The 41,804-nt window shown below is 60.6% G+C and carries 40 protein-coding genes (1 of these 40 cut by a window edge); 13 read left to right on the top strand and 27 right to left on the bottom strand.

What is annotated here, in order from left to right:
* Positions 1 to 90: 90 nt before the first annotated feature.
* Complete coding sequence (locus tag BD293_RS19900) at positions 91 to 1,125, top strand: IS110 family RNA-guided transposase (protein WP_142085313.1); 1,035 nt, start codon at positions 91 to 93, stop codon at positions 1,123 to 1,125.
* A 278-nt stretch (positions 1,126 to 1,403) separates the two neighbouring features.
* Here the strand turns inward: BD293_RS19900 and BD293_RS19895 are convergent, their stop codons facing one another.
* Together BD293_RS19895 and BD293_RS19890 are read right to left on the bottom strand one after the other, a co-directional pair.
* Entirely contained in the window at positions 1,404 to 2,066 is a 663-nt protein-coding gene (locus tag BD293_RS19895; RefSeq protein ID WP_142085311.1) for a hypothetical protein, read from the bottom strand.
* Between the two features lie 363 nt (positions 2,067 to 2,429).
* Entirely contained in the window at positions 2,430 to 2,750 is a 321-nt protein-coding gene (locus tag BD293_RS19890; RefSeq protein ID WP_142085309.1) for an H-NS histone family protein, read from the bottom strand.
* A 430-nt stretch (positions 2,751 to 3,180) separates the two neighbouring features.
* Between BD293_RS19890 and BD293_RS19885 the strand changes: the two genes are divergently transcribed.
* Positions 3,181 to 3,585, top strand: a complete 405-nt coding sequence (locus tag BD293_RS19885; RefSeq protein ID WP_142085307.1) for a single-stranded DNA-binding protein — start codon at positions 3,181 to 3,183, stop codon at positions 3,583 to 3,585.
* 320 nt (positions 3,586 to 3,905) lie between these two features.
* Here the strand turns inward: BD293_RS19885 and BD293_RS19880 are convergent, their stop codons facing one another.
* The 12 genes from BD293_RS19880 to glpD form a co-directional block, all read right to left on the bottom strand.
* Complete coding sequence (locus tag BD293_RS19880) at positions 3,906 to 5,036, bottom strand: iron-containing alcohol dehydrogenase (RefSeq protein ID WP_142085305.1); 1,131 nt, start codon at positions 5,034 to 5,036, stop codon at positions 3,906 to 3,908.
* Complete coding sequence (gene eno, locus BD293_RS19875) at positions 5,033 to 6,307, bottom strand: phosphopyruvate hydratase (protein ID WP_142085303.1); 1,275 nt, start codon at positions 6,305 to 6,307, stop codon at positions 5,033 to 5,035. The genes BD293_RS19880 and eno overlap by 4 nt, the downstream gene beginning before the upstream one ends.
* Positions 6,304 to 7,308 carry a type I glyceraldehyde-3-phosphate dehydrogenase gene (gene gap / locus BD293_RS19870; protein WP_142085301.1) on the bottom strand — a complete coding sequence of 335 codons (1,005 nt, stop codon included), beginning with the start codon at positions 7,306 to 7,308 and terminating at the stop codon, positions 6,304 to 6,306. Before gap ends, eno begins: the two co-directional genes overlap by 4 nt.
* 12 nt (positions 7,309 to 7,320) lie before the next feature.
* Positions 7,321 to 8,754, bottom strand: a complete 1,434-nt coding sequence (gene pyk / locus BD293_RS19865) for a pyruvate kinase (protein WP_170207247.1) — start codon at positions 8,752 to 8,754, stop codon at positions 7,321 to 7,323.
* 68 nt (positions 8,755 to 8,822) lie between these two features.
* On the bottom strand, positions 8,823 to 10,310 hold the full coding sequence (glpK, locus tag BD293_RS19860; RefSeq protein WP_142085299.1) for a glycerol kinase GlpK: 1,488 nt from the start codon (positions 10,308 to 10,310) through the stop codon (positions 8,823 to 8,825).
* Positions 10,311 to 10,436: 126 nt separating this feature from the next.
* Positions 10,437 to 12,149 (bottom strand): ABC transporter substrate-binding protein, encoded by a 1,713-nt coding sequence (locus BD293_RS19855; RefSeq protein ID WP_142085297.1) that lies wholly within the window; start codon positions 12,147 to 12,149, stop codon positions 10,437 to 10,439.
* Between the two features lie 105 nt (positions 12,150 to 12,254).
* A complete protein-coding gene (locus BD293_RS19850; RefSeq protein WP_142085337.1) occupies positions 12,255 to 12,527 on the bottom strand; it encodes a DUF2160 domain-containing protein in 273 nt (90 codons plus the stop codon).
* A 19-nt stretch (positions 12,528 to 12,546) separates the two neighbouring features.
* The gene (locus BD293_RS19845; RefSeq protein WP_142085295.1) at positions 12,547 to 13,401 is read right to left on the bottom strand and encodes a carbohydrate ABC transporter permease; all 855 of its coding nucleotides are present in this window, start codon (positions 13,399 to 13,401) and stop codon (positions 12,547 to 12,549) included.
* A gap of 1 nt (position 13,402) precedes the next feature.
* Positions 13,403 to 14,275 (bottom strand): carbohydrate ABC transporter permease, encoded by an 873-nt coding sequence (locus BD293_RS19840; RefSeq protein ID WP_142085293.1) that lies wholly within the window; start codon positions 14,273 to 14,275, stop codon positions 13,403 to 13,405.
* A complete protein-coding gene (locus BD293_RS19835) occupies positions 14,275 to 15,381 on the bottom strand; it encodes an ABC transporter ATP-binding protein (protein WP_142085291.1) in 1,107 nt (368 codons plus the stop codon). Before BD293_RS19835 ends, BD293_RS19840 begins: the two co-directional genes overlap by 1 nt.
* A gap of 9 nt (positions 15,382 to 15,390) precedes the next feature.
* Positions 15,391 to 16,479: an ABC transporter ATP-binding protein gene (locus BD293_RS19830; RefSeq protein ID WP_142085289.1), complete on the bottom strand. Its 1,089-nt coding sequence runs from the start codon at positions 16,477 to 16,479 to the stop codon at positions 15,391 to 15,393.
* A 25-nt stretch (positions 16,480 to 16,504) separates the two neighbouring features.
* Entirely contained in the window at positions 16,505 to 18,112 is a 1,608-nt protein-coding gene (gene glpD / locus BD293_RS19825) for a glycerol-3-phosphate dehydrogenase (RefSeq protein ID WP_142085287.1), read from the bottom strand.
* A gap of 259 nt (positions 18,113 to 18,371) precedes the next feature.
* Between glpD and BD293_RS19820 the strand changes: the two genes are divergently transcribed.
* Positions 18,372 to 19,148 carry a DeoR/GlpR family DNA-binding transcription regulator gene (locus BD293_RS19820; RefSeq protein ID WP_142085285.1) on the top strand — a complete coding sequence of 259 codons (777 nt, stop codon included), beginning with the start codon at positions 18,372 to 18,374 and terminating at the stop codon, positions 19,146 to 19,148.
* Positions 19,149 to 19,754: 606 nt separating this feature from the next.
* Here BD293_RS19820 and BD293_RS19815 read toward each other — a convergent pair.
* Together BD293_RS19815 and BD293_RS19810 are read right to left on the bottom strand one after the other, a co-directional pair.
* On the bottom strand, positions 19,755 to 20,222 hold the full coding sequence (locus BD293_RS19815) for a hypothetical protein (RefSeq protein ID WP_142085283.1): 468 nt from the start codon (positions 20,220 to 20,222) through the stop codon (positions 19,755 to 19,757).
* Between the two features lie 145 nt (positions 20,223 to 20,367).
* Complete coding sequence (locus tag BD293_RS19810; protein ID WP_142085282.1) at positions 20,368 to 21,147, bottom strand: AAA family ATPase; 780 nt, start codon at positions 21,145 to 21,147, stop codon at positions 20,368 to 20,370.
* 342 nt (positions 21,148 to 21,489) lie between these two features.
* Here BD293_RS19810 and mobC point away from each other — a divergent pair, with 342 nt between their 5' ends.
* Genes mobC through BD293_RS19795 form a run of 3 tightly spaced genes read left to right on the top strand, consistent with a single transcriptional unit; the run spans position 21,490 to position 27,113 of the window.
* A complete protein-coding gene (gene mobC, locus BD293_RS19805; RefSeq protein WP_211841095.1) occupies positions 21,490 to 22,122 on the top strand; it encodes a plasmid mobilization relaxosome protein MobC in 633 nt (210 codons plus the stop codon).
* Positions 22,112 to 25,054: an LPD7 domain-containing protein gene (locus BD293_RS19800; RefSeq protein ID WP_170207246.1), complete on the top strand. Its 2,943-nt coding sequence runs from the start codon at positions 22,112 to 22,114 to the stop codon at positions 25,052 to 25,054. The genes mobC and BD293_RS19800 overlap by 11 nt, the downstream gene beginning before the upstream one ends.
* Entirely contained in the window at positions 25,047 to 27,113 is a 2,067-nt protein-coding gene (locus BD293_RS19795) for a type IV secretory system conjugative DNA transfer family protein (RefSeq protein ID WP_142085278.1), read from the top strand. Before BD293_RS19800 ends, BD293_RS19795 begins: the two co-directional genes overlap by 8 nt.
* Positions 27,114 to 27,204: 91 nt before the next feature.
* On the opposite strand, the gene BD293_RS23215 is transcribed toward BD293_RS19795, so the two are convergent.
* Positions 27,205 to 28,098 carry a DUF1186 domain-containing protein gene (locus tag BD293_RS23215; protein ID WP_281286715.1) on the bottom strand — a complete coding sequence of 298 codons (894 nt, stop codon included), beginning with the start codon at positions 28,096 to 28,098 and terminating at the stop codon, positions 27,205 to 27,207.
* A 137-nt stretch (positions 28,099 to 28,235) separates the two neighbouring features.
* Here BD293_RS23215 and BD293_RS19785 point away from each other — a divergent pair, with 137 nt between their 5' ends.
* Positions 28,236 to 29,615 carry a type IIL restriction-modification enzyme MmeI gene (locus BD293_RS19785; RefSeq protein ID WP_211841094.1) on the top strand — a complete coding sequence of 460 codons (1,380 nt, stop codon included), beginning with the start codon at positions 28,236 to 28,238 and terminating at the stop codon, positions 29,613 to 29,615.
* An 18-nt stretch (positions 29,616 to 29,633) separates the two neighbouring features.
* Here BD293_RS19785 and istB read toward each other — a convergent pair whose 3' ends face one another.
* Both istB and istA read right to left on the bottom strand, forming a co-directional pair.
* Complete coding sequence (gene istB / locus BD293_RS19780) at positions 29,634 to 30,392, bottom strand: IS21-like element helper ATPase IstB (protein ID WP_142079313.1); 759 nt, start codon at positions 30,390 to 30,392, stop codon at positions 29,634 to 29,636.
* A gap of 10 nt (positions 30,393 to 30,402) precedes the next feature.
* On the bottom strand, positions 30,403 to 31,932 hold the full coding sequence (istA, locus tag BD293_RS19775) for an IS21 family transposase (protein ID WP_142079314.1): 1,530 nt from the start codon (positions 31,930 to 31,932) through the stop codon (positions 30,403 to 30,405).
* A gap of 208 nt (positions 31,933 to 32,140) precedes the next feature.
* Here istA and BD293_RS23465 point away from each other — a divergent pair, with 208 nt between their 5' ends.
* Positions 32,141 to 32,635, top strand: coding sequence for a DNA methyltransferase (locus BD293_RS23465; protein WP_342781421.1), 495 nt, complete (start codon positions 32,141 to 32,143; stop codon positions 32,633 to 32,635).
* Here BD293_RS23465 and BD293_RS19765 read toward each other — a convergent pair.
* A complete protein-coding gene (locus BD293_RS19765; protein ID WP_142085274.1) occupies positions 32,613 to 33,710 on the bottom strand; it encodes an ISAs1 family transposase in 1,098 nt (365 codons plus the stop codon). The genes BD293_RS23465 and BD293_RS19765 overlap by 23 nt on opposite strands.
* A gap of 570 nt (positions 33,711 to 34,280) precedes the next feature.
* Between BD293_RS19765 and BD293_RS19760 the strand changes: the two genes are divergently transcribed.
* From BD293_RS19760 to BD293_RS19750, 3 genes are read left to right on the top strand one after another with little or no spacing between them, the layout of a single operon-like run.
* Positions 34,281 to 34,898 (top strand): class I SAM-dependent DNA methyltransferase, encoded by a 618-nt coding sequence (locus tag BD293_RS19760; protein ID WP_142085272.1) that lies wholly within the window; start codon positions 34,281 to 34,283, stop codon positions 34,896 to 34,898.
* A gap of 32 nt (positions 34,899 to 34,930) precedes the next feature.
* Positions 34,931 to 36,031, top strand: a complete 1,101-nt coding sequence (locus BD293_RS19755; RefSeq protein WP_142085270.1) for a DUF5677 domain-containing protein — start codon at positions 34,931 to 34,933, stop codon at positions 36,029 to 36,031.
* Positions 36,028 to 37,059, top strand: coding sequence for a restriction endonuclease (locus BD293_RS19750; RefSeq protein ID WP_211841093.1), 1,032 nt, complete (start codon positions 36,028 to 36,030; stop codon positions 37,057 to 37,059). Before BD293_RS19755 ends, BD293_RS19750 begins: the two co-directional genes overlap by 4 nt.
* Before the next feature lie 6 nt (positions 37,060 to 37,065).
* On the opposite strand, the gene BD293_RS19745 is transcribed toward BD293_RS19750, so the two are convergent.
* The gene (locus BD293_RS19745) at positions 37,066 to 37,341 is read right to left on the bottom strand and encodes a type II toxin-antitoxin system RelE/ParE family toxin (RefSeq protein WP_142085268.1); all 276 of its coding nucleotides are present in this window, start codon (positions 37,339 to 37,341) and stop codon (positions 37,066 to 37,068) included.
* Positions 37,334 to 37,627, bottom strand: coding sequence for a type II toxin-antitoxin system RelB/DinJ family antitoxin (locus tag BD293_RS19740; protein WP_142085266.1), 294 nt, complete (start codon positions 37,625 to 37,627; stop codon positions 37,334 to 37,336). Before BD293_RS19740 ends, BD293_RS19745 begins: the two co-directional genes overlap by 8 nt.
* A gap of 175 nt (positions 37,628 to 37,802) precedes the next feature.
* Here BD293_RS19740 and BD293_RS19735 point away from each other — a divergent pair, with 175 nt between their 5' ends.
* Positions 37,803 to 38,054 carry an AbrB/MazE/SpoVT family DNA-binding domain-containing protein gene (locus tag BD293_RS19735; protein ID WP_142085264.1) on the top strand — a complete coding sequence of 84 codons (252 nt, stop codon included), beginning with the start codon at positions 37,803 to 37,805 and terminating at the stop codon, positions 38,052 to 38,054.
* Positions 38,051 to 38,449, top strand: a complete 399-nt coding sequence (locus BD293_RS19730; RefSeq protein WP_142085262.1) for a type II toxin-antitoxin system VapC family toxin — start codon at positions 38,051 to 38,053, stop codon at positions 38,447 to 38,449. The genes BD293_RS19735 and BD293_RS19730 overlap by 4 nt, the downstream gene beginning before the upstream one ends.
* Positions 38,450 to 38,529: 80 nt before the next feature.
* On the opposite strand, the gene BD293_RS19725 is transcribed toward BD293_RS19730, so the two are convergent.
* The 5 genes in view from BD293_RS19725 to BD293_RS19705 are tightly spaced (at most 2 nt apart) and all read right to left on the bottom strand, a layout consistent with a single transcriptional unit that may run on beyond the window.
* Positions 38,530 to 39,030, bottom strand: a complete 501-nt coding sequence (locus tag BD293_RS19725; RefSeq protein ID WP_170207244.1) for a DUF2726 domain-containing protein — start codon at positions 39,028 to 39,030, stop codon at positions 38,530 to 38,532.
* A 2-nt stretch (positions 39,031 to 39,032) separates the two neighbouring features.
* Positions 39,033 to 40,040 (bottom strand): TrbL/VirB6 family protein, encoded by a 1,008-nt coding sequence (locus BD293_RS19720; protein WP_142085258.1) that lies wholly within the window; start codon positions 40,038 to 40,040, stop codon positions 39,033 to 39,035.
* Between the two features lie 2 nt (positions 40,041 to 40,042).
* The gene (locus tag BD293_RS19715) at positions 40,043 to 40,519 is read right to left on the bottom strand and encodes a hypothetical protein (protein ID WP_142085256.1); all 477 of its coding nucleotides are present in this window, start codon (positions 40,517 to 40,519) and stop codon (positions 40,043 to 40,045) included.
* On the bottom strand, positions 40,516 to 41,541 hold the full coding sequence (locus BD293_RS19710; protein ID WP_425467955.1) for an ATPase, T2SS/T4P/T4SS family: 1,026 nt from the start codon (positions 41,539 to 41,541) through the stop codon (positions 40,516 to 40,518). Before BD293_RS19710 ends, BD293_RS19715 begins: the two co-directional genes overlap by 4 nt.
* A protein-coding gene (locus BD293_RS19705; RefSeq protein ID WP_142085254.1) for a TraB/TrbI/VirB10 family type IV secretion system protein crosses the window boundary here: on the bottom strand, positions 41,541 to 41,804 show its end. It continues 1,101 nt past the right edge of the window; the window shows 264 of its 1,365 coding nt (coding positions 1,102–1,365); its start codon lies off the right edge, out of view — the gene reads right to left on this strand; its stop codon occupies positions 41,541 to 41,543. The genes BD293_RS19710 and BD293_RS19705 overlap by 1 nt, the downstream gene beginning before the upstream one ends.

Here is a 41,804-nt window from a genome sequence, read left to right as displayed (position 1 = left end):
CGGGACGGAGCATGGGTAATCGGGCAGCCCGCGACAGGGAGGGCAAGCTCTGGATAGAATGTAGTTGTTTCTGCAATTCAGGAGAGTGCCATGGAATACTATGCTGGGCTGGATGTATCGCTGCGGTCGGTCGCGGTCTGCATCGTTGATGAAAAAGGCAAGACCGTCCTGGAGCGGAGCGTTCCGTTCGAGATCGCGGATATCGAGGCCTGTCTTCACGGCTGGCCTCACCCTTTGAAACAGGTTGGGTTTGAGGCCGGTGCGATGAGCCAACACCTGTTTTTCGGGCTGAAGAAAGCTGGGTTTGATGTGGTCTGCATGGAGGCGCGGCAAGTGAATGCGGCGCTGTCTGCCATGCGCAACAAGACCGATCGGACTGATGCGCGCGGCATTGCACAGATACTGCGGTCTGGCTGGTTCAGTCCCGTGCATATGAAAAGTCGAGAAGCCCATGCGATCCGGGCGCTGCTGACATGTCGCAAGGCGATCCAACGCAAATGCATTGATCTTGCCAATGAAATCCGTGGACTGTTTCGAGTGTTCGGCCTGCGTCTGCCGCCCCGTGTTGATCAGGGCTCTTTCGATGAGCGCGTCCGAGCGATTATCGAATCTGATCCCGATCTGTCACGCGCCCTATTGCCTCTGCTCGATGCCCGTGCGGTGCTTTACAAAACCTACCGCGAACTGGATCGGCGCGTTAAACAGGCCGCCAGTCGCGATGAGGTCTGCTTACGATTCATGGCGATCCCCGGTGTGGGGCCGGTCGCCGCTCTCACTTTCCGGGCGGCGGTTGATGATCCGACGCGGTTTGCCAGGTCCCGCACGGTGGCCGCCCATTTCGGTCTGACGCCACGACGATACCAGTCGGGTGAGATGGACAATCCTGGGCGCATCTCGAAAGCGGGTGATCCCGAGGTACGCACCGCACTCTATGCTGCGGCGAACGCCATGATGATGCGGGCGGTCGCGGGATCCGGGATCAAGAGCTGGGGCCTTCGACTGATGCGCCGCAAGGGCCGCCGCCGAGCAATCGTCGCTGTCGCAAGAAAACTCGCCGTCGTGATGCATCGCATGTGGACTGATGGCACCGAGTTCCGCCGTGATCCGTTGGAGGGCACCGCATGATCTGACACCCTCCAAGATCACGACGGGATCGTCCTCACCGGACGAGGTCCGTGGATGACGCCGAATACGTCTGCTGCGGCGAAAGACCGCGAGACGGAGCGGGGCGCTCCACAGCCAATCCGACACATGCGTGCAGCGGCCCATGACTATGACGGGCCAGAACAGACTGCGAAGAGAAGCGTGACCCGGATGAGTGACAATGATCCCATGCAAGTGAAAATCGCAAAATAGAGCTTGACCAAAATGCCCGATTAGAGAAGCGGTCTTTAACAACATCGCTACTCTGCGGGATCAGGATCGATTTCAAAATTTGGAGGATGTACGGCGAGGCTATTCGCAACGTCTCGAAGGACATCAATCAACTGTTGATCCGAACGCTCCAAGGCGTCAGCTATCCGGTCTGCGGCCTCAATCTGGGTCTGGCGAAGCGAGGCAATCTCGACCTGCATGTCTAAAATGACTGCTTCGATGGACGCTGTCTCCTTCGGAACCCGCCAGACTTCCGTGTACACGATTTGAAAAATAGGAGCGACCAGCGCGATGAGAACAGCATAGCCGCCAAGGCGGATAGCGCGTTCGGCTGATCTATCATTGTCAGATGCCGCTTTTTCAAATTTCTTCAAAAAATCTGCCGCGTGCGCCTGTAATTCAGTGGCTATTTGTGCGCCGTTTGCGGCAACATCAAGCATCTTATCAAAGCGCTGCTCGATCCGCTCGAGGTGATCATTTGTATCGAAGGTTGGATTTCGCGGTGGAGTCCTGAGCGCCGTTGGCAGTGAGGGCGCGCGCAAAGCTTCGATCGAACGGAATTGGTCGTTTAGCTGTTTGGTTAGATCGCCAAGGGCGCGGCCTGACGGTAGCTGGAGCTGTTCAGCTAGCTTCGAAATATCCATTCCTTTCTTTGAATCGTCGGGTGAACCTTGATTGTTGTCGTCGCTCATTAACTTTTCCCAATTCGTACAAAGCAGCCCTGACGCGAATTACAGCATAATTCCCATACTTCATTGAGTGCGAAAGTAACATCACGGCCTTTTCTTCGAAAGACCTCAAAGGGCTCATTTCGACATTGGCAAGCCCCGCAAGCGGGGCCGGGCTGCTGAGGCTTCGCCCTGAACTCTGACCCTGCTGCCTTCCTGTGCCAATACGGCTTGGTCTGTCTCATCCTGAGCCAGGCCAACCCATTTGTCACATGGTCGCCATCACGATCCGCTTTCAGCCCTGTCGGGTCTGCATCCCTCTTGCAAGGCGGGCGCGGCCGGCAATCCGATCTGTCGCAAAGGACTGACCGCAACAGCCGCGACTCATCAGCCGATGGCCATGTCCTCTGCGGCTTTGCCCGATGACAACGCCTCCACAAACCACAGCGGTTTGCGCCCCCGGCCGGACCAGGTGAGCGCCGGGTTCTCAGGGTGGCGGTATTTCGCCGGGGCGGGCGCGCGCTTGGGTGTTGCTTCCTCGCCCATGAGTTCGGCCAGCGAATAGCCCAGGTCTTTGGCGAAGGCTTCCACCTTGGCGCGGACTTCTGTCTTTTGCCGGTCCTCGTAGGTGGTGATCGCCTTGGCGATGTCCTTATGCAATTTGCGCAGTTCCGTGAGCGACAGCGCCTCGAGATCGAAATCAGCCATGCGATGCTTTCCGTGTCCTGAATGATCCCGCAACGTAGCCTGTATCGGCAGGGACCCGCAACTCCCTGACGGCGGGGGCAGGGGGGCGGTTGGGCATGATCGGTATCGACCGCCAGTGCAGTGCTGGGCTTGGGTTCTGACAGGCCATGTTGGCCGGATGACAGGGTCTGGCATGGGCTTCCCCCGTGTCGCTCTGTCTGCTGGTCCATCCCTTCGACTGACAATCCCCTAATCCCGTTCGGGCTCTCGCGCGCAACCCCGCGTCAGTCCGGGCCGTGTTGGCCGCCTGTGGCGTCCTGCCCGCGCCACCCCGGTCCTCTGGAGGTTTCCGGCGTCCGTTCCGTCCACCGTGCACGCGTCACCCGACGGGCTTTTTCAGGGTCTTGTCGAAGGGACGGTCCCGAAGACAGGACACAGAAGGAAGCTACCCATGCAAAACATCGTCATCCTCGCTGGCAACATTGGCCAAAAACCCGAAACCCGCACCACCCAAGGTGGCACCAACATCACCAACTTCAGCCTCGCCACCTCGCGCCCCCGCCTCTCGGAAGGTCGCGTGTTGCGCGACGAGAACGGCTACCGGGTCATGGACACGGAATGGCACCGCATCACCTGCTTCAATGGCCTCGGCAAGACGGTCGCGGAGCATTGCGAAAAGGGCATGAAGCTCCTGGTCCATGGCCGCATCCACTACACGAAATGGACCGACGCTGCAGGCAACGACCGCTACGGCTGCGAAATCATCGCCGAGAAGGTCGATTTCCTCAGCCGCCCGAAATCGGCCGAGAGTGAAAACCCCGAGTTGGTCGACCGCGACGACGAGATCCCGTTCTGAAAAGAACGGGGTCTCCCCCTCGGGCCCGGCGGGGAAACCCGCCGGGTTCAGGCTGTTCGTGGAAGCGGACAGTCGCTGCAGCCGCAGCATGGACCGGCGTGACCGGCGGCAGTTGGCAAAAGCGGAGTTTGCAAAGTTGCGGTTCATGGCCGCATCTTTCGACGTGCCCGGCCCAAAGCGGTCTGTCAGCGTTGGAGGCATGCTGCAACGCGGCTTACCGAAGCGGCCATTCAAGCCCGGTACAGAACGTACTGACGCGCGGGCGGCGAAAACGCGTTTGTCGGTTCATAGAAACCGAATTCATGAGGAACTTTGCCGACTCAGCTCTCAGCGAGGATTTGCAAGAGCATTCCATCTCGCAGCTCCACCGGATTGGCCCTGTAGGACGATGACTGCACTACATCACGCGCAATATTGGCGTGCATCTCGGCTGTTACGCCAAGCCCGCCAATGGTCGGCAGTCCATGCCCGCGGACCCAGTTCTGGAAATCCGGCAGATGGCCGAATTCACGCGCGATCTGCTCGATGACCCAACTGATGCGCTGCTGGGTGATGCTGCCCTCTGGGGCCACCTGCGAATTGGCCCTGAGCACCGGCACCAGCATTGTTCCGCATATGGCCCCATGCGCGGCGCCGGTCTGGCCACCGATCACGCCTGCAAAGCCATGCACGGCGCCAAGGCCCGCATTTGCCAGCGCAATACCCCCGAACATACTTGTCAATGCCATATCGTCCCAGGCATGCCCCTCATCCTTGTCCATCAGCCTGCGCAAAGCTGACAGGCCACGCGGGATGGCATCGCGGCAGAGTACATCTGTCACGGGGTTGGCGCGGCTGCAGATGAAGGGCTCGATCACCTGCGTGATGGCATCCAGCCCCGACGCAAGTGTCACGGATTTCGGGCAGGAGAGGCACAGATCAGGATCGACCAGTGCCAGCGCCGGATAAAGACGCGGATCGCGCAGGCTGACCTTGCGGCGGGCTTCTGGCACTTGAATCACGGCATTGCGCGTCACTTCGGCACCTGTCCCGGCGGTGGTCGGGATCGCGACCAGCGGCAAGGGGGCATTGTCCAGCGGTTGCCCCTCGCCGACAACTTCCAGATAGCGCATGGCGCTGTGCGGCGCGGGGATCAGCGCGGCCAGCGCCTTGCCATGGTCGATGATCGCCCCACCCCCGATGGCAATGATTAGATCGGGCCGGAAATCCTGTGCAATTGCGACATTGGCCTCAATGCCCGGCAGATCGGGTTCGCCACTGGCCTGCAGGTCCAGCACATCGCCGCTCTCGCGCAGCGATTTCAGAAGGTCATCTGCGGCCGCGACCGAACGAGAGCGCAGCAGCAAAACGCGGCGGGCTTGCGCGCGGGCAAAGGGCACTGCTTCTGCGACAGAGCCACGCCCGAAGCGCAGTGTTCCAGCCGTGGCGAAACCGAATGCCGCGATGCTCATCGCAGGATCGACTTTCCTGCAAAAACAGCCGTTTCGCCCAGCATTTCCTCGATACGGATCAGTTGGTTATATTTCGCCAGCCGGTCCGAGCGCGCGAGCGAACCCGTCTTGATCTGCCCGCAATTCGTGGCGACCGCCAGGTCTGCGATGGTCGCATCCTCGGTTTCACCCGAACGGTGTGACATCACGCAAGTCATACGCGCGCGATGCGCCATATCCACCGCCGCCAGCGTCTCGGTCAGTGTGCCGATCTGGTTGACCTTGACCAGCAAGCTGTTCGCGCATCCCTTCTCGATACCCTCGGCCAGACGTGCGGGATTGGTGACAAACAGATCATCGCCCACAAGCTGGCATTTTTCGCCCATCAGTTCGGTCAGCTTGGCCCAGCCATCCCAGTCATCTTCGGCCATGCCATCCTCGATCGAGATGATCGGGTAATCCTTGACCAGCCCCATCAGATAGGCGGCATTCTCGTCGCGGGTCATCACGGCGCCTTCGCCTGTCATGTGGTATTTGCCGTCGCGGAAATATTCGGTCGCGGCGCAATCGAGTGCCAGATAAATGTCCTCGCCCGGTCGGTAGCCTGCCTTTTCGATGCTGCGCAGGATGAAATCAAGCGCGTCGCGGGTGCTTGACAGGTTGGGCGCAAAGCCGCCCTCATCGCCGATCCCGGTGGACAGGCCTGCAGCCGACAATTCCTTTTTCAGCGTATGGAACACTTCCGCGCCCATGCGTACCGCCTCGCGGATCGAGGTCGCTGCGACAGGCATGATCATGAATTCCTGAATATCGATCGGGTTGTCGGCATGTTCGCCCCCGTTGATGATATTCATCATCGGAACCGGCAGCACTCGCGCCGAGGTGCCGCCGACATAGCGATAAAGCGGCTGGCCGGAATACTCGGCAGCGGCCTTCGCCACGGCCATCGACACACCCAGAAGCGCATTCGCGCCCAGACGGCCCTTGTTCGCGGTGCCGTCCAGTTCCAGCATCGCCGCGTCAATTGCGACCTGTTCAGTCGCGTCAAAGCCCACCAGCGCCTCTGCCAATTCACCATTCACGGATGCTACCGCGTCCAGCACGCCCTTGCCCATATAGCGGGCCTTGTCGCCATCGCGCTTCTCGACGGCCTCATGTGCGCCGGTGGACGCGCCAGAGGGAACCGCCGCGCGGCCCATCGTGCCGTCTTCCAGAACCACATCCACCTCGACCGTCGGGTTGCCCCGGCTGTCCAGTATCTCGCGGCCAATAATGTCGATGATCGTGCTCATGCTGCTGCCCTTCCCATGGCGATTGCCGTGTCGATCATGCGGTTCGAGAAGCCCCATTCATTGTCATACCATGAGAGTATACGACACATGCTGCCCTCCATGACCTTGGTCTGGTCGGTATGAAACACCGAGGAATGCGGGTCGTGGTTGAAATCCGACGAGACAAGTTTCGCATCCGTATAACCCAGAATGCCCTTCATCGCGCCATCTGCCGCCGCGCGGATCGCATCGTTGATCTCTGCGGCACTGGTGCCGCGCGCGGCCTCGAATGTCAGGTCCACAACCGAGACATTGGGCGTGGGCACGCGGATCGCCACTCCGTCCAGCTTGCCGTTCAGGGCGGGCAATACCAGCCCCACTGCCTTCGCCGCCCCGGTCGAGGTCGGGATCATGCTGAGCGCCGCTGCCCGCGCGCGGTAGAGATCCTTGTGCATCGTATCCAGCGTAGGCTGATCGCCTGTGTAGCTGTGGATAGTGGTCATGAAACCGCGCTTGATGCCGATGGCGCCGTGCAAAACCTTCGCAACAGGGGCCAGACAATTGGTGGTGCAGGATGCGTTCGAGACAATCAGATCATCGCGCGTCAGCGTGTCATGGTTCACGCCGTAAACAACTGTCTTGTCCGCATCGGGGCTCGGGGCCGAGATCAGCACCCGCAACGCGCCGTTGTTCAGATGGGCCTTGCAGGCGTCCTTGCTGGTGAAAATACCCGTGCATTCCATCACCACATCAACACCTGCCCAAGGCAGCTTGGCGGGTTCGCGGATGGCAGTGACCTCGATCGGCCCGCGCCCGACATCGATCGTGTTGCCAGATACCCTGACCTCGGCAGGGAAACGTCCATGCACGCTGTCATGCTGCAGCAGATGGGCATTGGCATCGACCGGGCCGAGATCATTGATGGCGACGATCTCGATATCGGTGCGACCGGATTCGATGGCGGCGCGCAGGATGTTGCGGCCGATGCGGCCAAAACCGTTGATGGCGACTTTGAGGGTCACTGTGATCTCCTTTCAGGATTGAAGCTCTGGAAATTCGTCAACCGAGGCAATGCGCAGAATATTGGTCGTCCCAGAGGCGTTCAGCGGTGTGCCTGCTGTCACGATGATCCGCGCACCCGCATCGTCCAGCCCAGCGTCTAGGGCGCATTGCAGGGCCTGTCTGACAGCCGTTCGGAACCGGTCGGCGGCGGGCACAACCTCGCAGCGCAGCCCCCAGACAAGCGATAGCTGGCGGGCCGTGGTCTGGTTCGGGGTCAGGGCAAGGATGGGCACTGGCGGGCGTTCACGCGCGGCGCGCAGGGCGGTGGTGCCCGATTGCGTGTAGCAGGCGATGGCTTCGACATCGGTGCTCAGCGCGATCTCGCGCGCAGCTGCGGTGATCGAGTCAGCATCACTCTTGCCGCCATCCTGTCGAGTGGCGCTCATGAGGTGCTGATAGCTTGGGTCGCTTTCAACCTCGCAGGCCACATCATGCATGATCTGCACGGCCTTGACCGGATAGTCACCCGCCGCCGATTCCGCAGACAACATGACCGCATCAGCCCCTTCATAGATCGCAGTCGCCACATCCGAGACTTCGGCGCGGGTCGGTACAGGGGCTGTGATCATGCTTTCCATCATCTGGGTGGCCACAACCACAGGCTTGCCTGCCCCGCGCGCCAGTTTGATCACGCGTTTCTGCACCGGCGGAACATTTTGCACAGGCAGCTCCACCCCCAGATCACCGCGCGCGACCATGATCCCGTCGGCACGTTCCAGAATAGCGTCGATGCTTTGCAGCGCCGCGGGTTTCTCGATCTTGGCCATGATCTTGGTGCGGTTGCCGATCAGGGCACGGGCCATCTCGATATCTTCGGGACGCTGAACAAAGGACAATGCGATCCAGTCCACACCCAGCGTGCAGGCGAATTCCAGATCGCTGCGGTCCTTCTCGGTCAGCGCCGAAAGGGGCAAGGTCACGCTGGGCACATTCACGCCCTTGCGATTGGAAATCCGCCCGCCGACCTGCACTGTGCTGCGCGCGAAATCCGGGGTTGCGTCCTGCACTGTCAGCCGAATATTGCCGTCATTGATCAGCAGTTCTGCGCCGGGTTTCAGGGCTGCAAAGATCTCGGGATGCGGGACGCAAACACGGTTGGCATCCCCCGGCCTGGGATCCAGATCCAGCGTGAACGCCTGACCTTCCTGCAACATCTCGCCTTCGGGATTGGCAAATACACCGCAACGCAGTTTCGGGCCTTGCAGATCGGCCAGAATGCAGATCGGGCGCTGCAATTCCGCTTCGATGTCGCGAATATGGGCGTAGATCTCGGCCTTGTCGGCCTGTGTGCCGTGGCTCATGTTCAGGCGAAAGACATCCGCACCCGCAAGCGCCAGATCACGGATGACCTCGCGCGTGTTCGAGCTTGGGCCAAGCGTGGCGATGATCTTGATATGGCGTTTCATGGCATTCCGCATGTTTTGGAAAGGCACAGCAGCGGCTGCACCCGGCAAGGTTGAAATCTGCGCAGGCGTCAGACGCCCAGAACGGCACTTACCGCGCGTTTCCAGCGGGCGTAGCGGGCGTCGCGCTGGTCATTGCCCATCGCAGCGGTGAATTGCTTCTCGACGGCCCAGCCCTTGGCGAAATCCTCCATCCCGGGCCACACACCTGCGCGCATGCCAGCCAGCCATGCCGCGCCCAGTGCCGTGGTTTCCAGCACTTGCGGGCGGTCCACCGGCGCACCGATGATGTCGGACAGGAACTGCATGGCGTAGTCATTCGCAGCCATGCCGCCATCGACGCGCAAGGACGGCTGCGCGCCTTCGCGCGCCCAGTCGGCCTGCATCGCTTCCAACAGGTCGCGGGTCTGATAGCCCACCGATTCCAGCGCGGCGCGCGCGAATTCGGCAGGGCCGGAATTGCGCGTCATGCCAAAAATCGCGCCGCGCGCCTCGGGGTTCCAATAAGGCGCACCGAGCCCGACGAACGCAGGCACCAGGATCAGATCCTGGCCCGGATCGGCCTGATCGGCCAAGCCTTGCGTTTCAGGTGCCGCGCGGATCACTTTCAGCCCGTCGCGCAACCATTGCACCACCGCGCCTGCGATAAAGATCGACCCCTCCAGCGCATAGGTCGGTCTGCCGTCCAGCTGATAGGCGATGGTCGTGAGCAGCTTGTTGCTTGAGGCAACAGGCATCTCGCCCGTGTTCAGCACGGCAAAACAGCCCGTGCCATAGGTCGATTTCATCATGCCGGGGGTGAAACAGGCCTGCCCGATGGTCGCGGCCTGCTGATCGCCCGCGACGCCGAGGATGGGGATCTCATGGCCGAAGAGATCGGCGCGGGTATGGCCGAAATCAGCCGCACAATCGCGCACTTCGGGCAGCATCTCGTGCGGGATGTCGAACAGATCGCAGATGGTCTGGCTCCAGCGGCCCTTGTGGATGTCATAGAGCATGGTGCGCGCGGCATTGGTGGCGTCGGTCGCATGCACCTGACCTCCGGTCAGGTTCCAGATCAGCCATGTATCGACCGTGCCGAAAGCCAGCTCACCGCGTTTGGCGCGGTCGCGTGCGCCGTCCACGGTGTCGAGGATATATTTCAGTTTGGTCGCCGAGAAATACGGGTCGGCCAGAAGCCCGGTGCGGGCAGTGATCATCGGCTCATGGCCATCTTCGCGCAGCTTGGCGCAGAAATCGGCAGTGCGGCGGTCCTGCCAGACGATTGCGTTATGGATGGGCTTGCCGGTCTTGCGGTCCCAGACCAGGGTGGTTTCGCGCTGGTTGGTGATGCCGATGGCCGCAATCTCGCGCGCGGACAGGCCCGCCTTTTCGATAGCTGCGCGGGCGGTGGCCGCTGTCGTGGCCCATAGGTCCGAGGGGTCATGCTCGACCCAGCCAGAGGCAGGATAGTGCTGCGGGAATTCTTCCTGCGCGACAGCCCGGATCGTCATGGCCCCATCAAAGACAATCCCCCGGCTCGAGGTCGTGCCCTGATCAAGTGCAAGAATATGGCCCATCAACGCCTCCTTTGCGTGACCGGATTGGTGATAACTCGGCAATTTCGGGAAAGGGGCGAGGCAGCGCAGCGCTGCCTCGCCCAAATCAGCCGGGGCCACGCCAGCGCGCGGCCCCGACAGGGAGGGTTACTCAGTCCAACGACGGATCAGGTCCTCATAAGCGATCGTGATCGGAGTGCCGCGCTCGTCTTCCAGCGCAGGCCAGGGTGCGCCGGGCTGCGACAGCCAGTATTCATCATCCATGATCGGATTCAGCTTGGGGCCAACATCGCCCTGAACGCCAGCGCGCTCCAGACGGGCCATGACAGCTTCCTGCTGCTCACAAAGCGAATCCATCACTTCCTGAGCAGTGCGCAGGCCCGAGGATGCATCCCCGATATTCTGCCACCACAGCTGCGCCAGACGCGGATAATCCGGCACGTTGAAGCCAGTATCGGTCCACAGATCACGCTCGGGCGAGCGGTAGAACTCAACCAGACCACCCAGACGCGGTGCGCGCTCGGTGAAGCTTTCATGGTTGATGGTGGAATCGCGCACGAAGGTCAGACCGTAATGCGACTTGGCCAGATCGACAGTTTTCGACGCAATGAACTGACCATAAAGCCAGGCTGCCTGCGCGCGGTCCACAGGGGTCGATTCCAGAAGCGTCACCGAACCTGCATCCTGATAGCCGACCTTCATGCCTTCCTGCCAATAGGCCCCATGCGGCGAGGGGGCCATGCGCCATTTCGGCGTGCCGTCCTCATTGACCACGGCCAGACCTTCTTCGACCATGTCAGCCGTGAACACCGTGTACCAGAACACCTGCTGGGCGATATTGCCCTGCGCGGGAACGGGGCCAGCTTCGGAGAAGTTCATGCCAGCCGCTGCGGCCGGTGCGTAATCGTTCAGCCAGTCGACATATTTCTGGATCGAATAGACCGCTGCCGGGCTGTTGGTCGCCCCGCCACGGTTCATGCACGAGCCGACCGGGCGGAAATCCTCATCGACACGGATGCCCCATTCGTCCACCGGCACACCATTGGGCAGGCCCAGGTCAGAAGCGCCCGCCATTGAGAGCCACGCATCCGTATGACGCCAGCCCAGCGACGGGTCGCGGCGGCCATAATCCATGTGGCCATAGACTTTCACACCATCGATTTCGCGACCAGTGAAGAAAGCGGCGATGTCCTCGTATGCGGCCCAATTGACCGGCACACCCAGAGGATAGCCATATTCCGCCTCGAACTCGGCCATGATTTCAGGATCAGTGAACCAGTCGTGGCGGAACCAGTACAGGTTCGCGAATTGCTGGACCGGCAGCTGATACAGCTTGCCATCCGGGCCCATACCCATCGAGATGCCCATGAAATCATCGAGATCAAGCATCGGGTTGGTGAAAGCTGCGCCTTCGCCTTCCATCCAGTCAGTCAGGTTGCGGGTCTGCTGGTAGCGCCAATGCGTGCCGATCAGGTCAGCATCGTTGATATACATGTCAAAGACATTTTCGCCGGTCTGCAACTGGGTCTGCAGCCGTTCGACCACATCGCCCTCGGAAATCAGCGTATGGGTCACGTTGATCCCCGTGATCGCGCTGAAGGCCGGAGCCAGAACGCGGGCTTCCCATTCATGGGTGGTGATGGTTTCCGACACCACATTGATGCTCATGCCTGCATGCGGGGCGGCTGCGTCGATGAACCATTGCAGTTCGGCTTCCTGCTCTTCGCGGGTCAGGACGGACAGATCGCCGATATGTTCATCCAGAAACGCGCGGGCGGCGTCCATATCGGCAAAAGCCGGACTTCCCATCACTGTGAGCGCCATTGCCAGCGCGGTTGATGTCCTCAGTAAGTGGTTCATGTTATATCCTCCCATGGATTGAACCTGTCGTTTTCAGTCCTGCGTTTCCGGGCCTGTGCAGGGCCTCACCCCTTCCAGTCCGGGCACGCGCTCACTTGCGCGCCCTCACACCCAGCGAAACACCGCTGCGGCATAAAGCGCGCAAATTCCCAAAGCCCACCATTGCGGCAGACCACTTAATGCCAGCCAGCCCGCATTGATGAAGGCCGCCCCCAGTAGCGTGATGAACAAACGGTCCCCGCGCGTTGTCTCGATCGTCAGAATGCCGCGGCGTGGAGTTTCGGGGTATTTGATCCCCAGAAACGTGAAGATCACGAGCAGACAGGCAATCACGATGAAGAAGATCGCGGTCGGCTGTGTCCATGCCATCCATTGCAGGTCCATGGTCTTTCCTCTCTTACACGCGGCCCAGGGCAAAGCCCTTGGCGATGTAGTTGCGGACAAAGTAGATCACGAGCGCGCCGGGCACGATGGTCAGGATACCGGCTGCCGCCAGCACGCCCCAGTCGATACCCGACGCCCCCACTGTGCGCGTCATGATTGACGTGATGGGCTGCGCGTTCACGGCGGTCAGTGTGCGTGACAGAAGCAGTTCCACCCATGAGAACATGAAGCAGAAGAAGGCTGCGACCCCGATGCCCGATGCGATCAGCGGCATGAAGATCTTCACGAAGAATTTCGGGAAGGAATAGCCGTCGATATAGGCGGTCTCGTCGATTTCCTTGGGCACGCCGCGCATGAACCCTTCAAGGATCCACACGGCCAGCGGGACATTGAACAGCGTATGCGCCAAGGCGACAGCGATATGCGTGTCAAACAGCCCCACGGATGAGTAAAGCTGGAAGAACGGCAGCGCAAAGACAGCAGGCGGGGCCATCCGGTTCGTGAGCAACCAGAAGAACAGATGCTTGTCACCCAGAAACCGGTAGCGCGAAAACGCATAGGCGGCAGGCAGCGCGACGGCCAGCGACAGGACCGTGTTCATCACCACATAGGTGATCGAATTGATATAGCCGATATACCAGCTGCGATCTGTCAGGATGGTCAGGTAGTTTTCCAGCGTCGGGTTTTGCGGCCAGAGCGTGAATCCGCCCATGATCTCGCGATTGGTCTGCAGGCTCATTTTCAGCAGCCAGTAGATCGGGATCAGCATGAAGGCGAGATAGAGCACCATCACCACATGCCGGGTCTGGACCTTGGGCAACGCCAATTTGCGTGCGGGGGCCGTGTAAGTGTCGGTTGTGGACGCCATGTTACCGGCCCTCCGCTTTATCAAGATTGGTCATCACAGTGTAGAACACCCAGGACACCAGCAGGATCACAAGGAAATACATGATCGAGAACGCCGCCGCCGGTCCAAGGTCGAACTGTCCGAGTGCCATTTTCACCAGATCGATGGACAGGAAGCTGGTCGCTGTGCCGGGGCCACCGCCCGTGACGACGAAAGGCTCGGTATAGATCATGAAACTGTCCATGAAGCGCAGCAGGATCGCGATCAGCAGCACGCCCTGCATCTTGGGCAGCTCGATATAGCGGAACACTTTCCAGCGGCTGGCCTGATCGATCTTGGCGGCCTGATAATAGGCCTGCGGGATGGATTGCAGGCCAGCATAGGCCAGCAGCGCCACCAATGAAGTCCAGTGCCAGACATCCATCGTCACCACGATGATCCAGGCATGAACCGGGTTGCGCGAATAGTTGAAATTGATATTCAGCGCATCCAGCACATAGCCCAGCAGCCCGATATCCGCGCGGCCCAGAATCTGCCAGATCGTGCCCACCACATTCCACGGGATCAGCAGCGGCAGCGCCATCAGCACCAGACAGACCGAGGCCCAGAAGCCCTTTTTGGGCATGCAGATCGCAATCGCGATACCCAGCGGAACCTGGATGGCCAGAATGATGCCAGAGAACATCAACTGCCGCCCAAAGGCCGAATGCACCTGAGGCGAGGTCAGGACTTCCTGAAACCAGCCCAGACCCTCCCAGAAGAACACGTTATTGCCGAACGTGTCCTGCACGGAATAATTCACCACTGTCATCAGCGGGATCACCGCCGAGAAGGCCACCAGCACCAGCACCGGCAGGACCAGAAACCACGCCTTGTTATTTTGAACCTTGTCCATCAGACGGCCTCTCTGTCAGGGGTGGCAACAGCGTGCAGCGGCGTCACGCGCCAGTCATCGGCATAGACGCTGATCCGCTCGGGCTGGAATTTCAGCCGGTTCGCATCGGCAGGAATGGCCATGCCTTCGGGCAGGATCGCATTGACCGGCTTGCCCGCGAATTCCGCGCGCAGGATCTGATGGCGGCCCACATCCTCAATGCGTTTGATCGTGACGGGCAGCCCCTCGTCGCCGCTGCTCAGCGTCACAAATTCCGGCCGAATCCCGATCTGCACGCGACCCTTTAGCGCTTTGTAATTTCCACCAAGGTGGACGGCATGACCCGCGCAATGCGCAACATTGCCCGACACTTCGGCCTCGATCAGATTCATACCGGGCGAGCCGATGAAATAGCCCACGAAAGTATGTTCCGGCGTATCAAACAGCTCTTCCGGTGTGCCAAGCTGGACCACGCGCCCGTCATGCATGACCACCACCTTGTCAGCAAAGGTCAACGCTTCGGTCTGGTCATGGGTCACATAGATCATGGTGTGACCGAATTCATTGTGCAGCGCTTTCAGCTGCGTGCGCAGCTCCCATTTCATATGCGGGTCAATCACGGTCAGCGGCTCGTCGAACAGGATCGCATTGACATCCTCGCGCACCATGCCACGGCCAAGGCTGATCTTCTGTTTCGCATCCGCCGTCAGACCGCGCGCCTTGCGCTTGAGGCTGTCTTCCATCCCGATCATGGCCGCGATCTTCTGGACGCGGGCGGCGATATAGGCCGGGTCCATGCCGCGATTGCGCAGCGGAAAGGCCAGATTGTCGCCCACAGTCATCGTGTCGTAGACCACCGGGAACTGGAACACCTGCGCGATATTGCGCGCGACCGTATCCTCGCGCGTCACATCGCGGTCGCCAAACAGGATACGTCCACGCGAGGGCACCAGCAGGCCAGAGATGATGTTCAAAAGCGTGGATTTGCCACAGCCCGACGCGCCCAGAAGCGCATAGGCTTCGCCATCGCCCCAGACATGATCCAGTTGCTTGAGCGCGAAATCATCCTCGGATTTCGGATTGGGCAGATAGGAATGCGCAAGGTTATCAAGTGTGATCTGTGCCATATGCCCCCCTCACGCCGCTATCGCATAGCTGGCCGGGGCAACCAGATGCCCGTTTTCAGCAAAGACATAGACATGCGCCGTATTCAGCCAGACCTCGATAGGCTGGCCAAATTCCAGATGATGCACACCATGCATGAGCCCCACCCAACGATCCCCGGTATGATCAAGATGCACGAAGGTTTCCGAACCGGTGATTTCGGTCACGCGCAGGGTGCATTTGAAATGCAGCCCGTCACCACCTTGTGCGGACAAGTGCAGATGATCAGGGCGGAACCCGGCACTATACGTACCGTCCGGCAAACCCGCCATTGCACCCGTCGCCACTGCTGTCTGGCCCTCGCCGAAGCTGATCCTGTCGCCGGCCTTGACGATGCGGGTGAAATTCATTGGCGGGTCTGAAAACACCCGCGCCGTGGTTGCGTCTCTGGGCTGGCGGTAGACCGAGGGCGTCGGCCCGAATTGCGTGATCTCGCCCTGCCACATGGTCGCAACATTGCCGCCCAGCAAAAGCGCCTCTTCCGGCTCGGTCGTGGCATAGACGAAGATCGCGCCGGACTCCTCGAAGATGCGCGGGATCTCCGCGCGCAATTCCTCGCGCAGCTTGTAATCCAGATTGGCCAGCGGTTCATCCAGCAGCACAAGCCCCGCATTCTTGACCAGCGCACGCGCCAGCGCGCAGCGCTGTTGCTGGCCACCTGACAATTCCAGTGGCTTGCGCTGCAGCATGGGCGTCAGCTGCATCAACGCGGCGGCTTCCTTTACACGTCGGTCAATCTCGGTCTTCGATACCCCCATCAGGCGCAGCGGTGAGGCGATATTGTCATAGACTGTCATCGACGGGTAATTGATGAATTGTTGATAGACCATCGCGACCTTGCGGTCCTGCACCCGCATACCGGTGACATCGCGACCTTCCCACAGTACGCGACCCGTTGCAGGCACATCCAGCCCCGCCATGATCCGCATCAAGGTGGTCTTGCCAGACAAAGTCGGCCCAAGCAGCACGTTCATGGTGCCGCGCTCCAGCGTCAGGTCAGTGGGGTAGATATGATGCTGCCCCTCCACCAGCTTCGAGACGCCTTCCAATACCAGCGACATGTTTTACTCCTCCCTCTCGTGCCGCTTATTCTGCAGCGCGCATGATCTCGTCCACATTCCGGTTCATCCAGTCATTCAGCACTGCAACCTGATCCCCCGTCAGGCGCAAGCCCAGCTTGCTGCGCCGCCACAACACATCCTCGGCGCTGCGCGCGTATTCATGGGTCATCAGCCAGTTGACCTCTGCCGCGCTCAGTGTTGCGCCAAAGTCCTGACCCAGATCGGCAGCGTTCTTTGCATCGCCAAGAATCAAACGCGCTTCTGTGCCATAGGCGCGCACCAGACGCCGCGCCCAGTAATCGCTCAGGAACGGATAGTCACGCTGCAAACCCGCCACCAGCGCAGGCCCGCCATCATGGGCAAAATCGCCCCCGGGCAGCGCAACACCTGCCGTCCATTTGCCCTTGGCAAGTGGCAGAACGGCGCCAATCTGGTCAAGCGCGGCTTCGGCCAAGCGCCGATAGGTGGTGATCTTGCCACCAAAAATGTTCAACACCGGCGCACCTGCGCTGCGATCGACCTTCAGCGTATAATCGCGCGTCGCTGCCGTGGCAGAACTCGCCCCGTCATCATAAAGCGGGCGCACCCCGGAATAGGTCCAGACAACATCCTCTGCCGTCACCGGACGCTCGAAATACTGACTGGCGAAACCGCACAGATAATCCCGCTCCTCATCCGTGCAGACAGGCGCGCGCGAAGGGTCATCATGTTCGGCATCGGTCGTGCCGATCAGGGTGAAATCCTGTTCATAGGGAATGGCAAAGATGATCCGCCCGTCCGTGCCCTGAAAGAAATAGCATTTGTCATGACCATAAAGCTTGCGCGTCACGATATGGCTGCCACGCACGAGACGCACATTCTCGCGGCTGTTCAGCCGCAGCTTGCCGTGGATCACATCCCCCACCCAGGGGCCGGCTGCATTGACCAGCATCCTTGCGCGGATCGTTTTCGTTTCGTGTTCGGTTTTGACCGTGACCTGCCAGATACCGTTTTCCGCACTCGCGGAGACGACCTCGGTACGCGTGTGGATCTGCGCGCCGCGCGCTTCGGCATCGCGGGCATTCAGGACGACCAGCCGGGAATCCTCGACCCAGCAATCGGAATATTCATAGGCTTTCGCGAAGCGCGCCTGCAGGGGGACCGCCTCGGCGGTGCCGTTCAGGCTTAGTGTTGATGTTCCCGCCAAAATCTTGCGTCCGCCAAGAGTGTCATACAGAAACAGCCCCAGGCGGATCAACCATGCCGGACGCCGCCCGCGCATCCATGGCATGAAGAGCGACAGCAGCTTGGACGTGGGCGTGTCGCTCTCAAAGCGCATATCCTTATGATAAGGCAGCACAAAGCGCATCGGCCAAGAGATGTGCGGCATCGCGCGCAGAAGCGTTTCACGCTCCATCAACGCCTCGCGCACCAGACGGAACTCGAAATACTCGAGATAGCGCAACCCGCCATGAAACAGCTTGGTCGAGGCCGAAGAGGTCGCGCCCGCCAGATCGCCCTTTTCGCACAGCACGACCGACAGCCCACGCCCCGCCGCATCGCGCGCAATGCCGCAGCCGTTGATCCCGCCACCGATGATCAGAAGATCGACGACCCCTGCGGGATCGCTCTTGGTTCTTGCGGATCGTGTCATACGCCCTCCCCAGCGCGACCATCATTGCGCTCTCACGGTACGGTGATGCGTGCGATCCGTGCAAGGTATTTTTCGCTAATAGCCCCAACTTGTTCGTTATTTATTTTTCGAAGATTTCAAAGCGTTTTGTTTCTGTTATGTCTCCGTCATTCTTTTCGCACCCCCTCAGATTTTGCTTGAAACGAAAATTTCTTCGCATGAAACTGGCAAGGCGCAAGCAGATTGATCGCGAATCGATGACCCGTATCGGAGCAAAGCCATGGCCCAGGTCGAACGACTGCAAGACATCCTGATCATCGCCCGCCGCGACGGGCGCGTGACCGTCGAGGGGCTGGCTGCTCATTTCGACGTCACCCTGCAGACCATCCGCCGCGATCTGTCTGAGCTGGCAGATCAAGGCAAGCTGCAGCGCGTTCATGGCGGTGCGATCATGCCCTCCACCGTGGCGAATATCGGCTATACTGATCGGCGCGATCTGAATGAAGACGGCAAGGTCGCCATCGCGCAGGCTGTGGCGCGCGACATCCCGAATGGCAGTTCCCTGTTTCTGAATATCGGCACCACAACTGAAGCCGTCGCCCGCGCGTTGCAGGGACATCGTGATATCGTGGTGCTGACCAATAATCTTAATGTGGCCAATATCCTTGTCGACAATCCGCATTGTGAAATCATCGTTGTCGGCGGGCTGTTGCGCCGCGCGGATGGTGGGTTGGTCGGGACAGTGACCACGCAGACCATTGAACAGTTCAAGTTCGATCTTGCCGTGATCAGCTGTTCCGCACTCGATGAAGACGGCGACATGCTGGATTTCGACATTCAGGAAGTCGGAGTCAGTCAGACCATCCTGAAACAGGCCCGCCGAAGGTTTCTGGTTGCCGATCACAGCAAATTCGTACGCCGTGCCCCCGCAAGAATCGGCTCACTGGCGCAAATGGACGGTTTTTACACCGACGCGCCGCTCTCGGTCGGCGTATCAAGCGCCTGCAGAGGGTGGGGAACATCGGTGACCGTGTCCACTGCCGACGGCGATCCTTGACAAAGCGCGGTGTGAAATGCCCGCGTGTCTGTGGGGCAACGGTCGATAGACGCGTGCCGTACGCAAGATACGGTCTTTTCTTTCCAGGGCAGCGCAGCCGCAGGCGGGTTGCGTCGGACGCAGTGGCGTTGCCCGCGCTTGCCGGAAATGGAGGTCACCTCAGGAAGGGCCGCTTACACAAGATGCTGCAACTGCAATGCCGCATGGCCACAGGCCGCTTTCCGCCCTGCATGTCGATCACCCGACACATGCTGCACCCCGCATGACCGTCCGCAATGAGGCTGCCTGCAGCCGACTGCCCCTGCAGCATTTCAGCTTGGCCGAATGTCCGGTTTTGGTGGCTTGAGCATGGGCAAGCCCCGCGAGCGGGGCCGGGCTGCTGCGGCGTTGCCCTGAGCCCTGAGCGCACCTTCTCCCTGCCCCAAGGCGCGGCTTTGGCTGTCTCATCCTGAGCCAGCCCCTCGGCCCGCGGGGCATGGTCGCATGCACGCCCAGGTCTCAGCCCTGCGGGGCCGCATCCCTCTTGCAAGACGAGAGCGCAGTACATGTGACGGCAGATGTGCGGTTCGTGACGGCGTCCCGTGCCACGCAAGTTCACAGAACGCATCAGACCTCTGCATCCACGCGCGCGATGACCTCATCCAATGCTGCGATCCATTGGCGCTGGATCTGGCCTGCGACGAGCTCGGTTGGTTTCAGCGCCCCGAAATCCCGCGCGTTGCGGGATATGTCGGCCAGAAGCGATGCGGACAGTTTCACGCGCTTGCGATGCACATGCGCGCGCCACCAGATGCAGGGCTCGGGCTTTTGATACTGGGGTGTTAGGGTCAGGGTGTCGCTGAACTGCAGCCAGGCCAGCCGGAACAGGATCGTGATCTCCATGCCTTGCGCGCGCAAGGAGCTGAGGCGCTCGGCATGACGCTGCAGCGGATGCAGCGCGAGCCAGATCGTGACCACGTCATCGCAAGGGGCAAGAGTGGGTGCGGCGGCGGCGGTCTGGACCACCTGCCGCAGGGCCGTGGTCTTGCGCTTGGCGGTCCTGTCGAGGAGATCGGCGGCCACAGGCGTGATCATTCTCTCTTCCCGGGTCTTCTCTGTTGAGGTCGCACCGCCAGTTTGTGGGGCAGGCTCTCGGACAGTTTCTGGGGCCGTCACTGGCTTGATGGCCTTGCCCATCTCGGGATCGACACCTCTGACTGTGAGCATGGGGCGGCTGCGATCAGGCATGCGCGGCCTCAGGGTCGAAGGACACCCCACTGCCCTCGGCCAGCAATTCGTTCAGCACATAGGTGGCCTCTTGCAGGGCCTCTTCAAAGCGTACGGCCTGCCCACGCTTGAGCACATTGGCTTCCTCGCGCATCCGGCGCGCGATCTCGCCGAGAAGGCCGGTCTCATCCATATCCTGATAGGCCGGACGCAGCCGCAGGGCGTAAGACAGGGGCTTGAGCTTTTGCGCCACGGTCAGCAGATGCTGCTGTTCGGTCTGGCGCAGCTTCGATTCCCCGCTGCGGGTCTTGGAATCGAACTTGGTGATGACCGAACAGTATTTCGGCAATAGCTCCGGCTGATCGACGCGGTCGGCCAGACGCTGATACCAGGCAAAGGATTTGAGACTGTCTTCGACATCGGTGCGCGCGAGGATCACGGGGGCCACGATGATATGAACTTGTGCGGCAATGGTATCGGCCCAGACCCCACCACCACCTTGTGTGTCGATGATGATGAAATCCACCGCCCCCGCGTCAAAGGCCTCATCGAGCATGGTGTTGAGAACATCCATGTCCAGCGTTTCCTTGCACGACATCAGCGGCGATCCGAAACCTGCCTCCTGCGCGCGCAGCTGCCATGAGATGAGCGCGCGGTTGGGGTCGGTATCGATCAGCAGGACGCTCTTTCCCGCATGCACGATGGCGGAGGTGAGGGCGCGCACCAATGTGGTTTTGCCGATCCCGCCCTTGCGGTTCATGGCGGCGATCAGGATCGGGGTTTTAGTGCTCACTTGAGAGATCTCACTCGCTTGAAATACGGTTCACAGAGCCCGCCACTCGGACGCTGCATTTGCTTCAACGCGGCGCAGGTAGCACACGCATCGGTAGATTGACAAGCACGCACCCACGCATATCCGCACGGCTGCACACACGCACATCTGCACACACGCACGCACGCAAACACCCACCCTGCCACACACCCGCGCCAGCACGCACCCGCCCACGCACCCACACACAAACACATGATAACAAACGATAATAATGAGCGCCTGCGACGCATTCCGATTGACGCCGCGTTGTGCGGCGCCTAGTCAAAGGGAAGAATGATGTGAGTGTTTGGCAGGAAATGGATATTGACTACACACAACACAAACGCGAGTGACAAGGCGGTGGGCAAGCCCCGCCTGACGCCTGCGCAGCGCCAGGCGATTGCGCTGGCGCGGGGGCAGGGGACCGCGACCAAGGTGCTGGCTGCGCGCTATGGCGTGTCGGTGCAGACCATCCGCAACATCGCGCGCGGGGTGCAGATGGCGCGTGCGCAGGCCCGGTCCGAGACGGCGACTGTGACCGCGCGGGTGCCGGTTGCGGATATCCGGGCCTTTGATGCGCTGATCGCGCGGCTCGGGGGTGATCAAAGATCGACGGTGCTGCGTGCCTTCATTCGCCATCCTGCCGGGTATCTCGGAGCCGATGCGGAGCTGGCCGAGGGCATCCGCGCGCTGCGCCGCGAATTGTCGGTGATCGGATCAAACCTCAACCAGATTGCGCGGAGGTTGAATGACCCGCGGCTCCTGCCAGAGGCGCGCAAGCTTGGCCGTCGCGAGGTCGAGGTGCTGCGCGCAACACATGCTGCCGTCACCCAGTCGCGTGATCATCTGGCCGTGCTGATCGGGGCCAAGGCGCGCGGGCGCGATGCGGCTTTCCGTGCGATTGTGGGCGATGCGATGGTTGGCGATGCGACCCCGGAGGCAGCACATGTCGGCTAGGCCAGATGCTGTCACTGCGGCCATGGGCACGCTGTTCGACGAGGGCTGGACGCGGGGCCCGGGCGGGCGGGGCGATGAGCCTGCGCCAAAGTCCTTTGGCCGCCGCGGGGGTGGGACCCGCAGCTATCAGCATATGGCGCGGGCGGCTGCGGGGAACCGGGCGGTGGTGGTCAAGCTGGTGCGCGGGGGCGGGTGTCATGACAGCCGCCAGCTGGGCAATCAGCTGGAATACCTGACCGGCAAGGCAGACCGGGTGTTTGACTCCATGGGCACCTATGAGCAGCGCGGGCCGCTTTCCGGGGATGAGGCGCGCGAGGCGGCCCTGCGCTGGAGCGCGGGCTGGGCGGGGATGACCTCTGCGGGCCAGACCGCGCATCTGATCCTGTCCTTCCCCCAGGACACCGACAGTCGCGATGTGCAGGCGATCACCGCGCGCTTTTGCGAACGGTTCTTTGAGGGGCAGTTCGACTATATCGCTGCCACGCATAGCGACCGCGCGCATCCACATGCGCATATCGTCGTCAATCGGCGCGGCGAGGATGGCCGGCTGTTTACACTGCGCCAGGGCACGGAGCACAGCTACGAGACCTACAAGGACGCCCTGGTCGAACTGGGTCAGGCGCATGGTGTCGCACTGGAGGCCACAAGCCGGTTGCAGCGCGGTATCCTCCACCGCGCGCCCACAGATGCCGAGTATCGTCGGGGCCGGACGGCTGATCGCCCGCGCATGGGGGCTGATCTGGACTATGCCCGCGGCCAGATCGCGCGCCATGCAGAGAGCTATTCGGCCTTGGCAGCCCATGCGCGCGGGATCGAGGCCATCGATCATTCCCGTTTCACCCGTGGCGAGATCGCGTCTTACACGCGCCTCTCTGATCTCGCGCAAAACCTTCAGCGCGCGGCCGCCGACCTTGGTGCCGGGCGCAGCCTTCAATCCCAAAATTACGGAGCCATCCCGATGTACCAACAAGAGCGGTTCACTCAGGCCCTGCAACGCCTCGATACGGTCGTGGCTGAGGCCGAGGACCGGATTGCGGCAGCCGCGCCGGGTGAGCGCCCACGAGAAGAAGCGCGCCTCAGCGACGCACTTTCAAAGCTGGACGCCCTGCTGCCTGCGGAGGCGCGCGATCAGGAGTTGGCTGGCGCGCCCAGCGAAGAAGGCATTTATGCGAAGCAGAACGCGGCCATCGCCATGGAACATGTCGCGCGCGTGGGCGAAGGGCGTATCCGGGGGGCGGCGGAGGGAAGCGGGATCAGCGGTGACGCGATCATGGCCCGGCTGCGCGAGGGCGCGCCGAATTCCGCGCTGGAGCAACAATGGCTGCTGGATGATCTGCGCAGCGTGGCGGCGCATCACGGGTTCGATCTCTCAAAGCAGGGGGACCTGGACCGCGCGCTGGAAGAGGTGGACCGTGTGCATGACCGCATCGGCGAGGATGTCGGGCTCGATCTGACACCTGCGCAGCGCGAGGCCATTGAGGAGAAGACGTCCCGCAATATTCAGGATGCCATCGCGGATATGAGGCGCGCGGGCTTTGACAGGGCGGGGGTCTCGTCGCGGTCCTTTGACATCGAGGATCAGGCGCGCGCTGAGGCCAAGGCCGAGGTGCTGGGGGTGGCGCGCACCGCACCTGTCGCGCCTGCCGAGGTCTCACCGCAAGCGCAGCCGCCAGAGCGCGCAGGCGGGGAGGCAACAGATCAGCCTATGCCGACGGCAGCTCAGGCGGCTGCAGGTGATCTGGCGGGTGAGGCAAAGGCGGACAGCATCGCGCCCGCGCGCCGCGACCTCGATCCGCTGGATACGCCTGCAAGCTATTACGACCGCTTTGTCGTGACCAAGCAGGGCGACGTGCAGGAATTCTACCGCCATTACGATGATGCCCGCGCCGCCATTGTCGATACGGGCGATACGCTGAGCACGAAGGCGGCCGACAAGGCGACAGCGCTTGATATGGTCAATCTCGCCGCCCATCGTGGCTGGGGCTCCATGAAAGTGACTGGCCCAGAGGATTTTCGGCGCGAGATGTGGATCGAGGGGGCAGCCAAGGGCATCAAGGTCGAAGGCTACACGCCCAATGCGCGCGATCTTGAGGAGTCCGCGCGGCGCAGTGACATGGAGCGCCCGCGCAGCTTGCAGCGCACCGACGGGCCTGTCCCTGCGACGGCCGACCGGGGGCGCGACGCAACGCGTGACCTTTCCCGCGATCCTGCGGGCAGTTCCGCCCCCACCACGTCGGGCGACAGGATTGATTACAGCCAGGGCGTGCGCGGGACCATCCTCGCGCAAGGCACACGCCCCTATCTGGACCGCCCCGGTGCGGCCGAGTCTCCCTATGTGCGTTTGCAGCTCCCGAGTGGCCGCAGCCATGACGTCTGGGGCGTCGGGGTTGCCAAGGCGCTCACGGATCAGGGGGTGAAGACGGGCGATACCGTCACCCTGTCCTCGACCCGCTCCGAGCCGGTCACCATCAAGACGCGTGACCCCGTGACGAATGAGCTGGTCGAGAAACAGGGCAGTCGGCGCGCCTGGGAGGTGCAGGATATCCAGCGCGGCACAGGAACCGCGACTGGAACCACGACGGGCACTACCGCTGGCACTGGCACCATCGCTGCGACTGCCGCCGCCGCCGGCGTGCTGATCGCCGCGAAATCCGATCTGGCCAGACTGCCCGCACCAACCGATGCCGCGCGCGCCGAGGCCTATCGCGAAGCGGTGGAGGAGCGTCTGACCCCTGACGAGATCGCGCGCCTGAAGCAGGGCGATATCTCGGGGCTTGAGGGGGTGGGGTCGCGTGAAGACCAGCTGTCTGTTGCCCGCGAATATCTCAAGGCCGAGGGGAACTCGCAGCCTGCGCTCAAACAAGTGACCGAAGACTGGTTCGATGAACGCGCGGCCAATGCGGCGCAAGACCGAGGAGTAGGCCATGATTAAGACACGCGTACTGGCAGGCCTCGGCCTCTTTGCCGCTCTCGGGCTTTCGCTCGCCTATATTCTGGCTACAGGCTATCTGGCGCTCAAACTCACCGGCAGTGCCGCCACCCTCGATTGGGGTCTCCTGGTGCAGAACTGGCAAGCGATCCGGTTCCACCATCCCGATGTCTGGCAGGTGGTCTGGCTGATCTTTCTGTTTGCCACGCTTGGCACGCTGCTGCTGGGCTCATTTGTGGTCCATGAGGGTCTGACACGCTTTGGCGAGACCCATTGGCAAACCAAGCCCGAATTGAAGCGCAACGGCTTTTTTGAGAAGCCCGGGCGCGGGTTTCTGCTGGGCAAGATGGGCAAGCCCAAATCCAGCGCGAAGTTCCTCTGCTCGACCACCTTCCCGCATTGTCTGGTCGTCGCCCCCACAGGGCGCGGTAAGGGCACGGGCTTTGTGATCCCGAACCTTTTGTGCTTTGTCGGATCGGCCGTGGTGCTCGATGTGAAGGGCGAGAACTTTGACAAGACCTCGCGCAAGCGCCGCGCGCGTGGTGACAAGGTCTGGCGCTTTGCCCCGGTTGATTGGGACCGCCCCACGCATCGCTATAACCCGCTGCAGCGCATCGCGGCGCTCCCCAATCCCGACCAACGCCAGATGGAGCTGCGCAAGACCGCCAATCTGTTCCTGCAAGCCGATGGCGAGAATGCCAAAGGCTTGCTCGAAGGCGGCATCGATCTCTTTGTCGCCTGCGGGATCCTCGCGATGGAACGCAACCTGCCCACCATTGGCGAAATCTACCGCCTGGCCTCTTCGGGGGGTGACAAGAACAAGCAATATGCAGGCTACGCGGAGGAAGTGCGCAGCCCTTCTGCGCGGCTGATTTTTGAGCGCATGGCCTCGACCAATGACCGCACGCTGACCTCGTACCTGTCGCTTTTGATGACCTCCGGGCTGAGTGCCTGGGACAACCCGACCATTGACCGCGCGACATCCGTGTCGGATTTCGATTTCTCGAGCTTCCGGCGCAAGCCGCAGACAGTCTATCTGGTGGTCTCGCCCGACAATATCCGGCCCTTGGCGCCGCTGATCCGGCTCTTCTTCTCCGACCTGATCGCGAGCTTGCAGGACCACGAGCCGGGCGAGGACGAGCCCTGGCCCGTGATGATCATGCTTGATGAATTCGACCGGCTGGGCAAGATGCCGATCGTGGCCGAGAGCATCAAGACCCTGCGGTCTTACGGCGGCCATCTGGCGATCATCACCCAGACCATTCCCGCCCTCGACGAGATCTATGGAGAAAACACCCGCCTCTCGCTGCAGGGGGGCGCCGGCGTCAAGCTCTACATGACCCCCTCCGAGAAGCGCACCGTCACCGAGGTCAGCGAAGGCGTGGGCATGACCACCAAGCGCGTGGTGTCGAAATCGCGCGCCATGGGGCGGGGCATGTTCGACACCAATGTCAGTGAACGCACCGAAGAACGGCCATTGCTTACCGAAGACGAGGCCGCGCGGCTCGATCTTGATGACATCATCCTCGTGATCGACGGCCAGCACCCGGCCCGCGCCAAGCGGATCAAATACTATGAGGACGCGAAGCTGCGGCATATGTTTGAAGGGCAGACGGGCGACTACCCCTTGCCGCTCGGGGGCAAACTGAACGCGCAGGACGCGGCTGAGATCGATGATCGCGTGGCAGCCATCGTGCAGCTGCGGACCGAAGGCATGATTGCCGCGCAGCGGGTGGGGGCGGGCAGTGTGGCCGCATCAGCCGGGGAAGTCGCCCCACCGGTACTCCGCAAGTTGTCGCGCGCGAGCGTGTCGCTCATGACCGGTCTGCTCGACATATCTGATTTCGACGCGGCAAAAGCACCCCGGCGCTTGCCTCTGCCAGGTCAGTCCACGAACAGCGCGAAGCAACCCCTGACGCTTCCGATGTCTCGGCGGGGGCGCATGAGTACGTCTGTCATGGCCAAAGCGCAGCTCATCGCCCCCACAGCAGAAAACTGTGCAGCGATCGAGAGCATCACACAGGAAATCGAGTTGATCCGGAAGCAGGGCAAGGCTGCGTGATGGGCGCATGAGATCAAAGCCGCGTTCCAGTTAGCATATTTCCTGTCAGACGACATCGTCCTGGCTATCCGGGTCGTCAGGCCGACCTCTGTCAGGCCGCGCAGCACTTCTTGTATTTTTTCCCGCTGCCGCAGGGACAGGGATCATTCCGGCCAATCTTTGTGTTGGCTTGAACGGGCTGGGTGCCAAAGAGTTCCGGGTTCGTGAGGGCGAGCGGCTGTACCCGTGACTTGCTCGCCAGATATTCTGGTGAAAAACAGTACCAGCCCTTGAGTTCTGCCACGGTGTCAGTGATTGGGCGGTTGTGGTACTCGGCAGCAAAACCGCTGGCACTATCGGCGGTACGGTTGACCTGCATGACATGCTCGAAATCGGCATAGGCAGTGTGGTCAGGCGTGATCCAACCACGTTCAAAGACAGCGCGCACCTTGCAGACCATATCTTCGAAGCCGAGCACGCCAACGGTTTGCGCCCAAGCCCACCAGATTTCTTCCTCGGTTTTTGCGTCCGCGTCGTCATGAAATTCCGTCAGAAAGTCTCTGACCTGCGGACGCAATCCGGGCTCGCTTAGCGCGATCAACGTGATGGCGTCGAACATCTCGCCCCGCAGAAAACTGTCGGCTCTTCGGTTGCGGATGATCTCGAAGATCGGCTCCAGATCTCCGTCGAAAAGCCCGAACATGACGCGGTCCGAGGTTTCGGTGATGGCGTCGCCCAGCAGCGCGTCCAGATGATCCGGTTCGCGCTGAAAGAGCTTGGCCATCGGGCGGTAGGCACTGGTTTCGCGCCATTCCGCCAGAAGATGGTAGATGAACACGAAGGGGTCATCTTCTGAAAGGTCTTCGACCCGCGCCTTTTGCAGAACGTTGATATGTTCCAGAAACAGCGGCACCATCGCCTCGCGCTGTTCGCGTGCGGCCTCGATCGCCTTGATCGGCAAGGGGCCGCGACGGGCGAATATGCGCATTATGTCGTCTGGTGTCATTGCAGGCCTCTTCATATCCGTGCGCCAGTGTGCGTGCCGCGTCGCGCGCTGGCCCACCCAAAACCGCCTCGTTCCAATAGTTTGCTTTTGGCGCGCAGGGATGGTCTATTCAAGGCATTGATTTGTAGCAGGCAAAAATGACCCCCCAAGAATTCATCGCCAAATGGCGGCACGTTGAACTTAAAGAACGCAGTGCGAGCCAGTCGCATTTCAACGACCTGTGCCGCCTGCTGGGCATCGATGATCCTGTCACCGCCGATCCTAAGGGCGAATGGTTCACCTTCGAGAAAGGCGCATCCAAGACGAGCGGCGGCGAAGGCTGGGCCGATGTCTGGCGCAAGGGCCATTTCGCATGGGAGTACAAGGGGCCGAAGAAAGACCTCGACCGGGCCTTCGCGCAGCTTCTGCAATATGCCATCGCGCTCGAAAACCCGCCGCTCCTGATCACGTCGGACACCGACCGCATCCGCATTCACACCAACTGGACGAACACGGTCCAGCGCGTCTATGACCTCTCGCTTGATGATCTGGCCGATGGATCGAAGCGCGATCTGCTGCGCGCGGCCTTCACCGACCCGGAGAAGCTCCGCCCGAGCAAGACCCGCCAGAGCCTGACCGAGGACGCCGCCGCGCATTTCGCGAACCTCGCGCTGCGCCTACGCCTGCGCGGCCATGATGCCGAGGAGGTCGCCCATTTCGTCAATCGGCTGATCTTTTGCATGTTCGCCGAGGATGTGGGCCTTCTGCCCGACAAGATGTTTGCGCGGATGATCAAGGCCGGTCGGCAGAAGCCCGAAGGCTTCGCCGCGCTCGCCAGCAGCCTGTTCGCCGCGATGCAGTCGGGCGGCATGGTCGGGTTTGAGCAGGTCGAATGGTTCAACGGCGGCCTGTTCGACAGTGACGCCGCCCTGCCGCTGGATTGGCAGGATTTGGACGACCTGATCCGCGCCTCGATGCTGGACTGGTCCGAAATCGACCCCTCCATCCTCGGCACCCTGTTCGAGCGCGGGCTTGACCCCGACAAGCGCAGCCAGCTTGGCGCGCATTACACCGACCGCGACAAGATCATGCAGATCGTCGGGCCGGTGATCGTGGACCCGCTTATGGCGGAATGGGCCGAGGCGAAGGGCAAGATCGAGGCCGCACTCGACCGCGCCCGCAAGGCCAAGGCGAAGGCGACAGCGACCAAGGCAGAGGCAGAGGCGCGCGCGATCTTCTCGGGCTTCCTCGACCGGCTGGCGGGGTTTCGCGTTCTGGACCCGGCCTGCGGATCGGGCAACTTCCTCTATCTTGCGCTGCTCGCGCTCAAGGATACTGAACACCGCGTGAACCTCGAAGCTGAAGCCCTTGGCCTGCAACGCGAAATGCCGCGTGTCGGGCCAGAGGCCGTGAAGGGCATCGAATTGAACCCCTACGCCGCCGAACTGGTGCGTATTCCGGCGGATCCGGCCACCCATTCCGACAACATCCGGCCACCTGTTCCGGGGTATCCGGCCACCTGTGACGCGTTGCCGTGAGGCAGCGTGTTTTGGTTATCAGTCCTGAGGGGTTTCGTCACCCATTTTGGTGATGGTCTTGCGCATGGATTGGCCCTCGAGTTCGAGACGGTAGGCGTTGTGAACGATGCGATCGAGGATGGCATCGGCGAATGTGGGTTCGCCGATGACGTCATGCCAGGCTTTGATGGGTAATTGGCTTGTGATCATCGTTGAGCCGCGCCCGTAACGCTCTTCGACGATCTCCATGAGATCGCGGCGTTGCGGTGATGTCAGCCTGTCCGGTCCCCAGTCGTCCAAGATCAGCAATTGCGCCTTCGTGATGCTGCGGAACAAGCGGGGGAAGCGTCCGTCACCATGGGACAGCTCCAATTCCTCGAAGAGGCGCGGCATCCGTTTGTAGACCACAGTCACGCCGTCACGACAGGCTGCCTGGGCCAGTGCGCAGCCAAGCCAGGTCTTGCCGACGCCACAGGGGCCCGTGATGATCAGATTACGCTTGTCGGTGATCCATCTGCCTGTGAGCAGGCTTTGGAACAGCGCTTTGTCGAGGCCACGGCGTGCGCGGTAATCAACATCTTCTGGGCTGGCGCCAACATGGCGCAGCCTGGCAGTCCGCATGCGAGCCTCAAACCTCTTTGTTTCTCGGCTTGCGACCTCACGGTCAACGAGCAAGCCAAGCCATTCAGCATGGCCGAGATCGGCAGTTGCATCTTGCATCTGCAGTTCGGCAAAGGCTTCGGCCATGCCGTCCAGCCTGAGGGCTTTAAGGTGATGAAGGGTTGGATGGTCGAGCATTGTGTTCCTTTCAATGGAAGTAATCGGCGCCACGGATATTGGGGTGGGTGATGGCAGGCTCGTCCGTGGCGCGGGTGCGGGGCCTGCTCTCAAGCCCATTCTTGAGAATGGACAGGAGTGACGAATAGGATCTGGCGTTGATTTCGAGCGCACGGCGACAGGCCGCATCAAGTCGGTCGCGGCCAAACTTGTCGGCCAGCCGGATCACCCCAAGGCAGGTGCGATAGCCCTGTTCCGGGTGCTTGCGCTCGCGCATCACGACCTCAACGAAGATGGCCACGTTTGGCCCAACGCGAGCCGCACGTGCTTTGATACGCTCTGGCGTCCAGTCATCGCGGAATTGGTGGTGCGCTGGCATGTGATCGCGCAGCGTAGAGTGCTTCCCGTTGCTGGACGTCCTGACATGAGAGGCGACACGCTGCCCGAGATGGAAGACTTCGATGGTGCGGCCTGTGATCCGCGCCCACAGCTCTTTCTTCAGCAGCTGATAGGGCACGGAGTAATAATGCTTGTCGATCGCGACGTGGTAATCGAACCCGGCGCGGCACTTCTTCCATTCAGCATAAACATACGATGCTACCGGCAGCGACTTCAGGGCGGGTTTGTCCAGCTGTTCAAAAAGCTGTCTGCGGCTGGCACCCAGATGGCGAGAGACCTTGTCGTTGAGCCTGTCAAGCAACGGCTTGATGGCCGCGTTCAACTCAGCAAGGCTGAAGAACTGGCGGTTGCGCAGCCGTGCCAGTATCCAGCGTTCAGCCAGCAATACCCCACCCTCTGCCTTCGCCTTATCTTTGGGCTTATATGGCCTCGCCGGGACAACGGCCGTGTCGTAATGCGCGGCCATATCTGCGTAAGTCCGGTTGATTACGGGGTCGTAAAAGCACGCCTTGGTGACCCCTGCCTTCAAATTGTCCGAGACGATCTGGGCGGTCACACCACCGAAGAAATCCAAAGCGCGGACATGGCTTGCGATCCAATCCGGTAGGGATTGCGTCCAGGTCGCCTCGACAAATGTATAGTTCGATGCCCCCAGAACAGCGACAAACACCTGTGCCGTGCGCACCTCCCCGGTCTCGGGGTCAATCACATCGATCGTATGGCCGGCATAATCGACGAACAGGCGCTCACCTGCAGGATGGCGCTGTCGCATCACCGGCGACAGCTTGCCTTCCCAGCGTGTGTAAAGTTCGCAAAACCGGGAGTATCCATACCCATCAGGATGATCAGCGCGATATTCTTCCCACAACAGCATCAACGTCACGCCCTTGCGGCGCAACTCGCGGTGAATGCAGGGCCAGTTAGGCTCGGTCGCGCGGTTCGCAATATCACGCGCCGTGCGTGGGTAAATCAGGCGCTCAAGGTCGGTGTCAGACATCTCTGGTGGTAGCGGCCAGCTCAGATCAACCTCGGCAGCGCGATCCAGATAGGCCTTAACCGTTGTCCGCCCAATCGTCAGGCTGACACCAATTTTACGGGTCGAAAGACCCTCGGCTGATAGCCGCAAAACATCTCGTATCTTCCGCATTGGCAATCTCTTCATCGGGCTTCCTTCCAGACTAAAAAGCCAGACGGTAGCCAGTTACAGATTGCCTCGCAGCATCACATCACAGGGTGGCCGGATGCTCCGGAATCAGTGGCCGGATAAAATCGGAATGGGTGGCCGGATACTTTCGGAATCACTGGCCGGATGACCCCGGAATACGCACGAACTGGCCCGCGTGTCGGTCTGGATTGGTGAAATTCAGTGGATGCGCCGCAACGGATTCGAGGCAGCGAAGAACCCGATCCTGCGCAAGTTGGGCAGTATCCAGAACCGCGACGCCCTGCTGAACCCGGACGGCACGCTGGCCGAGTGGCCAGTTGCGGACGCAATTGTTGGTAACCCGCCCTTCCTCGGGGCCAAGTGGATGTTGGACCGACTCGGCGAAGAATACACTCAAGCGCTTCGAGCAATCCTTCCGGACGACGCACCCGCAGTTAACCTAGTGACGTATTGGTTCTATCAAGCGGCTCGCGCTGTTGTCCGTGGAACGCAGAGAGTTGGTTTTGTTGCAACAAATATGATTCGCAGCCCTGCAAATGTTGCGCTAGCTAAACAGCTTTATTCCAGAGCGCCCATTCGAGTGGCGTGGAGCGATGAGCCATGGGTAGTCGATGGAGCAGATATCAGGGTTTCTATAGTCGTTTGCTCCACCCACTGGCAGGGCAATCGCTTTTGGCCTAAGCCGTTGAGATATTTGTGAGAAGTTTGCGCAGGAAGGCTTCATCCCAGCCTGCTCGTTTGAGTTTGAGGGACAGCGACGTTTTGGATGTATCGCGGCGGACAACGTCAAGGGCGCGGCGTCGGAGCACGGCGATGTTGGCTGGCCCATTGTCCTTGCGGTTACGCGCGTCATCCTCGCGAAACGACACGTCGAGTTGCCAATGTAGGGCGTTCTCGATGGCCCAGTGGGCGCGGACCGTGGCTAGCAAAACCTCGGGCGTGGGCAGCCAGGACAGGGCGAAGAAGCGCGTCTCTGAGGTCACCTTGCCGTCTACTTCGCGGGTAGCCTCGATGCGACCGAAGCCCTTGAGGCCAGGGAATTCATGATGTTCTGCCAATGACTTGGCTGATACTACGACAGCCTTTCGGATCTCCCGGCGACCATGGTTCATCTCATCCGTGATAGCTTCTGGGTGACCTTCGGGCGGCTCAGAAAAGCAGCCCCGCGCATCCGACAAGAGTGACTCCTGATTACCCTTGAGCGCCAGGCACCAATCGCCACCTTGGGCGTTGATTGCGGCCACGGTGCGGCGGTTGCAATGGAGCGCATCGCCCGTCACCACCTTGCCCTTCAGCGCGATCAGTCCGAGGGCTTCGATGGCGGCCTCCAACTCCGCGCCCCGATCAGCGGGCACCGTGGCCAGCGTCAGGCGCAGGCGTGAGGCGTAGGCTGAGACCATCATCCGCGTTTTCGCACTCTCGCTTTTGCCCCGGGCGCCGCGCAATGCCTTGCCGTCGATGGCGATCACATCACCGTCTTGCAACAGTGCCGCGACCTCGGCCAACACCTTGCCGAAGGCCGCATCCAGCGCCTTGGGGTCGATCATCGCGAACACATCTGAAAACGTGTCATGCGAGGGTATGGCGTGCTTGAGCTTCAGGAAGTCTCTGAAAACGTTCTCTTTTGCACGCCCGAACTCTGCCATCTCCGCGCAGGAACTGGAGCCGCAGAGCACTGAAACAAACGCAATCACAAGCAACTCGCCAAGGTCATGACGGGCATTGCTGGCCCGCGGGTCGGGAATATTGCCAAAGGCGTCGAGGAAAATCTGCATGACCGGAGGCTCCAAAATGATGACGCCACCATCCAGAATCCATCACGTCAACAAGCGCAACCCACTCAATGACGCAGTCATGTCCAAAAGCGATTCTCCTGCACCCACTGGGACAACGCTCTGTATCTTGATGGTAGAACCGTCACTCAAATCTCAGATGATCTTAAGTCGCTCTCAATCGATTTAAGTCAGAAATCTGCTCTTGATAATAATAAGAAGCGCGCAGTTCGTGGATTAGAAAAGGGCGGTCCTTTCGACATTTCACGGTGCGAAGCAGAAGTGATGCTTGGGTCGTCCATGAATCCGCACGGAAAGCCGAACAGCGATGTAGTGAAACGATATTCTACAGTTTCAGACATAGTCGGCCGTGGCAAGGATACTTGGATAATTGATTTCCATGGGCTTTCTATCGAGGATGCAGCGCTATATGAAACGCCTTTTGCACACGTTGAGGAAAGGCTTGCCTTATCTAGGTCGGGGAACCGTGATCCAAGGCAAATTAGGAACTGGTGGGTTTTCCGTAGATCAGGTGAGCAAGCGCGAGAATTGCTTTCAAGCCGGAGGCGTATCTTGGCTACTGGCCTAGTAACCAAACACCGCGTCTTTCGTTTCATCGAGACCGCAACTTTGCCTGATACGCGCCTAATCTTAATTGATTCGGATTCCGATGTTATATTTGGTATGTTATCTTCTACTTTCCACGAACTCTGGACCCTTTCAACTTGCCAATATCATGGCGTTGGCAACGATCCAGTTTATACGCCAGGGGACTGCTTCGAGACCTTCCCCTTCCCCGAGGGGCTGACACCGAACATTCCCGCCGCCGATTATGCCGACGATCCGCACGCCCAGAAAATCGCCGCCGCCGCCGCCCGCCTGAACGAGCTGCGCGAGAACTGGCTCAACCCCGCTGATCTGGTCGAGCGCGTCTCCGAGGTCGTCCCCGGCTATCCTGACCGCATCCTCCCCAAGGACGAGGCCGCAGAGAAGGAACTCAAGAAGCGCACCCTGACCAACCTCTACAACGCCCGACCCACATGGCTCGACCACGCGCACCGCGCCCTCGATGAGGCCGTCGCCGAGGCCTATGGCTGGGGCGACGACTGGCGCGCAGGCGGCCTGAGCGACGACGAAATCCTCGCGCGCCTATTCCGGCTCAATCAGGAGCGGGCGGGGATAGGCAACTGACGCAAAATTCTGAAACCAAAAGGGAGCAATGATTGGCGACGAAGAAAACACCACTATTACAAATGCTCGACAAAACGCTCCTCACGGAAATCGAGAAGGCTGCGAATGAGCATTGCTTTTCAGAAGATGAGGTAGCGGCACTCATTGAAAGATGCTTTTCTTTGGGTCAGGAGGAACTGCTCGCAGATTTCAAGGCGAGCGCACCGGATCACCTCGCGGCAATGCGTGCAGACGATGACAGCTTCAGAGCACGCTGCTATGATCGGTGGCGCGAACCGATGGATTTGCTGCGGATGCTCTGGATCACGGCGCAGGAAATAGGCGAGGCACATGCACACGAGGGGCCGAACGGTTCCGATCCTTTGGTGTTTGACACTTTGGCGCATCTGCACCCGAAGGCGCTGCTGATCACAAGCGAAATAATGTGCCTTCTGGAAGGCGGCTTTGCTGACGGGGCTTTGGCGCGTTGGCGCTCTCTTCATGAGACGGTCGTTACCGCGATGTTCATTGCAAAACACGGCCATGAGGTCGCACGGGATTACCGGTCATCTATATGGTTTGAAAATCACAAGGCCGCCGTCGCTCTCAACTCGGTTGCCGAACGCGCGAACATGCAGCCATTCACTGACGAGGCGTTCGCGGAGATCGAGGCGATGCGAGATAAAGCCGAGGTCCATATCGGTCGCCGCTTGAACGGCGAGTGGGACTGGGCATCAAGTGTGTTTGCACATGATCGGATTAAATTCATCGACATTGAGCGAAACATTGGCTTGGATCATTGGCGGCCTCGCTACAAGTGGGCGTCACAGCATGTGCATTCTTGCTTTCGCCATCCCGGAGCGCTTCTCGGGATGGTCGAGGCCGAAGAGGTAGTGTTTCAGATTGGGCCGAGTAACTCCGGTTTTATCGACCCATTGCACATGACCGCCGTATCATTGTCCCAAATGACCGCAGCGTTTCTCCTGCATGGCGACCCAAATTTAGACCGCTTGATCTACGTTAAAATCATCCAAACGCTTGCATCGGATATTGGTGAAGCCGCCGTTCGTGCGGAAAAAGAAAGCCTTGAAAAGCATCGCGCACAAAGTGGCGCGGGAACAATGACGTCTGAAAAAGGAAACCCAGAACAATGATGGAAAATGCTGCTGTCTGGGGCTTGCATATGGGCGGCCATGTGGGTGACCGCCCGATTGAAGGAAACTATGTCGCCATCGGCTGGCGGGCACTCGGTGATCTGCGCACGATCCCCGCCGACAGGGAAGCGTTCAAGACCGCCCTGCGCTTGCACTTGCCTGATCTGAAAGAGGGGGCTGTGCCGGTGAACGCCGGGACGCTCTATCGCTTTGTGCACGAGATGCGCGCGGGTGATGTGGTGGTCTACCCCTCGAAGCATGACAGGATGATCAATATCGGGCGCTTCACTGGCGAGGCGAGCTATCTGGCCGATGATCCTGACGAATACCCAAACCGGCGCGCAGTCGAATGGCTTGGCCATTTTCCGCGCACCGAGTTTAGCCAGAGCGCGCTTAATGAGATCGGCTCGGCAGTCACTATCTTTCGGGTGCGCTCCCATGCCGTCGAGTTTCTGGCCAAGCTGGCCGCGCCGGGCGACGCGCCTGATCCAGCCACGACAGCAGAGGCTACCGATGAAACCGCCGACGATGACACGGCAACGCAGGCAGTTGCGCAGCAGGCCGAAGGCACCACATCAGATTTTGTGATCAGGCGCATTATGACCGGGATGACCGGGCACGAATTCGAGCACTTCGTCGCCCATGTCCTCGAATGCATGGGCTACACTACCCGCGTCACGGCCAAGTCTGGCGACGGCGGCGTCGATGTTATCGCGCATATGGACGCGCTCGGATTTCAGCCACCCATCGTCAAGGTGCAATGCAAACGCAAGACGGAGCAGACGCCCCGGCCCGAGGTTGATCAGCTTCTCGGAACGCTCGGCGAGGGCGAATATGGCCTCTATGTCAATCTCGGCTCATATGCGCGCGGCGCGATTGAGTTGGAACGGAACCGAGCGAAGCTGCGCTTGATTGACGGGGAGCAGTTCGTTGAAATGCTGCTGGAAAATTACAACAAGCTGTCTCCGCGCTACCGCTCGCTGATTCCTTTGAAGCAGATATATGTCCCTGACCTCTCGACGGGGTAACTCCAATTAAGGCCACATCTGCGCAGCATGAAGTACGCGCAGAACTGTGATCGTGCTGGCGGTTTCCGCGTAGACAACAAGGTAGTTGGGCCGAACAATCAGTTCCCGAGTGCCCGCTACTCTGCCCGGCCTGCAGAGCTTCGGATGTTCCGCAAGTTGTTCGACCTTGGCTTCGATTTCGTCCAGCAACGCAATTGCTGCTGTGGGATTGGCATCGGCAACATAGTCGAGGATGGTTGATAGGTCGGCCAGCGCGGGTGCCTTCCAGTCGATATCAAGCACTGGGTTGTCGCTTTAATCGTGCGCGTGTTTCTGCCATCGCTTGTCGATGTGGTGTTGTTTGGCGCGCGTCGGCAAGCGCGTCTTGCACCTTGGCGCGGAACCATGCGTCATAGGCATCTGGATCGCTGGCAAGGCCAGCGGGCAGACCACCTTCTGCACTCACCCGTGTCAGCAGAATGCGAACAGCATCGGACAAGGTCAGCCCGACGCCGGCCAGTGCCTCTGTTGCGTCCTGCTTGAGCTTGTCGTCAACCCGGATATGGACCATCGACGTTTTGGCGGGCATGAGGGTTCTCCTGAGCATCCTTGGCTGCGCATCTCATTTGAGATACATTGCACAGCGCTGCACAGGTTTCAAGGGCAGTTTTTTCAAACACGGTGCGATCTTCTGTTACGACCACTCGCAATTCAAATTCTTATATGGTAAGGAGAAAACAGCGTAAGTAAGGAATGGTGCCCAAATGCAGGAATCGACTGTCACCGTCAAAGGCCAGACCACATTGCCGCGCGATGTCCGCGCGGCCCTCGGCCTCTCGAGCGGGGACCGGGTGCGCTATGTTATTCTCGACGGCGAGGTGCGTATCCTGAAAGCCCGGTCGGTCAAAGAGTTGCGGGGCGTGCTTGCCCGGGCAGACCAGCGGCCGGTGTCGCTTGACCAGATGGATGAGGCGATTGGCTCTGCGGCGTCCGAGCGTGCGAAGCCCGGCGCATGATCGCACTCGATACGAATGTGCTGGTGCGGTTCCTTGTGCAGGATGACCCTGAACAGGCGCGGCTGGCCACCGAACTCATCGATGGCCTGACGGATCAGCACCTGGGCTTTATCGGTCGCGAGGTCCTCGTGGAACTGGTTTGGGTGCTGGAGCGCGCCTATGGCTACGGGCGAGGTGACATTGCGGCGGCCCTCGATGGGGTGCTGTCGTCAGTTGAAGTGCTGATCGAGGATTCCGATGATGTCGCCACGGCAGTGGATCGCTACCGCAATGATGGCTTTGGCTTTGCCGATCTGATGATCGCAGCCGCGGCCCGGCGCGCTAGTGCCAGCGAGCTCGTCACCTTTGATCGCAAGGCCGCGCGCTTGCCCAATGTCAGGCTTCTGACAGTGTAAAGCTTGGTGCCAATTCGGGCCGGCCAACCGTTTGTGCCAATTGCCAGTCTGCGGGTTCCAAGCAGTTGCTGGCCCTCGCATTACGATCCAGAACTGTCTTGCGAAACCAGCCCCCGCACTATTCCCGCCACCATGTCGTGATCAAACTTTGCGGGCAGTTCGACGAGTTCAATCCCTGCCTCGCGCAATGCCTGCCGCTTGACGGTATCGCTTTTCTCAGCGCGTGCGCGGCTGTCGCGGCTGTTCCCGAAATGGCCTTTGCCCTGATACTCGATCACCAGGGCCACATTCAGATCAGCGTCCAGCAGCACGAAATCCGCGCGTTTTGAGTTGATGCTCATGTAGCGCTTATAGCTCTTATTGCGCAGGAACGCCCCGTAGGCGACCTGGCACATCACGCTCCAGCCGGCAGGCAGTTCCGCGCTCAGCATCTTGAAGAGCCGCAATTCCGTCTGGTTCATGAGGGGGCGGCGTTCAAACGGGGGCGCGAAGACGCCCTTGCGCGAGATGAACGCCGCGAGGATCACGACAAGGGCAACCGCGAACGCGATCATCGCAAATGTGCCGGGTGTGAATTCCATACTCATCTCCCTGCCAGACGCGCCGAGCGCGCCATACGGCTTGCCGCGGCCGACGCGGTCCCTGTACCGCCCGCCGGCCCCCGCGTTGCCGCACCCGCGCCGGGGGGTGGGGGCTGAAATGGCGAACCTCTACCCATAAGTCCAGCCATGCGGGCGGCCGAGAGGGTGCCAAGGGCGGCCATGGGCCCGCTCATCGCGGAGGTCAGCTGAATATTGCCGGTGATCTGGCGCATGATCACGGGGATCAGGAATATCGCGAAAAATGCCATGATGATCATGGCAAAGAAGGGGATGGCCTGACCGAGGGTCGCGAGATCGCCGGAATTCACATTGGTGGCCATCTGGTCGCTCATCGAGATGATGACCGAGAAGACGGCAGCGATCACGATGGGGTAGAAGGCATAGCTGATGATCCCGGTGAGCCAGTTCTGGAAATAGTCTTTCGTGGCGTTCAGGAGCGACATGGTGATCATGATTGGTGCGATGCTGACATAGAAGGTGATCATCAGCTTGGCGAAGACGATCATCAGGCCGGCGGCAGCGCCCATGGCGGCAAGGATGATGAAGGCGATTGTCGTAAAAAACGCCCCGCCGACCCAGTTCATCGCGCTGCCAATATTGTTTGCCGTGTCGATCAAGTCAGAAATGATTGCATCAAACTGCTGCGCGAAATGACCAGCAGACCCATCGCCAACACCACCCGCCGCGCCGACGATCACGCCGGCCAAGTGTTCCGAACCGCCAACAATGGCATTGGTCACAGAGTTAAACTCGGCCCAGTTGCGCGCGAATATGCCCACTAGGGCGAGTTTGACCCCCAGCATGACGGCCGTGCGCAGATCGATGGATTTGACCTGCAGCATCGCATTGAGCGCGACGAAGACCACGGCCAGGGTTGCCATCGCCATGCCGATCGTGCCGACAGAGCCGAGCAAGGCCCCGAAGGCGGTCTCGCCTGCAGTGGCGAGATAGCCTTCGACCGATCCGACAATCCAGGAGACAATGCCCATGTTCAGCGGCTTTGTTCACGGCAAATGGCACGAGCACGCGCAACGCGCTGATGATGCATGGAACGATATGACATCTGCGCATCAAACATTTGCTGCTTGTCCATCCCGGCGTAGCTCTCATTGAACTCTGCAATGACCTCTGCCCAATCGGGATGACGCAGGGCGCAGGCGCAATCCTCATTCTCGACGACCGCTTTGGACCACCGCAGATTGTAGATCGCATGTACCATCGCCCGCTCATTCGTCGTCGCGGGGTTCATCTCGATCAGCCAATCGGGGCGTCCGGGGACGATGCAGCCATTGATCTCGCGGTCGGGCTCTGACGCGGTGTAGAGCTCTGGGACGGTCAGATCGAGGCCGTTGCCCTGCGCGGGCGCAGGCGGCAGGGTGTTCGGGTCAAGATCATTCAGATCTGGCACGGTCTGCGCGAGCACAGGCATGGCGAGAAAGAGCGCAAGGCCAAGGATGGCATGTTTCATATCCGGGGGTCCTGTTCATCGGGAAGGGCGGGGAAATAGAACTGGGTGATGCCGCGCGCGCCGCTGGACCGCCCGGCCTGCACGATCACATCGATCGAATTGGCGATATAGGCGCACATATTGTCATAGGTCAGCGGCAGGTTGGATTTGAGCGCTGCGATGGCGAGGCGCGAGATTGCAAGCTGCGGGGTCTCGGCATGTAGCGTGGTGATCGAGCCGCCATGGCCTGTGTTGATGGCTTCCAGAAACGTCATGGCCTCGGCCCCGCGCACCTCGCCCACGATCAGCCGGTCGGGGCGCATGCGCAGCGCGGATGTGAGCAGCGCATCAGTCGAGCGCAGGGGATTGTCCCGGTCCGACAGGAGCGTGACCGTGTTGGGCTGGGTGGGGATCAGCTCGGCCGCTTCTTCGATGGTGATAATGCGCTCATGTTCCGGCACGAAGGAGATCAGCTTGCGCGCGAGCACGGTTTTGCCAGTCGAGGTGCCGCCCGCGACGATGAGGTTCAGCTTATGGGCAATGCAAAAGCGCGCGGCCGCATCGAGATCGCCACTCGCAACCAACCCTTTCAGCTCCCGCCCAAGCGCTGCGCGCCGGTCGCCCAGCGAGATTTCCTTGCCATGCAGAAACTTCAGCGCAATCGCCTCAAGCGGAATGGTCGAGAAAAACCGCATCGAGATGGAATGGCCGTGATCGACGACAGGCGGGGCCACGACCTGATAGCGCACGGCGCGGCCCTCATAGAGAACCGAGCCCGAGATCACAGGTCGGCTGCGCCCCAGCGTGCTGTTGCCAGTCGAGGCGATGTTGCTCGCCAGATCCCCCATCTCGGTCTGCGACAGGGTTTGCGCGCTCAGGCGCATGGCGCTGTCGCCTTGCAACTCGACCCAGACACGGCCATCGGGGTTGACGCAGAGCTCGACTAGCCCTCGGTCCTTCACGATGGGCCCCAGCCGCTCCATTTCCTGCGCGAAATAGCTGTTATGCCCGTAGCCCGCATGGGCGTCCATCAGCCCATCCATCAGAAAATCTCCAGATCGCGGTCGACCATCACTGTGACGCGTGCGCCCTGGTTGATGGTGATGATGGGCGGCAGGCTGAGATACTCGCTGACCACAGAGCCGGTCGCATCGCGCAGATCGCCCGAGACGCGCGTGGCCCCATCGCGCGCCATGTCACTCTCGATCTCGCGCGCGGCGAGCGCCGGGCCGGAAGACAGCAGCGAGATCAGCGCAGCGGCGCCAAAGCGCTCGCCAAAGCGCCGGTTGACGCGGCCCGACACACC

This window comes from Roseinatronobacter monicus, assembly GCF_006716865.1.
Taxonomy (GTDB): Bacteria; Pseudomonadota; Alphaproteobacteria; order Rhodobacterales; family Rhodobacteraceae; genus Roseinatronobacter; species Roseinatronobacter monicus.
Note: the sequence above shows the minus strand (reverse complement) of the source record. Positions and strands in the feature narration are given on the sequence as shown.

Excerpts from the sequence above, each read along its gene's own strand:
- BD293_RS19900 (WP_142085313.1), top strand. The coding sequence starts at position 91 with ATGGAATACTATGCTGGGCTGGATGTATCGCTGCGGTCGGTCGCGGTC.
- BD293_RS19895 (WP_142085311.1), bottom strand. The coding sequence starts at position 2,066 with ATGAGCGACGACAACAATCAAGGTTCACCCGACGATTCAAAGAAAGGA.
- BD293_RS19890 (WP_142085309.1), bottom strand. The coding sequence starts at position 2,750 with ATGGCTGATTTCGATCTCGAGGCGCTGTCGCTCACGGAACTGCGCAAA.
- BD293_RS19885 (WP_142085307.1), top strand. The coding sequence starts at position 3,181 with ATGCAAAACATCGTCATCCTCGCTGGCAACATTGGCCAAAAACCCGAA.
- BD293_RS19880 (WP_142085305.1), bottom strand. The coding sequence starts at position 5,036 with ATGAGCATCGCGGCATTCGGTTTCGCCACGGCTGGAACACTGCGCTTC.
- eno (WP_142085303.1), bottom strand. The coding sequence starts at position 6,307 with ATGAGCACGATCATCGACATTATTGGCCGCGAGATACTGGACAGCCGG.
- pyk (WP_170207247.1), bottom strand. The coding sequence starts at position 8,754 with ATGAAACGCCATATCAAGATCATCGCCACGCTTGGCCCAAGCTCGAAC.
- glpK (WP_142085299.1), bottom strand. The coding sequence starts at position 10,310 with ATGGGCCATATTCTTGCACTTGATCAGGGCACGACCTCGAGCCGGGGG.
- BD293_RS19855 (WP_142085297.1), bottom strand. The coding sequence starts at position 12,149 with ATGAACCACTTACTGAGGACATCAACCGCGCTGGCAATGGCGCTCACA.
- BD293_RS19845 (WP_142085295.1), bottom strand. The coding sequence starts at position 13,401 with ATGGCGTCCACAACCGACACTTACACGGCCCCCGCACGCAAATTGGCG.
- BD293_RS19840 (WP_142085293.1), bottom strand. The coding sequence starts at position 14,275 with ATGGACAAGGTTCAAAATAACAAGGCGTGGTTTCTGGTCCTGCCGGTG.
- BD293_RS19835 (WP_142085291.1), bottom strand. The coding sequence starts at position 15,381 with ATGGCACAGATCACACTTGATAACCTTGCGCATTCCTATCTGCCCAAT.
- BD293_RS19830 (WP_142085289.1), bottom strand. The coding sequence starts at position 16,479 with ATGTCGCTGGTATTGGAAGGCGTCTCGAAGCTGGTGGAGGGGCAGCAT.
- glpD (WP_142085287.1), bottom strand. The coding sequence starts at position 18,112 with ATGACACGATCCGCAAGAACCAAGAGCGATCCCGCAGGGGTCGTCGAT.
- BD293_RS19820 (WP_142085285.1), top strand. The coding sequence starts at position 18,372 with ATGGCCCAGGTCGAACGACTGCAAGACATCCTGATCATCGCCCGCCGC.
- BD293_RS19815 (WP_142085283.1), bottom strand. The coding sequence starts at position 20,222 with ATGATCACGCCTGTGGCCGCCGATCTCCTCGACAGGACCGCCAAGCGC.
- BD293_RS19800 (WP_170207246.1), top strand. The coding sequence starts at position 22,112 with ATGTCGGCTAGGCCAGATGCTGTCACTGCGGCCATGGGCACGCTGTTC.
- BD293_RS19795 (WP_142085278.1), top strand. The coding sequence starts at position 25,047 with ATGATTAAGACACGCGTACTGGCAGGCCTCGGCCTCTTTGCCGCTCTC.
- BD293_RS23215 (WP_281286715.1), bottom strand. The coding sequence starts at position 28,098 with ATGACACCAGACGACATAATGCGCATATTCGCCCGTCGCGGCCCCTTG.
- BD293_RS19785 (WP_211841094.1), top strand. The coding sequence starts at position 28,236 with ATGACCCCCCAAGAATTCATCGCCAAATGGCGGCACGTTGAACTTAAA.
- istB (WP_142079313.1), bottom strand. The coding sequence starts at position 30,392 with ATGCTCGACCATCCAACCCTTCATCACCTTAAAGCCCTCAGGCTGGAC.
- istA (WP_142079314.1), bottom strand. The coding sequence starts at position 31,932 with ATGAAGAGATTGCCAATGCGGAAGATACGAGATGTTTTGCGGCTATCA.
- BD293_RS23465 (WP_342781421.1), top strand. The coding sequence starts at position 32,141 with ATGCGCCGCAACGGATTCGAGGCAGCGAAGAACCCGATCCTGCGCAAG.
- BD293_RS19765 (WP_142085274.1), bottom strand. The coding sequence starts at position 33,710 with ATGCAGATTTTCCTCGACGCCTTTGGCAATATTCCCGACCCGCGGGCC.
- BD293_RS19750 (WP_211841093.1), top strand. The coding sequence starts at position 36,028 with ATGATGGAAAATGCTGCTGTCTGGGGCTTGCATATGGGCGGCCATGTG.
- BD293_RS19740 (WP_142085266.1), bottom strand. The coding sequence starts at position 37,627 with ATGCCCGCCAAAACGTCGATGGTCCATATCCGGGTTGACGACAAGCTC.
- BD293_RS19735 (WP_142085264.1), top strand. The coding sequence starts at position 37,803 with ATGCAGGAATCGACTGTCACCGTCAAAGGCCAGACCACATTGCCGCGC.
- BD293_RS19730 (WP_142085262.1), top strand. The coding sequence starts at position 38,051 with ATGATCGCACTCGATACGAATGTGCTGGTGCGGTTCCTTGTGCAGGAT.
- BD293_RS19725 (WP_170207244.1), bottom strand. The coding sequence starts at position 39,030 with ATGGAATTCACACCCGGCACATTTGCGATGATCGCGTTCGCGGTTGCC.
- BD293_RS19720 (WP_142085258.1), bottom strand. The coding sequence starts at position 40,040 with ATGGGCATTGTCTCCTGGATTGTCGGATCGGTCGAAGGCTATCTCGCC.
- BD293_RS19715 (WP_142085256.1), bottom strand. The coding sequence starts at position 40,519 with ATGAAACATGCCATCCTTGGCCTTGCGCTCTTTCTCGCCATGCCTGTG.
- BD293_RS19710 (WP_425467955.1), bottom strand. The coding sequence starts at position 41,541 with ATGGATGGGCTGATGGACGCCCATGCGGGCTACGGGCATAACAGCTAT.